This is a genomic window from Altererythrobacter sp. TH136 (assembly GCF_007065885.1).
Taxonomy (GTDB): Bacteria; Pseudomonadota; Alphaproteobacteria; order Sphingomonadales; family Sphingomonadaceae; genus Tsuneonella.
This window is the reverse complement of sequence record NZ_CP041409.1, coordinates 1339972-1397642: the sequence shown is the minus strand read 5'-3', so window position 1 is coordinate 1397642 and position 57671 is coordinate 1339972. Positions and strand designations below refer to the sequence as shown.

General features: G+C 65.8%; 42 protein-coding genes (2 of these 42 only partly in view). 24 read left to right on the top strand and 18 right to left on the bottom strand.

The annotated features are described in order from the left end of the window. From C0V74_RS06805 to C0V74_RS06795, 3 genes are all read left to right on the top strand, one after another. A protein-coding gene (locus C0V74_RS06805; protein WP_207912278.1) for a PaaI family thioesterase crosses the window boundary here: on the top strand, positions 1-439 show its 3' portion. The gene continues 8 nt to the left of window position 1, outside the view; the window shows 439 of its 447 coding nt (coding positions 9-447); its start codon lies beyond the left edge, outside the window; its stop codon occupies positions 437-439. 76 nt (positions 440-515) lie between these two features. After that, complete coding sequence (locus C0V74_RS06800) at positions 516-719, top strand: hypothetical protein (protein ID WP_131622683.1); 204 nt, start codon at positions 516-518, stop codon at positions 717-719. A 95-nt stretch (positions 720-814) separates the two neighbouring features. Further along, entirely contained in the window at positions 815-2272 is a 1458-nt protein-coding gene (locus C0V74_RS06795; protein ID WP_143251139.1) for a DUF87 domain-containing protein, read from the top strand. A 17-nt stretch (positions 2273-2289) separates the two neighbouring features. On the opposite strand, the gene C0V74_RS06790 is transcribed toward C0V74_RS06795, so the two are convergent. Continuing rightward, the gene (locus C0V74_RS06790) at positions 2290-3591 is read right to left on the bottom strand and encodes an Hsp70 family protein (RefSeq protein WP_143251138.1); all 1302 of its coding nucleotides are present in this window, start codon (positions 3589-3591) and stop codon (positions 2290-2292) included. Positions 3592-4149: 558 nt separating this feature from the next. On the opposite strand from C0V74_RS06790, the gene C0V74_RS06785 reads away from it, so the two are divergent. From C0V74_RS06785 to C0V74_RS06765, 5 genes are all read left to right on the top strand, one after another. Beyond that, a complete protein-coding gene (locus tag C0V74_RS06785; protein WP_168194172.1) occupies positions 4150-7047 on the top strand; it encodes a TonB-dependent receptor in 2898 nt (965 codons plus the stop codon). A 29-nt stretch (positions 7048-7076) separates the two neighbouring features. Next, positions 7077-8225 (top strand): DUF3089 domain-containing protein, encoded by a 1149-nt coding sequence (locus tag C0V74_RS06780; RefSeq protein WP_143251136.1) that lies wholly within the window; start codon positions 7077-7079, stop codon positions 8223-8225. After that, positions 8198-9817 (top strand): AMP-binding protein, encoded by a 1620-nt coding sequence (locus C0V74_RS06775; protein ID WP_210413391.1) that lies wholly within the window; start codon positions 8198-8200, stop codon positions 9815-9817. The genes C0V74_RS06780 and C0V74_RS06775 overlap by 28 nt, the downstream gene beginning before the upstream one ends. Before the next feature lie 70 nt (positions 9818-9887). Continuing rightward, complete coding sequence (locus C0V74_RS06770) at positions 9888-11069, top strand: amidohydrolase family protein (RefSeq protein ID WP_143251135.1); 1182 nt, start codon at positions 9888-9890, stop codon at positions 11067-11069. A gap of 53 nt (positions 11070-11122) precedes the next feature. Continuing rightward, positions 11123-11743: a helix-turn-helix domain-containing protein gene (locus tag C0V74_RS06765; RefSeq protein ID WP_143251134.1), complete on the top strand. Its 621-nt coding sequence runs from the start codon at positions 11123-11125 to the stop codon at positions 11741-11743. An 8-nt stretch (positions 11744-11751) separates the two neighbouring features. On the opposite strand, the gene C0V74_RS06760 is transcribed toward C0V74_RS06765, so the two are convergent. The 6 genes from C0V74_RS06760 to C0V74_RS06735 form a co-directional block, all read right to left on the bottom strand. Continuing rightward, positions 11752-12408, bottom strand: a complete 657-nt coding sequence (locus tag C0V74_RS06760; RefSeq protein WP_210413390.1) for a TetR family transcriptional regulator — start codon at positions 12406-12408, stop codon at positions 11752-11754. A 294-nt stretch (positions 12409-12702) separates the two neighbouring features. After that, positions 12703-13326, bottom strand: coding sequence for a bifunctional 4-hydroxy-2-oxoglutarate aldolase/2-dehydro-3-deoxy-phosphogluconate aldolase (gene eda / locus C0V74_RS06755; protein WP_210413389.1), 624 nt, complete (start codon positions 13324-13326; stop codon positions 12703-12705). A gap of 64 nt (positions 13327-13390) precedes the next feature. Then, the gene (gene edd, locus C0V74_RS06750; protein ID WP_143252203.1) at positions 13391-15205 is read right to left on the bottom strand and encodes a phosphogluconate dehydratase; all 1815 of its coding nucleotides are present in this window, start codon (positions 15203-15205) and stop codon (positions 13391-13393) included. A gap of 5 nt (positions 15206-15210) precedes the next feature. Then, a complete protein-coding gene (gene zwf / locus C0V74_RS06745) occupies positions 15211-16650 on the bottom strand; it encodes a glucose-6-phosphate dehydrogenase (protein ID WP_143251132.1) in 1440 nt (479 codons plus the stop codon). A gap of 95 nt (positions 16651-16745) precedes the next feature. Then, entirely contained in the window at positions 16746-17684 is a 939-nt protein-coding gene (locus tag C0V74_RS06740) for an alpha/beta hydrolase (protein WP_143251131.1), read from the bottom strand. Next, positions 17681-18862 (bottom strand): PepSY-associated TM helix domain-containing protein, encoded by a 1182-nt coding sequence (locus C0V74_RS06735; RefSeq protein ID WP_168194170.1) that lies wholly within the window; start codon positions 18860-18862, stop codon positions 17681-17683. Before C0V74_RS06735 ends, C0V74_RS06740 begins: the two co-directional genes overlap by 4 nt. Before the next feature lie 228 nt (positions 18863-19090). On the opposite strand from C0V74_RS06735, the gene C0V74_RS06730 reads away from it, so the two are divergent. From C0V74_RS06730 to C0V74_RS06715, 4 genes are all read left to right on the top strand, one after another. Then, positions 19091-21274: a TonB-dependent siderophore receptor gene (locus tag C0V74_RS06730; RefSeq protein WP_143251129.1), complete on the top strand. Its 2184-nt coding sequence runs from the start codon at positions 19091-19093 to the stop codon at positions 21272-21274. Between the two features lie 134 nt (positions 21275-21408). Beyond that, positions 21409-24564, top strand: coding sequence for an amidohydrolase family protein (locus C0V74_RS06725; protein ID WP_168194169.1), 3156 nt, complete (start codon positions 21409-21411; stop codon positions 24562-24564). 83 nt (positions 24565-24647) lie between these two features. Beyond that, entirely contained in the window at positions 24648-25799 is a 1152-nt protein-coding gene (locus tag C0V74_RS06720; protein WP_143251127.1) for an alpha-hydroxy acid oxidase, read from the top strand. A 28-nt stretch (positions 25800-25827) separates the two neighbouring features. Next, entirely contained in the window at positions 25828-26955 is a 1128-nt protein-coding gene (locus C0V74_RS06715) for an aminotransferase class V-fold PLP-dependent enzyme (RefSeq protein WP_143251126.1), read from the top strand. 30 nt (positions 26956-26985) lie between these two features. Here C0V74_RS06715 and C0V74_RS06710 read toward each other — a convergent pair whose 3' ends face one another. The 7 genes from C0V74_RS06710 to cyoA are packed head-to-tail and all read right to left on the bottom strand — an operon-like array spanning position 26986 to position 33772. Further along, a complete protein-coding gene (locus tag C0V74_RS06710) occupies positions 26986-27516 on the bottom strand; it encodes a response regulator transcription factor (protein ID WP_143251125.1) in 531 nt (176 codons plus the stop codon). Positions 27517-27521: 5 nt separating this feature from the next. Continuing rightward, the gene (locus C0V74_RS06705; protein WP_210413388.1) at positions 27522-28838 is read right to left on the bottom strand and encodes an ATP-binding protein; all 1317 of its coding nucleotides are present in this window, start codon (positions 28836-28838) and stop codon (positions 27522-27524) included. Next, on the bottom strand, positions 28838-29554 hold the full coding sequence (locus C0V74_RS06700; protein ID WP_143251124.1) for an SURF1 family protein: 717 nt from the start codon (positions 29552-29554) through the stop codon (positions 28838-28840). The genes C0V74_RS06705 and C0V74_RS06700 overlap by 1 nt, the downstream gene beginning before the upstream one ends. Continuing rightward, positions 29551-29937: a cytochrome o ubiquinol oxidase subunit IV gene (gene cyoD, locus C0V74_RS06695; protein WP_143251123.1), complete on the bottom strand. Its 387-nt coding sequence runs from the start codon at positions 29935-29937 to the stop codon at positions 29551-29553. The genes C0V74_RS06700 and cyoD overlap by 4 nt, the downstream gene beginning before the upstream one ends. Next, complete coding sequence (gene cyoC, locus C0V74_RS06690) at positions 29934-30566, bottom strand: cytochrome o ubiquinol oxidase subunit III (RefSeq protein WP_143251122.1); 633 nt, start codon at positions 30564-30566, stop codon at positions 29934-29936. Before cyoC ends, cyoD begins: the two co-directional genes overlap by 4 nt. 3 nt (positions 30567-30569) lie before the next feature. Next, positions 30570-32570: a cytochrome o ubiquinol oxidase subunit I gene (gene cyoB, locus C0V74_RS06685; protein WP_143251121.1), complete on the bottom strand. Its 2001-nt coding sequence runs from the start codon at positions 32568-32570 to the stop codon at positions 30570-30572. A gap of 20 nt (positions 32571-32590) precedes the next feature. Beyond that, a complete protein-coding gene (gene cyoA / locus C0V74_RS06680; protein ID WP_143251120.1) occupies positions 32591-33772 on the bottom strand; it encodes a ubiquinol oxidase subunit II in 1182 nt (393 codons plus the stop codon). A 152-nt stretch (positions 33773-33924) separates the two neighbouring features. Between cyoA and C0V74_RS06675 the strand changes: the two genes are divergently transcribed. Beyond that, positions 33925-35256: an MFS transporter gene (locus C0V74_RS06675; protein WP_131622644.1), complete on the top strand. Its 1332-nt coding sequence runs from the start codon at positions 33925-33927 to the stop codon at positions 35254-35256. A 25-nt stretch (positions 35257-35281) separates the two neighbouring features. Here C0V74_RS06675 and C0V74_RS06670 read toward each other — a convergent pair whose 3' ends face one another. Then, positions 35282-38185 carry an insulinase family protein gene (locus tag C0V74_RS06670; RefSeq protein WP_143251119.1) on the bottom strand — a complete coding sequence of 968 codons (2904 nt, stop codon included), beginning with the start codon at positions 38183-38185 and terminating at the stop codon, positions 35282-35284. Positions 38186-38341: 156 nt separating this feature from the next. Here C0V74_RS06670 and C0V74_RS06665 point away from each other — a divergent pair, with 156 nt between their 5' ends. Continuing rightward, on the top strand, positions 38342-39994 hold the full coding sequence (locus C0V74_RS06665; protein ID WP_143251118.1) for a thiamine pyrophosphate-binding protein: 1653 nt from the start codon (positions 38342-38344) through the stop codon (positions 39992-39994). On the opposite strand, the gene C0V74_RS06660 is transcribed toward C0V74_RS06665, so the two are convergent. The 3 genes from C0V74_RS06660 to C0V74_RS06650 form a co-directional block, all read right to left on the bottom strand. After that, positions 39991-41175 (bottom strand): molybdopterin molybdotransferase MoeA, encoded by a 1185-nt coding sequence (locus C0V74_RS06660; RefSeq protein WP_246844778.1) that lies wholly within the window; start codon positions 41173-41175, stop codon positions 39991-39993. The genes C0V74_RS06665 and C0V74_RS06660 overlap by 4 nt on opposite strands. Positions 41176-41184: 9 nt before the next feature. After that, positions 41185-41853, bottom strand: coding sequence for a queuosine precursor transporter (locus C0V74_RS06655; protein WP_143251117.1), 669 nt, complete (start codon positions 41851-41853; stop codon positions 41185-41187). 120 nt (positions 41854-41973) lie between these two features. Further along, entirely contained in the window at positions 41974-42426 is a 453-nt protein-coding gene (locus C0V74_RS06650) for a PRC-barrel domain containing protein (RefSeq protein ID WP_143251116.1), read from the bottom strand. A gap of 210 nt (positions 42427-42636) precedes the next feature. Here C0V74_RS06650 and C0V74_RS06645 point away from each other — a divergent pair, with 210 nt between their 5' ends. From C0V74_RS06645 to ftsH, 10 genes are all read left to right on the top strand, one after another. Continuing rightward, positions 42637-43950, top strand: a complete 1314-nt coding sequence (locus C0V74_RS06645; protein ID WP_143251115.1) for a nucleoside transporter C-terminal domain-containing protein — start codon at positions 42637-42639, stop codon at positions 43948-43950. A 14-nt stretch (positions 43951-43964) separates the two neighbouring features. Next, positions 43965-44894 carry a 2-oxoglutarate and iron-dependent oxygenase domain-containing protein gene (locus C0V74_RS06640; RefSeq protein ID WP_131622630.1) on the top strand — a complete coding sequence of 310 codons (930 nt, stop codon included), beginning with the start codon at positions 43965-43967 and terminating at the stop codon, positions 44892-44894. A 254-nt stretch (positions 44895-45148) separates the two neighbouring features. Then, positions 45149-48607, top strand: a complete 3459-nt coding sequence (locus C0V74_RS06635; RefSeq protein WP_143251114.1) for a TonB-dependent receptor — start codon at positions 45149-45151, stop codon at positions 48605-48607. Between the two features lie 145 nt (positions 48608-48752). Then, positions 48753-49448: an energy transducer TonB gene (locus C0V74_RS06630; RefSeq protein ID WP_246844777.1), complete on the top strand. Its 696-nt coding sequence runs from the start codon at positions 48753-48755 to the stop codon at positions 49446-49448. Between the two features lie 136 nt (positions 49449-49584). Then, positions 49585-51936 (top strand): glycosyltransferase family 4 protein, encoded by a 2352-nt coding sequence (locus C0V74_RS06625; RefSeq protein ID WP_210413387.1) that lies wholly within the window; start codon positions 49585-49587, stop codon positions 51934-51936. A gap of 31 nt (positions 51937-51967) precedes the next feature. Then, positions 51968-53200, top strand: a complete 1233-nt coding sequence (locus C0V74_RS06620; RefSeq protein WP_349236002.1) for a glycoside hydrolase family 130 protein — start codon at positions 51968-51970, stop codon at positions 53198-53200. Between the two features lie 21 nt (positions 53201-53221). After that, the gene (locus tag C0V74_RS06615) at positions 53222-54256 is read left to right on the top strand and encodes a sugar phosphate nucleotidyltransferase (RefSeq protein WP_143251112.1); all 1035 of its coding nucleotides are present in this window, start codon (positions 53222-53224) and stop codon (positions 54254-54256) included. Beyond that, positions 54253-55062: a class I mannose-6-phosphate isomerase gene (locus C0V74_RS06610; RefSeq protein WP_143251111.1), complete on the top strand. Its 810-nt coding sequence runs from the start codon at positions 54253-54255 to the stop codon at positions 55060-55062. The genes C0V74_RS06615 and C0V74_RS06610 overlap by 4 nt, the downstream gene beginning before the upstream one ends. Positions 55063-55142: 80 nt before the next feature. Further along, positions 55143-55985: a peptidylprolyl isomerase gene (locus tag C0V74_RS06605; protein ID WP_143251110.1), complete on the top strand. Its 843-nt coding sequence runs from the start codon at positions 55143-55145 to the stop codon at positions 55983-55985. A 116-nt stretch (positions 55986-56101) separates the two neighbouring features. Further along, positions 56102-57671, top strand: the 5' portion of a protein-coding gene (gene ftsH, locus C0V74_RS06600; RefSeq protein ID WP_143251109.1) for an ATP-dependent zinc metalloprotease FtsH. It continues 392 nt past the right edge of the window; 1570 of the gene's 1962 nt are visible here — the first part of the coding sequence; its start codon is at positions 56102-56104; the stop codon falls past the right edge of the window.

Here is a 57671-nt window from a genome sequence, read left to right as displayed (position 1 = left end):
CGCTGCTCAAAGCCCCGCTAACTTGTTCGAAAGCCTCGGGTTCAAGCGGATCATCAGCAATGCGGATGGACGTGCCGCGCTGGAATACCAGGCCGGACTGCACATGTGCCACTCCGGCGGCGTGGTGCAGGGCGGGTTTGTGACCGGCTGGATCGACTCCGCCATGGCGCACGCCATCATCGGTCTGCATGCCGATCGCGGTGAGGATGATATCACCCCCGTGTCCCTGGAACTGAAGATCAGCTTTTTCGCGCCGGCCCGGCCCGGCCCGGTGGTGGCCGAAGCCTGGGTCGAGCGCGAAGGCCGTTCGACCTGTTTCATGGAAGGCCAACTGACGGATTTGTCCGGGCAAGTCCTCGCCAAGGGAAGCTCAACCGTGCGGCTGCTGTCTAAGTCGCGCATCATCGCGGCGTCGGCCGCGGCGATCGGCGGGAAGTGATCATCGCGATCCGCGCTGTGCGCAATCCACAGCCGACAGGTCGACAACCGCGACATTGGGGCCTTAGGGCGCGGTCATGGCTGTCATCGCAACGATCATGAACACCCGGACGGGCCGCGCGGTTCAGACCATGAAGTTCGAGCGCATGCCAAAGCCGTGGGCCACGTTCACCCTAGAAAACGGCCGGCAGGTAACGGCCGAGCGCATCGATGTTGGCAAGCCGGCTCCAGGCAAGTTCTCGGCGCCGGTGGATGTGTGGGTGTCGCTCGGTGACGATTGACATGCTGGGCACGCAGCAAGCTCTCGCCGGCTGAAAGCTGCGGAAAACCCCTGATGGCGCGGTGGGCTGCCGGGCAAGCCTGCTAGGACGCGCATGTGCAGAATCAGATCGATCTTGGCGCCGATGCCGCGGGCAAGTCTGTCACCCTCGACGTCGAGGAGCTGCTTGCGACCAGGTTGCTGGTGCAGGGCAACAGCGGCTCGGGCAAATCGCATTTGCTGCGTCGGCTGCTCGAGAAAAGTGCAGGGATCGTCCAGCAGATCGTCATTGATCCCGAAGGCGACTTCGTGAGCCTGGCTGAAGCGTTCGGCCACGTGGTCATCGACGGAGCCGCCTATTCCGATACCGAAGTTGCCCGCCTTGCCGCGCGAGCGCGCGAGCACCGCGCGTCAGTCGTCCTCGCCTTGGATGGGCTGGAAATCGATAACCAAATGCGCTGTGCGGCGGTCTTCCTGAGCGCATTGTTCGACGCTCCCGACAAGCATTGGTATCCAGCGCTCGTGATCGTGGACGAGGCGCAACTGTTTGCCCCGTCCGCATCGGGTGACGTCAGTGACGAGGCTCGTCGCAGTTCGCTCGCCGCCATGACCAACCTGATGTGCCGGGGCCGCAAGCGTGGTCTTGCCGGGATCATCGCCACCCAGCGGCTGGCGAAACTGGCGAAAAACGTCGCTGCCGAAGCGTCCAATTTTCTGATGGGCCGGACCTTCCTCGACATCGACATGATCCGGGCGGCAGACCTGCTGGGTATGGAACGGCGGCAGGCGGAGCAGATCCGGGACCTCGAGCGTGGTCACTTCGTGGGGCTCGGCCCCGCGATCAGCCGCCGCCCGGTGACCGTGCGAGTGGGTGACGTGCAAACCCGCGCCAAGTCCACCGTAGCGGGGCTGACGCCGCCACCGCTCGCCACTGGCGAAGACATGGCAAGTCTTCTTCACGCCCCGCCAGAGGTTCCGCCGGCTCAAGCGGAATTGTGGAGCGCGGCTGCGCCAAACCGCGCGACGGCCGCTGCGCTTCAGGAGCATATCGCCGACCAGACAGCCCCGACACCCGGCTATCCGGAAGTGACGCTGTCCGGTGACGAGTGCGCCAGCGTCATGCGCGAAGTGTTGGACGAGATGAGCGGCGAGGATGGCTCGACGTTCCTTCCGTCGGCTACCTTGTTTCAGGACTTCACGGTGCGCTGCCGCATGCGCGGCCTGAAGGATCATGGGCTGGACGCCGCCCAGTTCCGAAAGAGCTTTGCGCAGTCGCTCGCAGGGGTGACCCTGGACGACCCGCATGGACAGGACGCGCGCCTGCTCGCGCTAGCAGAAACAATTCCCGAAGAGCTTCTCACCCCATTCCTCGCGATCGGAAAGGCGGCGATCGACGGCAGGCCGTGTCCGGATGACGAGGCGCTTGCCATTCTCTACGGCACCCGCTCGGTAGGGCGCGCGAGGCGGATGCTGGAGCATCTCGAAAAGACCGATCTCGTGGTCGTGCGAACGGACTACGCAGGGCGGCGGGCGGTCGCGATTCCCCAGCTCAATCTGGCGACCGCGCTGGCTTAGGTGCCGATCCGGGGCGGCTAGGCGCGCCAGACGGACGGGTCTCCCTCCTGTGCGATCAGGGCCAGGCCGTGCGCGATCGAGGTTAGTTCACCTCCCGACATGATCCGGTCCTCCGCGAAACGGCTGGTGAAGATTCGTCGCACCGCGGGCACTAATGAAGTGCCTCCTGTCAGAAACACCCGATCGATTTCGACCGCGCTCACCCCCGCATCGCTCAGCGCATCACTCACCGCGTTCGCCATCCGGGCGATGTCATCGGCAATCCAGCTTTCGAATTCACGACGGGTGACCATTGCCTCGATCTCGACGCCGGCGCCGGTGAATTGGTAGGTGGACTGATCGTTCTGGGTCAAGTCCGCTTTCAGGCGCGTCACCGCGTCGTATAGCGGAAAGCCCAGCTCGTTCTCGATCATGGCGATCATCCGTCCGATCGCTGCCGGGTCCAGTGCACTGCGCTGAAGCCGGCCCAGTTCGTTGAGCGTGCGCGGGTTGCGCATGAGCGCCAGCTTCGACCAGTCGGAGAAGTCCGCGAAGAAGCCGGGCGGGATTTCGAGTTCCTTGTCGAACGAGCGATAGCGGCCGCCTTTGCCCAGCAAGGGCAGCACGAGGCGATCGACGATCCGTTGATCGAACCGGTCGCCGGCGATCCCCACGCCTGCGTGCCCCAGTGGCTTGCAGCGCTGCCGAACCCCCGGCTCTTCCACTCGGACGATCGAGAAGTCACTCGTACCCCCGCCAAAATCCGCCACCAGAAGAGTCGCAGGCTCGGTCAGGCGGGATGCATAGCTGAAGGCTGCGGCCAGCGGTTCGTAGACATAATGGATCTCGCCCGCGAACCCGGCGAACATCGCATCGTAGCGTTGCCGGGCAAGCACCGGATCGGAACGGGCGCCTGCGTACTGAACCGGACGCCCGACGACGAGACGGTCGAGCCGATCGAGCGAGCCCCCTGCGTGAATGGCCAGCTTCTCAAGGTACAGTTGGCCCAGGTCTTCGAACCGATAGGGGCGACCAAACACGACGGCACGGTCGAACGAGGGCGTGGCGGCAACCGACTTGAACGACTGCAGGAAGCGGCTGTCTGACGGATATTCGAGATACTCGTGAATTGCGAACGGCCCCGCCTCCGCCGCGAGTCCTCCGCGCACTGCGGGATCGCGCCAGAAACACAGCGCGGACCTGTAGACTTCCACCGGTCCGCTCGGCCCTGCCAAGGACACGAGACGCGGATCCTCGCCGAATTGGCCAGCCACCGCGGCAACACTGTTGGTGGTGCCGAAGTCGAGGCCAACTGCAGCGCCGGCTTGGGTTAGACTCATGGGGTCGGGTAAGCCTCTGTTGTGCAGGGCGGCACCCGATGCGCCGCGCATGGGCGGCGCACAAGGGGTGACCTTCGACTGACGCCAGCAGAGGCACTGGCCAGAGGTAGCGCTGTCGGGATTGCGCCGGCCAACCTTGGTGGCGGCTAACACCATTAATCCTGCCGATTCGAATGAACGGAATGCTGGCCGACGAGTAAGACCAACCGCTACGAAGCATAGATAGAAGGCTTGAGGGACGGAACCGGTCCCAAGGCGTGTGTAGGGGAGGCCATGCGCGAATGCATCACAGCTACCCCGCCTCGCGCCTTGACCTTTGCCCATGCGCAAGGGGCGCCCGGCTCAGCTTGCATGCCTGTGCTACGTCTAAAACCCGGCCGCCATTGCCGTCCTTAGTGGATAGCGTGAAAATAAGATTGACGGACGCTACTCCTAGCATCCACCTTGATGCCCAAGCCGGCGCGGGATTCGTGACACGGCAAGTGGAGGAGATGACGGATGCGCGCGGGACACCTGTTGCTATCGACTTGCGGGATTGCGGCGCTGTCGCTCTCGTCCATGGCTCATGCGCAATCAGCCGAGCCGGGCGCCATCGCTTCCAATCCGAATGTTGGCAACGAAGCTGCCGAGCAGCAGATCGTCGTCACGGGCAGCTATATCCGCGGCTCGGCTGAGGACTCTGCCGTCCCCGTCGATGTCATCACTTCCGAAGAGCTGGTACGGCAAGGCTCACCGACCGTTGTCGAATTGCTGAAGGCGTTGCCTTCGTCAGCCGGCGTGATCGGCGATTCCAATCAATTCGGTGCCGGCCAGACCACCGGTTCGGGAAGCGTTAACCTGCGCGGCCTGGGTGCGCCGCGCACGCTGGTCCTGCTCAATGGCCGCAGACTCGCGCCGGCACCCACGCTGGTGGGTTCGGTGGATACCAACCTGTTGCCGCTGGCGGCGGTCGGCCGGGTCGAGGTTCTCAAGGACGGCGCCGCGGCCCTGTACGGTTCGGACGCCGTTGCCGGCGTGGTCAACTTCATTACCCGGACGGACCTGGACGGCCTGGAGGCGAGCGCGGGTTACAGCTTCATCGACGGGTCCGACGGAGACTACAACTTCGCGCTCAACTGGGGCGCTCAATTTGATCGTGGCAACGTTCTGTTGTCGGCGGCGTATCGCCACCGCTCGGAACTCAGCGTCCGCGATCGCGACTTCGCGCAGCTGGACTACTTCACCAACCCGCAGGGGGGTTTCACGCCCTTCGGCAATCCGGGGACCTATACCCCGATAACTGCAGCGGGAAGCCCGGCCGGCCTGTTCGTCGACCCGGCTTGCACCCTGATTTCCGGCCCCGTGGTGCCCGCTTCGACCGGTGCGCCCCAGTGCGTGTTTCGGTACACCAGCTTCGACAATCTGGTGGAGGATGAAGACCACTATCAGGTGTTCGGCCAGGTCAATTACGAGATCTCCGACGGAATCGATTTTCATATCGAAGGTCTGTGGGCCAGCCACGATGTGCCACGCGAGAACAGCTCGCCGTCCTATTCGCCCGTGCAGTTTCCCACCGCCGCCATCAATGGTCGCAACCTGGTCAGCGCCGGTTTCTTCATTCCCGCGACCAATCCGGGCTTGCGAGCATTGCTGAACAGCTATCCCGCGAGTGCGCTGGGCGGCGCAGTGGCTGCCAACCAGGCCGGGATCAACGGTGTCTCGACCACCATCCTGTGGCGCCCGCTGGGTGTCGGCGGCAATCCGCTGACCGGCGGGGAGGGGAAGGAAGACAAGCGCTATTTCGAAGGGTTCCGCGTTTCGGGCGGGATCACCGCGGAACTGGGCGGATCGCTCAAGCTCGATACCGCCGCGACGTACATGGAGAATTCAAGCGACATCGCGACTCCGGACATCGTGGTTTCGCGGCTGGAACTGGCCCTGCGCGGTCTCGGCGGGTTCGGCTGCAACGTCGCCGCCAATACTCCCGGGGCCAACGGCTGCCTGTACTTCAACCCATTTTCGAGCGGCATCGCGGCAAGCCAAATCGACGGGCGGGTCAACCCCAATTTCGTGGCATCGACTGCGAACAGCCTGGAAGTGATCGACTACCTGTTCGAGGATTATGCATATCGGAGCACCAGCAAGCTGTTCGTGATCGATACCGTGCTCAGCGGTGAGGCGGGGATCAATCTGCCCGGCGGGCCGATCGGCTTTGCGGTCGGCGGACAATACCGCCGCAACACCAGCCAGCGTGATGTCGACGCCCTGCTCGATGTCGCCCAGTTCCCCTGCGTGGACAGCGAATTCAACGGCAACCAGATTTGCCCTGGCCGCCAGAACGGCGTCTTCAGTTTCTTCGGTCCGCTCGACAATTACTCGTACTCGAGCGATGTCTATGCAGCATTTGCCGAGCTCCAGTTGCCGGTGACCGATACGATCAATGCGCAGGCGGCCGTCCGCTATGAAAGCTATGGCGGCGATATCGGTTCGACGGTCAATCCGAAGCTGGCGGTGCGCTGGCAGCTGACGGACTGGCTGGCGCTGCGTGGGTCGGTCTCGACCACATTCAGGGCACCGCCCCAGACGTTGCTGGTCCCCACGCCCACGACCACTTTGGCGTTCACCGCCGCGGTGGGCGGCTACCGCGCTTACGATACCTTCGGCAATCCGGATCTGCAGCCCGAAACGGCCGACGCATATAACGCGGGGATCATCGTCCAGACCGGGGGCTTCAACGCGACCATCGATTACTATCGCTTCGATTTCCAGGGCGGACTCGACAACGAACCCGGCACTGCAATGGTTGCCGCGCTGTTCCCGACCGGGGTGACCGACGCGGCGGCGTGCGCGGCGGCTGCACAGAACCCCGGTTTCCTGTCGCGGTTTACCTTCAACAACAACGTGTGTTCGCGGGGCAATCTGCTGCGCACACGGCTCAACCAAGTCAACGGACCCGATATCCGCACCTCCGGCATCGACTTCTCCGCGAGCCTGCGGGGCGACCTGCTGGGCGGCCGTGCGGTGATTGGCGTCGATGGTAGCTACGTCATCGAATACCAAGCGGGCGACTTCCTGGTGGAGGGCGTGCTGGTGTCGGAAGGCGATGATTTTGCCGGTCAGCTCGATTACCTTGGCTACGGCTCAATCCCGGATTTGAAGGGTCAGGCATACGTGGAATACTCCACCGGCCCGCACACCCTGCGCGGGACCGTGCGTTACGTCGGCGGCATGACCGATAGCCGGGGGCCGACGACGTTCACCGCCACCAGCCCGCTGGGCAAGGAGATCGACGAATTCGTCACCGCCGATCTTAGCTACACGCTCGACATCGAACCGCTAGATACGACGCTGTCGCTGACCGTGCAGAACATCACCGACGAGGATCCGCCGTTCGCGCGCCTCGATCTCAACTACGACCCGTTCACCGGCAATCCGCTGGGTCGCGTGATCAAGGTGGGCATCCGGAAGAAGTTCTGAGGCCCGCAGGTGCATAGCTGGAGATTACGATGAGCATAACCCTTGCGCTCGCGCTGATGGCCCCTGCGGCGACTGCTTCCGCCAGTCCCGCGCCGGCCCCCGATTACCGGCAGGATGCCGCCTGGCTGTGCCGCCCGGGCCGGACCGATGCCTGCGCGGACAATCAGGACGTGACGTCCGTGGCCACGGACGGCCGGACCCAGGTTGAGCGCTTCAAACAGGCCGATGAGCCGGCCTACGATTGCTTCTATGTATATCCGACGGTCTCGAACGATCCGACGCCCAATAGTGACATGGAGATCGGGCCCGAGGAACGACGCGTGGCCTACGCGCAGGTGGGCCGCTTCACCGGCCAGTGCCGCGTGTTCGCGCCCATGTATCGCCAGGTCACGCTGACCGCGCTGCGCTCGGCGATGCAGGGGCAAGCGCTGGCGGCGGACCGGGCGATGCCGCTGGAGGATGTCACCGCAGCGTGGCAGGATTACCTTGCGCGTGACAACCAGGGGCGCGGCGTGGTCCTGATCGGCCATAGCCAGGGGTCCGGTGTGCTCAAGGCCCTGATCGCGAAGTCCATCGAGGGGCGCCCGGTGCAAAAACAGATCATCTCGGCGATGCTGATCGGCACCAACGTGGCGGTTCCGAAGGACGCTGTGGTCGGCGGTGATCTGAAGCAGATGCCGATTTGCACCAGCTCCAGCCAAAGCGGCTGCGTGGTGAGCTACGTCACCTTCCGCAAGGATGCGCCGCCGCCCGCCAACAGCCGGTTCGGCAAGAGCCCGGGCGAGGGTCTCAGGGTCGCTTGCACGAACCCCGCCGACCTGACCGGCCAGCGCGCGGTGAGCGATGCGATTTTCACCTCCGGCGGTCCGGGCGATTCCGCACAGCCAATGACGGCCTGGGGCGAGGGGGTGACTGTCGCCACTCCGTTCGTGCGGACGCCGGGGCTCATTGCTACCGAGTGTGTTTCGCAGGACGGGTTCGATTATCTGGCTGTGACGGTGAACGGCGATCCGGCCGACGCGCGAACCGATACTATAACCGGCGACGTCGTGGCGGGCGGATCGGTGCTCAAGGACTGGGGCCTGCATCTGATCGACATGCCGGTGGCGATGGGCGACCTCTTGCGTTTGGCGGATAGCCAAGCGGATGCGTGGCGGAGACAGCAGGGGGGCAAGTGACCGACACGGCGGTGCCGGCAGTCCCGCCGGCAGTCGAAGACCCCGCGCGTATCGTCGAGATGGCGGCGCGGGGGATGCTGGTGTCGTATTGGGCGCGCCAGCGGGGCGATGCTCCCGCGGTTCTCTCGCCGCGCGGAAACCGCACGTTTGAAGAGTTGAACGCCAACGCCAACCGGCTGGTCCACCTGCTGCGAGGTGCGGGGCTGAGCGCGGGATCACCGGTCGCGCTTCTGTGCGGCAACATTCCCCAGTTCATCGAGACGGTGGTCGCCTGCCAACGCGCAGGCTTCCGCTACACGCCGATCAACTGGCATCTCGCGGCCGATGAAGTCGCCTACATCCTTGATGATTGCGATGCCGAAGCGCTGGTGATCGAAGCGCAGTTCCTGGAGAAGGTCGCCGGGGCGCAGACGCCGCTTCTGAAGGCTCGCTTATGCGTCGGAGGGTCAGCTGAAGGCTTCGCGGACTTCGATCAAGGGCTACAGTCGCAAAGTGGCGACGATCCCGCCGATCCGGTCCTTGGCAAATCGATGCTTTATACTTCGGGCACCACGGGCCGTCCCAAGGGCGTGATCAAGGAGGGCGCCCCGATCCTTCTGCCACAAGGCGAAGGCACGCGCGCAAATTACCAGGCCGGCGACGTGCAGTTGCTGTGCGGCCCTGCCTATCACGCGGCGCCGCTTGCGTTCGATATCGCCATCCCGCTCGCATCGGGCGCGGCGGTGTCGATGATGGAACGCTTTGATCCGGCCGAGGCGCTCACCCTGATCGCGCGTCAGCGGGTGACTCACAGCCACATGGTGCCGACGATGTTCCAACGGCTTCTCGCGCTGCCGCCCGAGATCAAGCAACAGGCCGACACCTCCAGTTTGCGGCTGGTCATCCATGGCGCGGCGCCGGTGACGCCTGAAGTGAAACGGGCAATGATCGACTGGTGGGGGCCGATCTTCTACGAATACTATGCCTCGACCGAAGCGAGCGCCAACATCGGCATCACATCGGAAGAATGGCTGGAGCGGCCGGGCAGCGTGGGGCGCTTGCTACCCGAATTCGGCGCATGCGTGCTCGACGAGCAAGGCAAGCCATGCGCCCCGGGGGTGCCGGGACAGGTCAGCTTCCGGCAGCCGGCTACGGGCCGGGTCAGTTACTTCAAGGCAGACGAGAAGAACCGGGAAGTGTTCTCGGGGGATTACTACACCGTGGGGGACATCGGCTATGTCGATGAGGACGGATACCTGTTCCTGACCGGCCGATCCGCGGAGACTATCATTTCGGGCGGGGTGAACATCTATCCGCAGGAGATCGACAACGCGCTCCAGCGCCATCCAGCGGTGCGCCAGAGCTGCACGGTGGGCGTGCCCAGCGTTGACTGGGGCGAGGATGTCCGGGGGGTTGTCTCGCTCAATCCCGGCTACGAGCCGTCGCAGGAACTGACAGACGCACTAATCGCTATGGCAAGAGATACGCTGGCACCTTACAAAGTTCCTAGAGAAATCGACTACTTGGACGACATCCCCATCAGCCCCGCGGGCAAGACTGAAAGGCGAAAGGTGCGTGAACACTACTGGCAGGGACGCGCCCGCGGGATCTGATCGAATCTGTTGACACGCGCACCACAAAAGTAGAGCATCGCAGCCTGTTCAGACGTCGAGGAGAATTGCGATGACGTACGCCGCGGGCCGGGTGATCCACGATGCCGACAGCCACACTATGGAAACAGGAGACTGGCTGGCTCCGTACCTCGACGCGGATTTGCTGACGTCGCTGGGCGCGCTCTACGGCGATCCGGAAAGCGGGTCGCGCATCCTCAGCATCATCGACAGCTCGAAAGCCCGCAAGGCCGATCCTGCTGCCGATGCCGAAGCGCGGGCTAATATCATCTCCGGGGCGAAGGGCTGGGCCGGATATGGTGCCTTCGATACCGAGGAGCGAGTGAAGGCGCTCGACTGGCTTGGTTTTGGCTCGCAGTTGGTCTTCCCGACATTCGGCCTCGGACTCGTCCGCCGCGCCCGTGATCAGGACACGCTGTACAAGGCCGCTTATGCGCTTAACTGCGCTCAAGCCGATTTCTGCGCCGCCGATCCGCGACTGGTGTTTGTGGCCTTCATTCCGCTCGACGATCCAGCCAGGGCGCTGGAACTGCTCGGCTCCGCGATCGAGCGCGGGGCGGGGGCGGTTCTCGTCCCGGCGAATGCTCCGGGAGGAGAGCGTTCGCCGGGTCACCCGGATTACGACCCGTTTTGGTCCGCGCTGGTCGAGAACGACATCCCGTTCACGCTGCACATCGGCCCCGGCACGATGACTCAACCCAAGGCGTTCCACAACAATGGCCGCGCGCGATCGCCCGACCTCCATGGGGGCGGCGAGAACCTGCGTTTCGCTGACTACACCTGCCTGTGGTACGCGCCCCAGATCTTCCTCACCGCGATGATCTACGACGGAGTGTTCGAGCGCTTCCCGAAGTTGCGCGGAGCGGTTGTCGAATCCGGAGCAGGGTGGGTGCCCGATTTCCTGCGCCAGCTCGACTATGCCTATCGCTCGTTCAAGCGGACCGACCCTTACCTGCAGGAACTGACCATGAAGCCGTCGGAGTACATCCGCCGCGCGGTCAAGTTCACGCCTTTTCCCGATGAAGACGTCGGGTTGATGATCCGCGACGCCGGGCCGGACCTCTTCATGTTCTCCAGCGATTATCCTCATCCCGAAGGTACCCGCGATCCGCTGGGCAAGTTCGAGCGGACGATGGAAGGGATCGACGAGGACGCGCGCGACCAGTTCTTCCGTCGCAATTACGAGCAGCTGCTCAACATGCCGGGCCAACCGGCCACGTTGGCGGCCGCCTGAACCCGATCCGGCCCCGCATTGCCCGGTCGATTGACTAGGCGTAACGAGGCCGGGTGACCGGGACGCCTTCATCCCCCGCGGCAGCACCGCCCGTCGCGCGGCGAAAGTCGGCGGACGATCGCCGTTCGGAGATACTCCGCGCGGCGGTCGACCTCATCGTGGAGACGCGTGCGCTTCCCCTGTCGATGAAGGCAGTGGGAGATCGCATAGGCGCCAGCCGAGCGCTGGTTTACGCTCACTTCTCCGGACCTGACGCTCTCACCGAAGCGATCCTGGTGGACCATTTGGGGCGCCTTGAGGGGACGGGGATCGTAAGTGCAGCTCAGACCGGTGAAGTCACAGATCGCGGCACCCGTGCCGCCGCGCTATACCTCCAGCACGTCGCCGAGCACGGACCGGTGATCCACGTGATCCTGCGCGACGCGCCGCACGGGGTGACGCTATCGCGGTCTGTGACCGCGCCCCGTAACCGTGCGCTCCGGGCGCTGGCACGGGCGGCGCGTGCGCAACTTCGTCTGTCCAGCGCCGAAGCCATAGTGCTGGTCGAACTGCTGATCGCAGTGCCTGAAGAACTCGGTCGGCTGGTCCATGGCAGGGAACTCGCGCTCGACGATGCATTGGCCATTTGCCAGCGTCTTGTGCGAAGCGGCATCGAGGCGATGCGACCCGGCTGAGGCCCTGATCAGCCCTCTTCCCAAGCCTCGTTGCTGCGCGCGCCCGCGAGGATGATCGCCAACGAAATCCGTTCGGCCACCGCAAGATCGGTCCGCCCCGAAGCGACTAGACCGCCGGCACGCAATGATACTGCGGCCAAAGCGGCGGTCGACCCGTTGGCGACCGCACGCTTCATCGCAAACTTGCCCGACAAGACCTGCAGGATGGGTTCACGAGCGCGCGCGGTCGCCGAAGCGCGCTCCGCTCGCAGTGCCTCTCGAACGTCGGAATTGCGCAGCAGCATCTGCAGCAAGGGGCCGCGTTCGACCGCCTCGTGCAGATAGCTTACGGTCGAAATGACGATGCGCGCGATGCGGTCGTCCCCGCGAACGACTCGCGACCGGCGCCGCTCCTCAAGAATGCTCAATTCCCGCCGCGTTAGCGAGAGCAGGAGATCAAGCCGCCCTTGAAAGCAATTATGCGCCTGGGCCTCGCTGATACCCGCTTCGCGCGCCACTGCTTTCAAGGTGACCTTTTGAACGCCGTCTCGCACGGCGATTGCCGCCGCCGTATCGAGCAATTGATCGTGGCGATCGGCCGGCGCAAGCCGGGTTCTTCGCCTGGGGCGCAAGGTCTCGCCATCGCCAACCGAGTTTTCGTCTGGCGCCGTTTGCTGGGCATCCATCGGGGGCCGGGCGCCGCGCTGTGCGATCGGTGTGGCCCAGTAGGACCGGGAGGGGCGAGGAATTCCTAGCCGATCACACAACTTGGCCAATCCATTGGCCGACAGACCGAACTCCTTTGACGCCATGGCGAGCGGCCGAGACCAGACCGCGTCATATACGGCTTCTCGGGAAATCTCTTCTCCGTCCGCGTGGGTCATTGGGTCTCTCGGTTGACCAACACGCTCTAACAGATCGCCCATCGACGACAATGTCCCGCCCTGAGCAGGCGCGACCCTGTTAAAGTAGGTACAAGGCTAAACCTGCCGAAGGCTGGCAGCTTCCCGGGCAAGCTTTTCGATCACCCCGCGATCCGGCGCCCCGGGTGGGGCCACCCAGCTGCCGCCCACGCACAGCACGGATGAGATGGCCAGCCACTGGCCCGCGGTGTCCGCCGTGATGCCCCCGGTCGGGCAAAAACGGCAGTGGGCAAACGGCGCGGCCAGCGCCTTCAGCGCCTGCGGTCCGCCCGCTGCCATGGCGGGGAAAAACTTGAAATGGGTGAGGCCCAGGTCAAGTCCGCGCATGATGTCGCTGGCCGTGGCGACCCCAGGCAAAAATGGCGCGCGAGCGGCGATGGCAGCCTTTGCGAGGGGTTCGGTCAAACCGGGAGCGACGATGAACTCGCTCCCCGCATCGAGGGCGAGCGCCAGCTGCGCTGCGTCAAGCACGGTTCCCGCCCCGACAAGCGCGCCCGGCACCGACTTCATGGCGCGGATCGCTTCCAGCGCTACCGGCGTCCGCAACGTGACCTCGATCACGGGCAGCCCGCCTGCCACCAACGCTTCCGCGAGGGGAACCGCATGCGCAAGGTCGTCAATCACCACCACCGGGATGACCGGGGCAGTCCGCATGATCTGGTCGATGGTCAACATCCCCATTTCGACAATTGATGATCTGCCGAGCCCGCATTCGGCGTTGCGTCCGGGCTAGAGAAAGTCCTGCTCACAAGCCGGCCGCCGCCAGCATCGCGCTGGCACCGTGTTCGGCGGAGTCGGCACGATCGCGAAACATCCCGAACAGTTCCCGGCCGGTCCCGTCCTGATCTTCACGCATCGTCGCGGCTTCGCGCCCTGTCAGATCCGAGGTGGTCGAGAGGACGCCGGTCTCCGCGCACAGCCGCACGATGTCGCCATCGCGCAGCAGTGCCAGCGGACCACCACCCAGCGCTTCGGGCGTGCAATGGATCGCGGCAGGCACCTTGCCGCTCGCCCCGCTCATGCGTCCGTCGGTGAGCAGCGCCACGCGATGGCCGCGATCCTGCAGCAGGCCGAGGACCGGGGTCAGCTTATGCAGTTCCGGCATGCCGTTGGCGCGGGGGCCCTGAAAGCGGACGACCACCACCACGTCGTGATCCAGTTCGCCCGCCGCGAACGCCTGCGCGACGGCGACCTGGCTGTCGAATACCCGTGCCGGCGCCTCGATCGTCCACCGCGCCTGATCGACCGCGCTGGTCTTGAAGGTTGCACGGCCCAGGTTGCCCTGAACCAGTCGCATGCCGCCTTCCGGCGCGAACGGGGCAGTCACTGGACGCAGGATTGTCTCGTCCCCGCTAGGCCCCGGGTCGCGCCAGGCAAGATCCTCGCCATCGAGCCAAGGCTCGAGCGCGTAAGCGCCGAGGTCGTCGCCATGCACGGTCATGATGTCGCGGTGAATCAGCCCGGCATCGAGCAGTTCACGGACCACGAAGCCCAGCCCACCAGCGGCCTGGAAGTGGTTCACGTCGTCCGCGCCATTGGGATAGACCCGGGCGATCAGCGGCACCACCTGGCTGAGTTCCGCCATGTCGCTCCAGTCAATCTGGACGCCCGCCGCGCGCGCGAATGCCGGGATGTGAAGCGCGTGGTTAGACGATCCGCCAGTGGCCAACAGGCCGACGGTCGCATTGACGATCGATCGTGCGTCCACGCATCTGTAAAGGGGGCGGTAGTCGGTGCCGGTGCGGGCGATCGCCGCCAGCCGGTGGACCGCAGCGCGCGTAAGTGCCTGCCGCAGCGGTGTTCCTGGATTGATGAAAGCCGATCCAGGAAGCGCCAGGCCCATCAGGTCGAGCATCATCTGATTGGAGTTCGCGGTGCCATAGAACGTGCACACGCCCGGCGAATGATAGCTCGCCGCCTCGCTTTCCAGCAATTCGGCGCGGGTGGCCTTGCCCTCGGCAAAGAGCTGGCGGACCCGCTGCTTTTCCTTGTTGGAGATGCCGGTCGGCATGGCGCCGGCAGACAGGAACATCGTCGGCAGGTAGCCAAACCGCAGCGCGCCGATCAGCAAGCCGGGGACGATCTTGTCGCACATACCCAACATGGCCACGCCATCGTACATCGCATGGCTGAGGCTGACCGCCGTGCTGAGCGCGATCACGTCGCGGCTGAACAGCGACAGCTCCATGCCATCGGTCCCCTGCGTCACCCCATCGCACATCGCCGGGGTCGCGCCCGCCACCTGACAGGTCGCACCAACCTCGCGTGCCCACACCTTCATCTGCGGGGGATAGGCGCCGAACGGCTGATGCGCGGAGATGGTATCGTTGTAAGCGGTAACGATGCCGATGTTGGGACCGGCGCGGCTGGCGATGGACGGCTTGTCCTCCCCCGTCGCGGCGAACCCGTGTGCCAGGTTTGAGCATCCGAGGGCCATGTTGCGATCCGCGTGCGCTTCGCCCTCCCTTTCCATCAGGTCGATGTAGCGCCGCCGGCTGTCAGCCGACCGCTCGATGATCCGCTGGGTGACGCGGTGGACCGTGTCGTTCAGGTTATTCATGCCGGTCACTCATGCCACGTCACCCCGTCGCGCTCCGCCAGTGCAATGGCTGCACTTGGACCCCAGTTGCCCGCGCCATAGCTCCTGGGTTCGAGCCCGCTGTCCGCCCACAGCGCCCGGATCGCGTCGACCCAGCCCCATTGCGCTTCCACTTCATCGCGGCGCACGAACAGCGTCTGATCGCCCTCGATCAGGTCGAGCAACAGACGTTCGTACGCGATCCGGTGCACCGCGCCCGCGAGCGCATCGGGCATCGAGATGTCGAGCGGGACGGGACGCAGGCGAATTCCTTCGCGGTCAAGGCCGGGCACCTTGGCCATCAGCGACATGTGAATGTTCTCTTCCGGCTGGATGCCGATAACCAGTTGGTTGGGCTTGGTCTTCGCGCCTCGGCCGGAGAAGATCGAGAACGGCACGCAGCGAAACTGGACCACGATCTCGGTCACCCGTTCCGGCAGACGCTTACCCGTACGCAGATAAAACGGTACGCCCTTCCAGCGCCAGTTATCGACGTGCGCCTTGATCGCGACGAAAGTTTCGGTCGCGCTGTCCTTGCCGAGTTCTTCGTCGTAGCCCGGCACGGCCTCGCCGGAGATAGCGCCTGCGCGGTATTGGCCGGTCACGGTCTCGCCTTCCGCCACCTTGCGCAAGGAACGCAGCACTTTCACCTTTTCATCGCGCACCGCGGTGGCGTCGAAGCTGGTCGGGGGCTCCATCGCCACCAGCGCGAGCAGCTGGAGCATGTGGTTCTGCACCATGTCGCGGAGCGCGCCGCTGTCGTCGTAATACGCGACGCGGCTTTCCAGACCGACAGTTTCTGCCACGGTGATCTGCACGTGATCGATGTAATTGGCGTTCCAGATCGGTTCGAACATGATGTTCGCGAACCGCAACGCGAGCAGGTTCTGGACGGTTTCCTTGCCGAGGTAGTGGTCGATGCGGAAAATTCGGTCTTCAGTGAAGGCGGCCGCCACCGCGTCGTTGATCTCGCGGCTGCTCTCCAGGCTGGTACCGAGCGGCTTTTCCAGCCCTATCCGCACGTTGTCGCCGGTGAGACCGGCCGACTGCAAGCCGGCGATGGTCGCCTCGAACAGGCTGGGAGCGGTCGACAGAAAAATCGCCAGCCCCTGCGCCGGCGTGCCCAACTTCTTGGCCAGCGCATCGAACCCTTCGAGGGTGGACGCGTCGAGCGACTGGTAGCTCAAGCGCTCGAGAAACGCCGCCATGCCCTGTCGTCGCCCCTCGGGCAGGTGTTTTTCCAGCGCGGCCCGTGCAAAATCGCGAAATTCGGCATCGCTCATCTGCGACCGCGCAGTCCCGACAATCGTAAGACCCGGCGCGAGCAGCCCGTCCTGGGCCAGCGCACACAAGGACGGGAGCAACATGCGCTGTGACAGGTCTCCCGTCGCGCCGAAGAGCAGAAGTCGGTCGGCGGTGAACATCATGTGGTCCGTTTTTCCAGATCCCAAACAGCGCAGTCACCGCAGGATTTACATCAGGCAATCATGGAGGTTGCCGGGCGATTCCTGATGATGACCGGTTACGAGCACAGTTGTTCCCTCAACCAGTCCGCACTGTCCTGCAAAGCTTGGTCGGCCAGCGCCGAAATGCTGACTGCTTCAAGGAAACTGTGCGTAGCACCCCGATAGACTTTGGCCACCACCGGAACCCCGGCAAGTTCGAGCCCCCTGGCCATCTCGTGGTTCTCGTCTGCCAAGATATCGCATTCGGCGATGCACAGGAAAGCGGGGGGCAGGCCGGTCAGATCGGCCAGCAATGGCCTTGCAAGCGGGTCGTCCGATCGGTCTTCGCCGCGATAGTTGCGCCAGAAGGCATCCATCTCGGCGGCTTCGAGCATGTAATTCGCGCTGGAGTAGCGGGCATGGCTGCCGCGCACTTCTTCGTCGAAGGCGCCGTAGTTCAGGATCATGCCGCGCGTGAGCGGTTCGCCGCGGTCGCGGGCGCGGATCATGCTGGCTATCGACAGATTGGCGCCCGCGCTGTCGCCGCCGATGGCAATGCGAGTGCTATCGAGGCCAGCCTCGGCACCATCGGACATCAGCCACCCAAGCACTTCGCCAATTTCCTCCAGCGCCCTCGGGAAACGAGCTTCGGGCGAGAGGCTGTAGTCTATGCCGACCACTGCACAGCCCGCCCGGCCGGCGTATTCGCGCATCAGGCGATCGTGTGTGTCGAGACTAAAGGTCGTCCATCCGCCGCCATGCAGGTACACCAGCGCAGGCAGCATTTTGCCTGCCGCCGGACGGTGTATCCGCACGCGCACCTTGGAGGGGCCGACGAGCCGTTGCTCGGTTGCGGCCATCATGGGTCCACCCTCGCGCCATGGTGCGCGGACGATTTCAGCCGCGGCCCGTTGGCTGGCCAAATCAGTCGCGCCGTCGCCGAGCACTTCGGCAAAGCGCTGGCTGACGCGGCGCACGAACTCGCGCACGTCCGGATCGATGTCATCCCCGTTCAAGCTGCAGCCTTTCTGCGATGGGCACGCCGGGCCGCTACTCGCGACTTGCGCTTCTTCCACCAGATGTAGAGTCCGGTTAGCGATTGCAAAAGCGTGGCCAGTCCCAGCACGAACACCAGTGCGACAGTGACCGGTCCGAAAATCTCCCCGCTGTGAAGCGGATAGACCACCCTGATCGCCTTGAGGCCCATCGTGTCGGTGTACGGGTCAACCTCGTGGCGGTAAGCGCCGGTGTCGGCGTCGACGTAATAATCGACCGGTCCCAGGTTCGAGTAATCGAGCACCCCATCGGGTGAGAATTTGACCCCGTAGAAGTTCCAGTCGGGCAGATAGAGCATGGTGGCTGGCTGCCACTCCAGTCCGGTCCGATCTGCATGCGCCTGGGCTGCGGCGAGCCCCTCAGCCAGCGTCAGCCTGGGATCGGCGGGGTCCCGCGGCGGAGGGTCGCTGTCGAACAGATCATGTTCGAGTGGCCACATCTTCGTCACCGCCGGCGCGTAGAACTCTCCGAAGAAGTTCAACGCGGCGGAGGTCGCGGCCAGGATCAGCAGGAAAGGAAACAGCCACAGCGCGCTTGCCCGATGCAGATCGAGCAGCAAGCGTGGCAGCTTGCTCGACCGACGGAACTGCCAGTTGCGCCACCACGAGCGCCAGAACCCACCGCGCTCTGGAAACGTGAGGTACAAGCCAGCCAGTGACGACAGCAGCCACGCAACGGCGACGGCGCCAAGGAACCACCGCCCCGGAGTTCCGGCCACCAGGTCGAAATGCAGATCAGCCACCCCTTTGATCAGGTGCCGCCTGTCAATCCCGGCGTCGCTGCTTCGCCCGCCGACAAACGCGCCGCTCGCAGGGTCGACGAACACTTCATCGTAAGTCGTCGCCGGTCGGCCCGGCTTGGCTGCGACCGACAGCGGGATCGTGCGTTGCTCGCCGGGATGAAGGGGGAAGCTGAGAATCTGCAGATCGGGATTGGCAGCTGCCCAGCGCGAGACGGCGCGAACGCTCGCTTCAGCGGTCTCGGCGGTGCTTTGCGCATAAAACAGATCGGGGTTCAGGGCGCGGTCGATCGGTCCGCGGAACACCAGCACGCAGCCGGTGAGCGAGGCGATTACCAGGAACGCCAGCGTGGCTAACCCCGTGTATCGGTGGATCTGCAACAGCGCAGCGCGCAACATGTCCGGGTTCATCCTTGTTCCGCGTTGTCGAGGCGGCTGCCAGTGCTGGAACGCGAATGAAGACCTACAGCGATGGACGGCTATTGCAATCGGTTTGCAATAGCATATCAGGCGAACCTGACGGGCGGCGGCGAGGATGCGCCGCTGTGTACGCGATTCGGTTCGATGTCGGCAGCGGACGAAGGTTCTGAGCCGATGCGATCTATGGACACACGAAGGGGGCGCTCGATGCGCAAGGTCTCAAGTCTTACCTCGAGCACGGCGCTGGTTTCCGTGGCATCGATCCTGTTCGTCTCGGCTCCGGCAAACGCACAGGACGGTCCGAGCGAAACGCCCGGCAGCGGGGGAACCGAAACAGTTGCGACCACCGATGCAAACGGTGAGCGGATCATCGTTGTCACCGCGCGGAATTATGTTCCGCAGGGTGCGTCGACCGCCACCAAAAGCGACATTCCGCTGGTCGAAACCCCGCAGTCGATCAGTGTCGTGACCCGTGACCAGATCGATTTGCTTAACTTCATCGATGCGCAGCAGGCGGTCCGTTACATCGCTGGGGCCACCGGCGAAAATTACGGACCCGATCTGCGGTTCGATTTCATCCAGGTTCGCGGCTTTCCGCCCAAGCAGTTCATGGATGGCCTCGCGACCCCGGTCACGACCACGATCTTTTCGAACGGCATTGACCTTTATGCCTTCGAAAGCCTCGACGTCCTCAAGGGACCGGCCTCGGTTCTTTATGGCAGCGCCCCCCCGGGAGGCATCTACAACCAGACCACGCGCCGCCCGTCGAGCGACTTCGGCAGCGAAGTTTCGCTCAAGTATGGGGAGGACGATTACAAGCAGTTCGCCATGACCGCGACCGGCGCGGCGACTGACTGGCTGGACCTGCGCGGCACGGTGATGGTCCGCGATCGCGACGCCGAACGCGATTTCGTGCGCGCCAAGCGGGTCTATGCAGCGCCCGCCGCGACTGTGCATCTGGGACCGGACACCAGACTGACGGGCCTCGCGTATTATCAATATGACGAGGTGAACGGCGACACCAACGGCTTCCTGCCGGTGGAAGGAACGCTGCTGCCCAATTCCAACGGCCCGATCCGTCGCGACGTCAATCTGGGTGAGCCCGATTACAACCGGTACGAACGCACCCAGTGGGGCGCGGGGTTCGAGCTGGCTCATGATTTCGCCGGTAGCTGGAACGCCACAGTCAATGCGCGATGGTCAGACTACGCCGAAACGCAGGATGTCATCTACAACGCGTTCCTCAACGCTGATGGCCGCACGGTCACCCGGTCGATCTTCCCCTACGCCGAAGACGTGAACGCGTTCGGGGTCGACGCCCGCGTGGCGGGCAAGTTCGGCACCGGAGGCATTGAGCACAATCTGCTCGCCGGCATCGATCACCGGACAGTCTCCAACGAAGCCTACTTCGGCTTCCTGTTCGCCGCCGGCGGCACGATCGACATCTACGATCCGGTCTATGGGGCGGAGGCGCCCTATCCGCGGCCCGCGATCGATATTCCGTACACCGACCAGAACCTCAATCAGACGGGCGCCTACATGCAGGACCAGCTCGCGATCGGCGGTCTGCGCCTGTTGCTGTCGGGTCGTTACGATTGGGTCGATCTGGAAACCTTCGGCGCTGCGTCCGACCAGCACAAGTTCACCTGGCGTGCGGGCGCGAGTTACGTGACCGCGTCCGGCCTGGTGCCGTACGTATCGTACGCGACATCGTTCGAGCCCACACTCGGCGTCAGTGCGAGCGGTGCTGCGTTCCGGCCCACCACCGGTGAGCAGATCGAGGGCGGCATCAAGTATGATGGACGCGCCCTGGGTCCGGACGTCGACCTCCTCGTCACGGCGTCGTTGTTTCAGATCAAGCAGCGAAATGTCGCGAGCGCGTCGTATGGCCCCGTCACCGCGCCTCCGCTGGGTTCCACTCAGAGCGGGGAAGTCGAAGTGCAGGGCGCAGAGCTTGAGTTCGTGGCCCGCCTCCGCAACCAGCTCGCGCTCAACGGCTCGCTGTCTTACACCGACAGCGAAGTGACCGAGAGCGAAGTGGCGGTCGAGATCGGCGCGCCGCTGCCGGTCACGCCCAAGTACAAGGCTTCGCTGTTCGCCGATTACACCTTCCAGCGCGGGGCGCTGGGCGGGTTCGGGTTCGGTGCCGGCATCCGCTATACCAGCAAGAGCGCAGGCAGCCTGCCGGGTCCGTTCAACCCGCTGGTCTACGTGAGTGACAGTTCGACCCTGTTCGACGCGATCGTGCACTACGACTTGCCGGAATGGCGGTTCGCGATCAACGGCTCCAACATCTTCGACAAGCGCTATGTCGCGCGGTGCGCCGGGCCGAATAACTGTACGTTTGGCGCGGGCCGGCAGGTTATCGGAACCGCGACGTACAAGTTCTGACCGCACGGAAGGTTCGCATGATGACAGGCCGGCAACTGGTGCTTTCGGTTGCCGGCGTTGTTCTGGCCGTGTCACTTTGCGGGACTGCCACGGCCCACGGTCCTCCGGGGCTTGAGACCGCGCCGCCTGTGCAAGTGGCCGACCGGCTTGCGCCGGTCGAGCAGCGCGTGTCGGGGCTTCCGCCCGTGCCGCCTGCGCAGCCCGGCCAAACGCTGCCCTTGCAGCCGACCCGGACCATCGCGTTCGAGGTGGATGAGGCGACCGGACTGCAGCCCGATCTGTCACCCGACGGCCGGACGCTGGCGTTCGCGATCCTGGGCGACATCTACGTGCTCGGCGCCAATGGCGGGCGGGCACGGGCGATTACTCATGGCCTGCCGGTGGACACTCAACCGGCGTTCTCGCCTGATGGCCGCTGGATCGCTTTTCTGTCCGACCGCTCGGGTGCGGAGAACTTGTGGGTCATGCGTCCTGACGGCAAGGATGCGCGCCAGGTCACGCTGCACGATGACGATCCGATCTTCGTCTCGCCTTCCTGGACCGCCGACGGCACCGGGCTGCTGGTCTCGCGGTACTGGCCTGACCGGAACGCGTATGAACTGTGGCGCTATCCCGTGTCCGGGGGCGCGGGCGAAGTGGTGGTGGCAAACCGGACGCAGGGCACCGGCGGGCCGGTCCAGCACGCACTCGGCGCCGTCGCCTCGGCGGACGGCAAGTGGTTTTACTACGCCGCGCGCGGCGGTGATCTCGACTTCGCGGAGCCGGTCGAGTGGCGCATCGCGCGCATGCCTGCCGCTGGCGGCGCGGCCGAGACGCTGGTCAAGGCTGTCGGGGACGTCCGCCTTGGCAAGGTGCAGGCCAGCGCCTTCCGTCCCGCCGTCTCGCACGATGGCCGGCTGCTTGCTTACGCCGAACGGCGCACCGGACGAACGTGGCTGCGGCTGCGCGACCTTGCTACGGGCGCCGAGCGCGACCTCACCCAGCTTGACCCGGACTCGCTACAGGCGTCGTACTGGAGCGACATCGCGCCTCGCATGGCGTTCACGCCCAACGACGACGCGGTCGTATTCACGCGAGGCGGCAAGCTGGCCCGTATTTCACTGCGCGATGGCACGGTGGCCCCGATCCCGTTCACCGCGCAAGTCGAGCAGCAGCTCGGACCTTTGACCCACGCACCGGCCAGAGTCGAAACCGGACCGGTACGGGCGCGTATCGTGCAAACTCCCGCGCTTTCACCCGACGGGCGCACGTTCGCATTATCGGCGCTCGGGCGGGTCTACGCGATGCCGGCGTCAGGCGGGGCTCCAACGCCGGTTGCCGACGGTCTGCCTCCGCAGTTCCATCCCTCGTGGTCCGCCGATGGCAAGCGTCTGCTGTTCGTTACCTGGACCGCGCTTGAAGGGGGCCACGTGTGGGAGGTGCGACCCGGAGAGGGCTCGCCGAAGCGGCTGACCAGCCAGGATGCGTTCTACACGCACCCCGTTTACACGCCGGATGGCGGCGTGGTGGCGGTTCGCTCTCCCAGCGCGGAGCGGCGGGCGCGCTATGTTGAGTTCGGCCAGATCCGTGAAGCAGAGCTGGTCTCGCTGACCACCGGCGAAGTGCTGGCCCGCGGTAACCTGGGCGGTCAGCCGCACTTCCTGGCGGACGGCACGCTGCTGATCAATCGAGCCGACGGGGTCCACGACGCAAAGGACGACCGGCTTGCCGCGCGGGTCGTCGGGCCCAATTGGTATTTTGCCGAGGGTCCGGCACCTGCCGATGACCTTCGCGTCAGCCCTGACGGCCGCCAGGCCTTGGCGCAAATCGCGCAGCAATTGTACCTCGTTCGCCTTCCGGAAGATGGTTCATCCGTCGACCTGTCCGACCCGGCCGCATCCACACAGAAGCTGACGAGCGAAGGCGCCGATTATTTTGGCTGGAGCGGCGATGGGCGCGAGATTTTCTGGTCGCTCGGCCCGACCATCTGGCGGCGTCCGGCCGCTGGCGGCGCAGTCACGACCGTCGACGCCATCGTCACGATCCCGCGCGACGTTCCCGCAGGGCACCTGCTGTTGCGCGGAGCCACCGTGCTGACGATGGGCGCAGCAGCAGCGGTCGAGAACGCGGACCTGCTGGTCAAAGACAACCGGATCGCGGCCATCGGGCCGCGTGGCTCGTTTCCAGTGCCGCCGGGCACGCAAGTGCGCGACATCGCCGGCCGGTATGTCATTCCGGGGCTGATCGACGTCCACGATCACGTGGCCGACATTCGCCGCGACGTGCTGGATTTCGCGCCCTGGGGTCCAGCGGCGAACCTCGCTTATGGCGTCACCAGCGCGTTTGACCCGTCGACGCTCACGATTGACATGCTCGCCTATCAGGATGCGCTGGATGCCGGCCTTGTTGTCGGCTCGCGGATCTTCTCAACCGGGACCGCGATCTTCGGGTTCAACGATTTCCGGTCGCCTGAACAGATTGACGCTGTCCTGCGGCGGTATCGGGACCGGTATGGCCTGACCAACGTCAAGATGTATCGGTCTGGCAACCGCCGGGTACGTCAATGGATTGCCGAGCGCGCACGGGCGCTGGGATTGCAGCCCACCACCGAAGGGGCGCTGTCGGCCAAGCTCGGTCTCAGTCATATCCTCGACGGGTTTGCGGGCAACGAGCACGCCATCCCGCCGCCGGTGCTGTACGACGATTTCGTGCAGCTGCTGGCGCGCAGCGGCACGAGTTATGACCTGACGTTGCAGATCACGCACGGCGGCTACCCTGCGCAGGATTTCTTCATCGCGCGGGACGCACCCCACGGGGATGCGAAATACGCCCGGTTCGCGCCAGCGTGGTTTCGCGATCAAAAGCTCTGGCAGCGGGAATGGCGCGACCCGTCCGCCTATCTATTCCCCACGATCGCCGCCAGCGCGCTGGCCGTGAAGCGGGCAGGGGGCCTGGTGTCGATCGGTGCGCACGGAGAGGTGCCGGGCCTGGGCACCCACTGGGAGATGGAGGCGCATCAGATGGGCGGGTGGACCCCGGCGGAAATCCTGCGATCCGCTACTATCGACGGCGCCCGCACTATCGGGAGAGAAGCGGATCTGGGGTCGATCGAACCGGGCAAGCTGGCCGATCTGGTGGTGCTCGACAAGGATCCCCGGACCGACATCACCAACGCGCGCGCGATCGCCTGGGTGATGAAGAACGGGCGGCTTTATCACGGCGATGACCTGGCCGAAGTGTGGCCCGATTCGAAGCCGCCGCCGGTCTTCTGGTTCAGCACTGCCGGAACTTCCGAGGCGACGGAACGATGAACCCGCTCGCTTTTTCCTGATAGTGCGGCGACATGGGTAAGCGCGCGCCGTTATCCGCGCGAGCTTGCGAAGCGGGATGCACGATGCGGTTGGCCGATTGCCATAACACGGAGGACTTTCGGCGACTGGCGAAGCGGCGCCTGCCGGGGCCGGTGTTTCACTACATCGACGGGGCCGCCGATGACGAGGTGACCAAGGCCCGCAACACTCAAGCGTTCGATGATTGCGATCTGGTCCCCAGCGTCCTCGCCGGGGTCGAACATGTCGACATGCGCACCACGCTGATGGGCAAGGAGATAGCGCTCCCGTTGTTCTTCTCGCCGACCGCTCTCCAGCGCTTGTTTCACTGGCAGGGGGAGCGGGCAGTCGGTGCCGCAGCCGAAAAGTTTGGCACCTGGTTCGGCATCTCAAGCCTGGCGACGGTCAGCATCGAAGAGGTCGGCGCCACCGTGAAGGCACCCAAGCTGTTCCAGCTCTACGTGCACAAGGACGAAGGGCTCAACCGCTCCATGATCGAGCGGTGCCAGGCGGCGGGCTTCGATGCGGTCGCGTTGACGGTGGACACGATCGTCGGCGGCAACCGTGAACGGTGTCTGAGGACCGGCTTCACCTCGCCGCCGCGGTTGACGCCCGGATCTGCACTCAGCTTTGCCGCTCACCCTCGCTGGACAATGGATTACCTGTTGCGCGAGCCGTTCTCGTTGCCAAACCTCGAAACGCACGTCTCGCAAGGAACCAAGGTGGCGACCTCGATCGGCGACTACTTCTCGACGATGCTCGACCAGTCAATGGACTGGAAGGCGGCGGAGCGTATCCGCGATCAATGGGGCGGGCAGTTCTGCCTGAAGGGGATCATGTCGGCCGCCGATGCCCGGCGGGCGGCGGATATCGGCGCAAGCGCCATCATGGTATCGAACCACGGCGGCCGGCAACTGGACGGCAGCCGCGCTCCGTTCGATCAACTGGCCGAGATCGTCGATGCCGTAGGCGACCGGATAGAGGTGATCTGCGACGGGGGCATTCGCCGGGGCAGCCACGTGCTGAAGGCGCTGTCGGTCGGCGCCCGCGCCTGCTCTGGGGGAAGGCTCTACCTCTATGCCCTTGCCGCGGCGGGACAGGCGGGTGTCGAACGAGCGATGGGCAAGCTGCGCGACGAGATCGAACGCGACATGAAGCTGATGGGCGCGCGCGCACTGGCCGATCTCGATCCCTCCAACCTTCGCTGGCGGCGCTAGCCCCAAACAACCTCAGGAGAGCATTTTCATGCCGGCTCTACGCACGGATATCGATCCCGACGGTCTGCTCGAATACTCGGTGGTGTTCACCGACCGATCGCTCAACCACATGAGCACCGCGTTCCAGACGGTGATGCACGACATTCACGAGACTCTGTGCGGTGTTTACCACGCCGATCGCGCGGTCATCGTGCCGGGCGGCGGATCGTACGCGATGGAAGCGGTCGCCCGGCAGTTCGCCACGGATGCCAGCGTGCTGGTCATTCGCAACGGCCTGTTCTCCTACCGCTGGTCGCAAATCTTCGCCAAAGGTTCGATCCCGCGTGATGAGACCGTGCTGCGGGCCGTGCGAGTGGGGGACGACGGCCAGGCGCCGTTTGGGCCGTGCCCGATCGAGGATGCGGTGGCCCGGATCGCGGCGGCCAAGCCTGACGTGGTGTTCGCACCGCATGTGGAGACGGCGTCCGGCATCCTGCTGCCAGATGACTACATCCGCGCACTCGCGGATGCGGTTCATCGCCATGGCGGTTTGCTGGTGCTCGACTGCGTGGCATCGGGCTGCATCTGGGTCGACATGGAGGCGCTGGGCGTCGATGTGCTGATTTCCGCCCCGCAGAAAGGCTGGTCCGCCCCGCCGAGTGCCGGACTGGTGATGCTGCGCGAAACCGCCATCGAACGATGCCGCGCCAATCAGTCGACGAGCTTCGCGGTGGACCTTGGCCGGTGGCTGGAGATCACCGAGGCCTACCTTGCCGGCGGCTTCGCCTATCATGCGACGATGCCGACCGATGCGTTGCGGACCCTGCGCGACGCGATGGCCGAAGCCAGACGTGTCGGCCTGGATCGTCTTCAGGCGGCCCAGTGGGAACTCGGCACGGATGTCCGCCGGATGTTGGCCGCGCGCGGCTTCCCCTCGGTTGCTGCGGCTGGCTTCGAAGCGCCGGGCGTGATCGTGTCTTACACGCGTGATCCCGACATCCAGAACGGGAGAAAGTTTGTTCATGCGGGCTTCCAGGTGGCGGCGGGCGTGCCGCTGATGGTCGATGAGGGACCGGATTTCCGGACGTTCCGCATCGGCCTGTTCGGCCTTGATAAGCTGACGGACGTCGCCGGCACGCGTGACCGCTTGGCGGCGGCGCTGGCGCAGCTGGGCTAGGAAGGTGGCGCCAACAGGCGAATGCCTGTTCTAGCGGACCTGCCGCTTCTCCAGCTTCCGGGCCAGGGTGCGGCGGTGCATCCCCAGGCGCCGGGCGGTCTCGGAAATGTTGAACCCGGTTTCGGCGAGAGTCTCGTTGATCCGCTCCCACTCCCAAGTCTTGATGGACGTGGCTTGGCGGGTGATCGGCGCGTCGATGTCGCCGGCGGTACGGCCGAACGCCGCTTCGATCTCGTCCGTATTCGCAGGTTTGGGCAGGTAATTGGACGCGCCCAGCTTGATCGCCTCGACGGCGGTCGCGATACTGGCATAACCGGTCAGCACGACGATCCGCATCTCGGCGTCATGCGCCCGCAAGGTGCGCACGCAAAGCAGGCCGGATTCGGTCCCCAGCTTGAGATCGACGACCGCGTAGGCCGGGCGTTCGGTCTGCAGCAACACTTCCAGTTCGCTGCTGCTGTGCGCGCATGACACGGTGTAGCCACGCCGTTCGAAGGAGCGGCTGAGCGTCCGGGCGAAGGTCGCATCGTCCTCCACGATGATCAGGGATCCGGGTTTCATCGCGATCAAAGCTCCTTCTGCGAAGCGGCGGGGAGCATCGGCAGCAACAGGCGGACCACGGCCCCTCCGCCCGCCCGGTTCTCAGCCTCCAGCCGCCCGCCGAGCCGGCGGACGACGTTGACGGTGAGGAACAGGCCAAGGCCGTGTCCGGGTCCCTTGCTCGACTGGTAGAGCTTGCCGATGCCGGCGAGTTGCGGCCCGCTGAATCCGGGTCCGGCGTCACTGACGGCGATCACCAGCCAGTCGTCCAGCCGGCTCCCTTCGAGCATGACGCTGCCGGGGGAGGCTTCGCCGGCATTTTCCAGCAAGTTCCAGATCGCCTGCCGCAGCGCCGGCTCGGCCGCGACCCGCACGTCCTGCAGCTCCGCCAGATGATATTGGAACGGAATCGACGGATGCGCCGCGCTCCACTCGGCGGCGATTTCCTCAAGCAAGGCGCTTACCTCGGCAGCGCCCATCGCCTCGCCGCGCGCCTTTCCGGCGGAATGCAGGATGTTGCTGACGATCTCCTTGCACCGCCCGATCTCCGCCTGCGCTTCTGCCAATTCTTCCCGCAGCGCCGGGTCAGCAGCCAGGCGGGGATCGCGTTGCCAGTCGGCGACCAGAACCGATAGCGACGACAGCGGCGTGCCGAGTTCGTGCGCCGCTCCGCTGGCGAACAGACCCATGCGGACGATCCCGTCTTCTTCCGCGGCACGCTGGCCGAGTTCCGCTACGAAGGTCTCCCGCGCGCGCAGATTGCGGCTGATGCGGGTGATGAACAGCACCAGCAGCACCGCCACCATGACGAACGCGATCCACTCCCCAAGCAGCCGCAAGTCGCCGATGCCGCCGACATTCGCCGGCAATTTCAGTGGGAGATGGCGCACGCTCAGGAAGGCAAACGCCAGGCAGCAAGCGCCGGCCAGGGGCGCGACCATCGCCAGCGGCAGCAGGATCGCGCCGAGCACGACTTGGAGCAAGTACAGCGCGATGAACGGATTGGTCGCGCCGCCGCTGAAATAGAGCTGCGCGGTCAGCGCCGCCATGTCTAGCGCCAGCGCGAACAGGAACTCTCCCGGCACCACCGGCCAGCGACCGAGGCTGAGCGTGAACAGCAGATTGGCGCCGCCAAGCGCGCCCGCCACCGCCAGCATGGGCAGCAACGGCAGGCGGACGCCCAACCCGAAGTGCGCCACCAGGATGGCGATGACCTGCCCCGCCACTGCGATCCATCGCAGCTGGATCAGCTGACGCATGTTTTCCGCCGCAGCGGCTTCGGGCGAGCGACCTCCGGCGTGGCCGCTGCGGCGGAGGGTCAACGCAAGGAGCGGGGTGTCCATCAACGCCCGTCATCGCGCGAACGCAGCACCAGCGCCAGCCCCACAAGCGACAGGGCGGCCAGAGCGAACCAGGTGAGCGCATAGACCAGATGCGCGTTGCGGAAGCGGACCACGGTCATCCCGCCGACCGGCAGCCGCCCGGGAGTCGAGCCGGAATCAGCGTCGATAAAGAACGGCGCCACGGGTCCCAGCCTGCGCGCCTTGGCGATCGCTCCCACGTCGCGCGAGAACCAGCGGTCCTGCCGAGGGTCATTGGGTCGCAGAAAACGTCCGTCCGGCTCGGCCATGCGGAGCAAGCCGGTGACCGTGACCTCACCGGTTTGCCGGGATGCAGCCCGGTTCGCGGGAGAGTCAGCCTCACGAGGAACGAAGCCGCGATTGACCAGGATCGTGCCGGTGGCGGTGCGCAGCGGGGTGAGCACCCAGTAACCCGGGCCCCGCTCCGTCAGAGCATCGACCAGTGTTTCGCTTGCGTAATCGAACGTCCCGCGCACAGCCACATGTCGGTACTCGTCACGCTCCTGCGTTATCGATCGCCATGCCTCCGGAGCGGGAGCAGGACCGGGCGGAGCGGACACACGCGCCTCGACCCGCTCGATCAAAGCGAGTTTCCAGGCCAGGCGTTCGATCTGCCAGATACCCAGCCCGCCGAACAGCAGCGCAAGGAACGAGCACAGCGCCAGGAGGAAGCGGCGCTTCCCCCGGTTGGCAGTCACGGTGTGTAGCTCGCCTCGCCAGTGGTCATGCCGGGCATCATGTTGGTGTTGAGGTGGTACATGATCCACACCGACCCGGCGATGACGATGAACAGCAGCACTGCGGTGAAGACATAGGCGATTAGCGTCCACCCGCCCTCTGCCTGGGTGTTGACGTGCAGGAAGCACACCGTGTGCACCAGTATCTGCACCACCGCCATGACGATGACCGCCACTGCTGTCGCGCCCGGGGTCAGCACGCCGGTCATCACCAGCCAGAACGGGATCGCCGTGAGAACCGCCGATAGCGCGAAGCCGATCAGATAGCTCTTCCTGCTACCGTGGCCGTAGCTTTCGTCATGAGCGGAGCCATGCCCGTGCGAAGCGTGATCGACCGTGTTCATCGCACCATTCCCAGCAGATAGACAAACGTGAAGACGCCGATCCACACGACGTCGAGGAAGTGCCAGAACATGCTGAGGCACAGCAGCCGGCGCCGGTTTTCAATCGTGACGCCGCGCTGGGCGAGTTGCACCAGCATGACGCCGATCCAGATGATGCCGATCGTCACGTGGAGCCCGTGTGCGCCGACGAGCGTGAAGAATGCCGACAGGAAACCGCTGCGCTGCGGCGTGGCGCCTTCGGCGATCAGCTTGGAGAACTCGTACATCTCGACGCCGACGAACGCGATGCCCAGCAGGCCGGTCACCACCAGCCACAGCTGCACGCTGCGGGCTCTGCCGCTGTCGAGCGCCAGCATCGCAAAGCCATAAGTGATCGAACTCACCAGCAGGATCGCGGTGTTGAGCGCCACCAGCGGCAGTTCGAAAATCTCGCGCGGGACAGGACCGCCGGCATAGCTGGTGCCGATTACGCCATACGTCGCGAACAGGGCCGCGAAGAGGAGCGCGTCACTCATCAGGTAGATCCAGAAGCCCAGTATGGTCGGGCTACCGGCGTGGACGTGATGATCTTCTTCGGTGACGTAGAACCGGGGCGCGTCGGTCGCTGGATCGTGGGGGATACTCGCCATCGTTCAGGCTCCCGCAGCCAGCAGCGGGCGCTGCCCGCGTTCGGACCGCTCCACCTCGTCCGCCGGAATGTAATAGTCGCGGTCGGTGTTGAAAGTGTGCGCGATGGAGATGATTGTCAGCGCGGCGAACGCCAGTGCCGCGAGCCACCAGATGTACCACACCATCGCAAAACCAAGCACCGTCGCGAGGCCGGACAGGATCACGCCCATCCCTGTGTTCCTTGGCATGTGGATCGGCAGGTAACCGCCCTCCGGCTGCTGGCAGCCGCGCCGCTTCATGTCGTACCAGGCGTCGAGGTCATGGACGACGGGCGTGAAGGCGAAGTTGTACGCCGGCGGCGGCGAGGTGGTCGACCATTCCAGCGTGCGGCCGTCCCACGGATCGCCGCTGTTGTCGCGCAGCTTCTCGCGGTTCTTGATGCTGACCGCGATCTGGATGACGAACGCCGCGATGCCGATGGCGATGATCACCGCGCCAATGGCGGCGATGACGAACCACGGTTGGAGCGTGGGATCCTCCAGATAACGCGTGCGGCGCGTCGTGCCCATCAGGCCGACGATGTAGATCGGGGTCCACGCTACCCAGTAGCCGACCACCCACCCCCAGAAGTGGATCTTGCCCCAGAACGGATCGAGCTTGAAGCCGAAGGCCTTGGGCCACCAGTACTCGATCCCGGCAAACAGTCCGAACACCACGCCGCCGATGATGACGTTGTGGAAGTGTGCCACCAGGAACAGCGAGTTGTGCAGCACGAAATCTGCCGGGGGCACGGCCAGCAGCACCCCGGTCATCCCGCCCACCACGAAGGTCAGCATGAACGCGATGACCCACATCATCGGCAGCTCGAACCGGATGGATCCGCGGTACATCGTGAACAGCCAGTTGAAGATCTTGGCGCCCGTGGGGATCGCGATCACCATCGTCGCGATGCCGAAGAAGCTGTTGACGCTGGCGCCGGAGCCCATCGTGAAGAAGTGGTGCAGCCACACCAGGTAGCTCAGGATCGTGATGACGACCGTCGCGTAAACCATCGACGAATAGCCGAACAGGCGCTTGCCGGTGAAGGTCGAGGTGATCTCCGAATAGATTCCGAACACCGGCAGGATGAGGACGTACACCTCGGGGTGGCCCCACACCCACACCAGGTTCCAGTACATCATCGGATTGCCGCCGAGATCGTTCGTAAAGAAGTTGGTGCCGAGATAGCGGTCGAGCATCAGCATCGCGAACGCGCCGGTCAGCACCGGGAAGATCGCGATCGCCAGCACCTGGCTGCACAGCGCGGTCCAGCAGAACACCGGCAGCTTCATCATGCTCATGCCGGGCGCGCGCATCTTGATGATGGTCGTGACCATGTTGATCGCGGACAAGGTCGTGCCGACGCCAGCTATCTGCAGCGCCCACAGGTAATAGTCCGGCCCCACCCCGGGACTGTTCTGCAGATTGGCGACCGGCACGTAGTTGAGCCACCCCGCGGTCGAAAACTCCCCGATGAACAGGGACACCATCACCAGCAGCGCGCCCGCGACCGTCAGCCAGAACGAGAGGCTGTTAAGGAACGGAAACGCCACGTCGCGCGCGCCGATCTGCAGCGGCATGACATAGTTGATGATCCCGGAAATCAGAGGGATCGCCACGAAGAAGATCATGATCGTCCCGTGGGCGGTAAATACCTGGTCAAAGTGGTGAGCGGGGAGGTAGCCCTCGTTGCCGCCGAACGCGATCGCCTGCTGCGCCCGCATCATCAGCGCGTCGGCAAAGCCGCGCAGCAGCATGACGACGCCCAGGATGATGTACATGATGCCGATCTTCTTGTGATCGACGGTGGTCAGCCATTCGCGCCAGAGCCAGCCCCACAGCTTGAACCTGGTGACGGCGGCCAGGATGCCCACGCCCAGCACCACCACCACGGCAAAGGTGCCGAGCAGGATCGGCTCGTGAACCGGGAAACTTTCCCAGGTGAGGCGGCCGAAGATGATCTTGGCGAGCGAGGCATCGAACACTGGGCTTGGCTCCAGGAAAATCAGGCGTTGGCATCAGCGCGGGCGAACGGCGCCGATCGCGGATCGAGAGCGGACATGTCGCGGTTGCGCGGGTCGTTCGGACGGGTCGCGCCACCGGCATCGGCAGGATTTGCCGGCTTGGTTACGTTGGCGCCGGAGCCCTTCTCACTTGGCTCCCTGAGCAGCGCGCCCTCCGCCTTGGGACCGTGCATCGGCATCGAATTGCCCCGCTGCGGCATGCCTGCGCCGGGGCGTGTCTCGTGCGGATGGCCGCCGCCCTGCTTCCGGTCGTATTCCATCAGGTCCGTCATGCACGGCGTGCCGGGCTCCACGCAGCGCTCGAGGACGCGGCGGTAGAGGTCCTGGTCCACCGACCCGAAGAACATCGGCGGCACCTTTTCGCTGGGCTTCGCGAGCTGGGAATAGGATGCCAGATCAAGCGTTCGGCCCGATGCTTTGGCCTGCGCGACCCAGTTGTCGAAGGCGGCTTGGTCCATCCCCTTCAGCTGGAAGCGCATGTTGGCAAACCCGTGGCCGCTGTAATTGGCCGAAAGCCCTTCGTAGCTGCCTGGCCGGTTGATCACCGCGTGCAGCGTGCTCTGCATCCCCGGCATCACGTAGATCATGCCCGCCATCGTGGGCGCATAGAACGTGTTCATCATATTGGTGGAGGTGAGGTCGAACCGCACTTGCCGGTCGACCGGCAGGGCCAGTTCGTTGACTGTGGCGATCCCCTGTTCGGGGTAGATGAACAGCCACTTCCAGTCGAGAGAGACCACCTGCACGCGCAGCGGATCGGATACCGGAGCGCGCGCTTCCTGTGCGTTCGCTTTCATATCGAGCGGGCGGAACGGATCGAGCAGGTGCGTGCTCGACCAGGTCAGCGCGCCCAGGATGATGATGATCAGCAAAGGGACCGACCAGATGACCAGCTCGAGCGAGGTGGAGTGATCGAAATCGGGATCGTACGTGCCGCCGGCGCCCTTGCGATATCGCCAGGCAAACACGACGATCAGAAGCATCACCGGCACGATGATCAGCAGCATGAGGCCGGTCGAGATATAGATGATATCGCGCTGCTGGCGCGCCACGTCCCCGGCGGGGTTGAGCACCGCGCGATCGCACGCGGCAAGAATCGCGACAAGCGGAATCAGCAGGGCCGCTTTCAGGCGGCGGATCCGGACTGGGATGTGCTGCAGCATGGTCCTCCACTAGCCGGAGAGACATTCCGTCTGACATTGGACATTTTGTCCAATCCCAAAAACCGGCCTGCCGGGTCAATACGCAACCCGCAGTCTTGCGCCCACGCGTTCGCGGCGCAACAAGAGATGCAAGCGAAGGAGAAACCCAAGCGATGACCGCTCCCGCCCCGGCATCCAACTCGGCGCCGCTCGAACGCGATGCCCAGCTTGTGAATGCCCGCCATGGCGACATCCGACCGGGCGATATCGCGATCGGCGTGATCGTCGGCCGCACGAGCGAGTTCTTCGACTTCTTCGTCTACGCGATCGCCTCGGTGCTCGTATTTCCCTCGCTGGTGTTCCCGTACGTCGATCCGCTGACCGGCACCCTCTATTCGTTTCTGATCTTCGCGCTCGCATTCGTCGGCCGCCCGATCGGAACCCTGATCTTCACCGCGATCGACCAGCGGCACGGCCGCGGCGTGAAATTGACCATCGCGCTGTTCCTGCTCGGCGGGTCGACCATGGTGATCGCCTTGCTGCCGGGATACGAGCGGGTCGGCGCGCTTTCGGTGTGGCTGCTGGCGTTCTTCCGCTTGTGCCAGGGCATCGCGCTCGGCGGCGCCTGGGATGGCCTGCCGTCGCTGCTGCAGCTCAACGCGCCGGAGGACCGCCGCGGATGGTATTCGATGATCCCGCAGCTCGGGGCGCCGCTCGGACTGGTGGTGGCGAGCGGATTGTTCGCCTATTTCACGGCGCTGCTGACTCCGCAGGATTTTCTCACCTGGGGCTGGCGCTACCCGTTCTTCGTTGCGCTCGCGATCAACGTGGTCGCGCTGTTCGCGCGGTTGCGACTGGTCGCCACGCCCGAATTCAAGCGCCTGTTCGAGACCCGCGATCTGCAACCGTCCCCGCCGTTCCAGACGCTGCGGAGCGAGTGGCGCACGATCACGCTGGGCGCATTCGCTCCGCTGGCAAGCTTTGCGCTGTTCCATCTGGTGACGGTGTTCCCGCTGTCGTGGGTCACCCTCAGCACAGGCGAGGATGTGGTCCGGTTCCTCATCATTGAAGCGGTGGGGGCGATGATCTGTGTCGTCTCGATCCTGGCGTCAGGCGTGATCGCGGACCGGGTGGGCCGGCGGGCGGTGCTGGGCGTGTCGGCGGCGCTGATCGGTGCATACAGCGGCTTCGCGCCGCAGCTGCTCGGCGCCGGCCCGGTGGGGGAAGCTGCCTACATGTTCGGTGGGTTCGTGCTGCTGGGGCTCGCCTTCGGCCAGTCGGCGGGTGCGGTGAACGCGAGCTTCCCGGCGGTCCACCGTTATACCGGAGCGGCGATCGTCTCTAACTCGGCGTGGTTCATCGGTGCGGGTTTCGCGCCGTTCGTCGCGCTGTTCCTCGCCAGCCGGTTCGGCTTGTGGTCGGTCGGGTTGTACCTGCTGTCCGGCGTGATCTGCACGCTGGGCGCGTTGTATATTAATCGGGAATGGGCGAACCGGACCGCCTGAGCAGCGCCCCGGTTCGCCTATACACTCAGCCAGCAGGCTTGGGCAGAACCCTCAATTCGACCGACTTGGCGGGGTCGAGATAGCGCTGCGCGGCAGCCTTGATCTCCGCCGCCGTGATCCCTTCGAGCACGCGCGCACGGTTACGCCGCCGGTCGAGTAGGTCCGACCGGGTCTGCGCCTCGGACACCAGCGCCACCCAGCTGTTGTTCTCCCGTTCCTGCCGCTGCCAGCGCTCGAGAGTGGGCTTGCGCGCCCGCAGCATCTCGTCGGCAGTGGGAGGATTGGTGCGCAGATCGGCCGCGATCTTGCGCACGGCGGCGGCGACTTCGTCCATCGAAGCCGGGTCTGCCGGGGCCGAAGCGGTGAGATAGCCAAAGCCCTTGTAGGTCAGCGAATCAACGGACTGGGCGTTCGGCGTGTAGGTCGCGCCCAGTTCCTCGCGGACCACGTCGATCAGCCGCAGGCCCATGACCCCGGCCAGCAGGTCGCGAGTCAGCGAATCCTTGAGGTTCTTGCCGTCGGTCGTCGGCCATGCGAGCGCGATCGCGCCCTGGTCCGCCGAACCGCCATGATAGATGGTCTGCGGGGTGCGATCGGCGGTGAAGGTGACCGCCTTCACGCCAGCGGGGTTGGCGGCCGGATCGCCGCGCCGGGGAACCGCTCCCAGCGTCTGCGCCACAGCGGCGATCGCGGCGGCCTCGTCGAAGTCGCCCACCAGGCCAATCTCCACTCCGCCGCTTGCCAGTTGCGGCGCCAGCGCGGCCTTGACTTCGTCCAGGCTGCGAGCGGTCAGGTCTTCGGGGTTGCCGAACCCGAACCGGGCGTCCCCGCCCGTCAACTTGAAGGGCACGGCGATGCTCGCCAGCTGCGACGGATTGGACGCGATGTTCTTGGCAACGACCGGCGCAATGCCGGCCCACTGCGCCTGGGTGGCCGGGTCGTACGCGGGATCGGTCAACTGGGCGGCCAGCAGCTTCATCTGCAGGTCGAGATCGGCCGAGGTGGTCGCGCCCGAAGCGACGATGCCATCGGTATCCACGGCCAGACCCACGCCGACCTGGCGACCTGCGGTGATCCGGCGCAGTTCGTCGACGTCGTGCTTGCCCAGGCCATTGAGCGAGGTGAGCACCTGGCTGGCGACGGTCAGGCCCGGCTTGTCCGCCGGAAACACCTGCGCGCCGGGTCCAACCTTGGCGTACCAGGCGATCTTGCCAGGTTCGAACGCGGTCTTCTTGAGGTTGAGCTGCACGCCGTTGGCGAAGCGGACCGAACGGATGCCGAGGTCGGCGATCGAGGTATCCGAGACTACTTTGCCGGCAGGACCGAAGTCGTCATAGGCAAATGCCTTCGTCGCCTGTTCGACCGGAGCGGTGACAGCGACCTGGGTGCTGGTGGCGAGCGCGCTTTCAACTGCGGCGATGCCTCCGCCGACCTCCTGCTTGGTGGCGACGTGCACCAGCGTCGGGCCGCCGTTCCAGGCCGCGCGGAACGCCTTGCCTGCTTCCTCCGCGGTCAGCGTCGGCTCAAGCGCATTGTACAGCGCCAGGGTCTGTGCCGGTGACAGGTACACGCTGTTGGACAGCGATGCGGTGGCGATCTGATCGGCGATCGCGCCGCTCCGCCGGCCGGCTTCCTGCGCGACCGCGTTCTCCAGAGCGGTGCGGATGTTGGCCCTGGATTCGGCGATCTCGGCCTCGGTGAAGCCGAACTGGATCGCGCGCCGCAGCTCCTGCTCGCCAATGGCAAGCGCGGGCTGCCACTGGCCCTCCTTGGCGACGACGATCGCGGTTGCGGTCCGGGCGGTACGGGCGACATCCTGCACCATGGCCTGGCCGCCGATGATCGGACTGTCCGCGCTGCGGCTCAAGGTCGCGAGGCGGTTTGAGAGGGCCACGCTGGCGATCGCTTCCAGCGTCGCGCGGCGCTGTTCCTCGACCGAATTTGCCGGCACCTGATAGCCAGCTACCCGGCTGAATTCGATGATCTCGGGGATCGACGGGTCGGTGAAGGTCGCAACGACCGGCTTGGCGACGGGGGCGATGGCGGGGGTATAGAGTTCCTTGGCCGGACCCTTTGCCTTCCAGCCCGCGAAGCGCGAGCGGATTTCCTGTTCCATTGCATCGACATCGAAGTCACCGACCATCACCAGCGTGGCGCGGTCGGGGCGATAGTAACCCTCGTAGAACGCCCGCAGATCGGCGGCCGAGATGTTGCCGATCGTGTCCGGAGTTCCGGTCATGCCCGCCCCAAAGCGCGAGTTGGGGATCTGCTTGCCGAGCGAGTCGAGCAGGCGGCGGATCTGCGGCACGTTGCGCACCCGGTACTCGGACAGGATAATCCCGCGCTCACGATCGACGGCTGCCTGATCGATGGTCAGTTCCGAAGCGAGCTCGCGCATGAACGTCAGCGCCCCGTCGACCGTCTCCGCGTTGGTGTTCGGCAGGTCGAGCTTGTAGGTCGTGTGTTCCAGATCGGTTTCGGCGTTGGTGTCGGCGCCGAACGCAAGGCCGAGCCGCTCGAGCCGCTTGACCAACTCGCCTTCGGGAATGTTGGTCGATCCGTTGAACGCCATGTGTTCCAGGAAGTGCGGCGCACCGAACTGGGCGGCCTCCGCTTCCCGCATCCCGACGTTGAAGGCGAAGCGGATCACCGCTGCGCCCTTGGGGGTTTCGTTGTGCCGGATCGCATAGCGCATGCCGTTGGGCAGGATGCCCCAGCGTACGGTGGGATCGGCCGGCAGCTCGGCGCTGGTAAGGCCCCAGGCGGGAATGCCGGTCGTCTGCGACTGAGCGGCGGTCTGCGGCGCGCGATCCGCGTCCTGTGCCGATGCCGGTACCGCAAGGCCGGCGGCGGCAATCGCCAGAAGCGATGCGCGCACGGCGAGCGGCAGGCGGCGCGCGCGGTGCGCGGTCGAGTTGATGTCGGTCATGTGTGTGATCCTCTGCGTCCCCAATAGTGCGCCACAGATGACAGATGACGCGTCCCCCGGCCACCCCTTTGGTCGGCTCGCATCTGCCGTTTGAATAGAACGGGTCCGCTTGATAGGCGCACAAGAGGTTCAACCTCGATTTTCGCAAGGCATCCCATGGCTCAATCGCATCCCGCCGGCACCCGCATGACCGGCGGCCAGATCCTGATCCGCGAATTGCTGGCGCGGGGGGTCGACACGGTGTTCTGCGTGCCGGGTGAAAGCTACCTCGCGGCGCTGGATGCGATCCACGAGGCGGGCGACCGGATCACGCTCGTGGTCTGCCGGCATGAAGCGGGGGCGGCCAACATGGCGGAGGCTTGGGCCAAGCTGACCAAGCGGCCGGGGGTGTGCTTCGTCACCCGGGGGCCGGGGGCGTGCCATGCCGCGATCGGGGTCCATACCGCGCAGCACGACAGCACCCCGATGTTGCTGTTCGTGGGTCAGGTGCCGCGCGACCAGATGGGGCGGGGGGCGTTCCAGGAGGTCGATTACCCCGCGACCTTTGGCGCCCTCGCCAAGTGGGCCTGCCAGATCGACGATGCCGCGCGTATTCCCGAGTTCATCAGCCGGGCTTACGCCACCGCGCTTGGCGGTCGGCCGGGGCCGGTGGTGATCGCGCTGCCCGAAGACATGCTGAGCGAGGCGGTCGAGGCGCCGGGGCAGGGCACCGAGCCGGCCGCTATCCCGGCTGCCCCCGCCCTGAGCGAGTTGCAGGAGTTGCTGGCGACCGCCGAGCGTCCGCTGCTGGTGCTGGGTGGATCGCAGTGGAGCGCACAAGGGCTGGCGGACCTCACCCGCTTCGTCGAGGCGAGCGGCATCCCGGTGACCTGCGGGTTCCGGCGGCAGGATCTGTTCGACAACCGGCACCCCCATTACGTTGGCGAGTCAGCGCTCGGCATCAATCCCCGGCTGAAGGCCCGCTGGCGCGAGGCGGACCTGATCTTGGCGGTCGGCACTCGCCTGGGTGAGATCGTCACCGACAGCTACACCAATCTCGACGTGCCATTGCCGGGCCCGAAGCTGGTCCATGTCCTGCCCGAAGCAAGCGAGCTTGGGCGGGTGTACCAGCCCACCCTGGCGATCACCGCCGACGTCAACGCCTTTGCGAAGGCCGCAGCGGCGCTGGAACTGAAGCCGCGGTGGGACGAGTGGCGCACCTCCGCCCGCGCAGACTACGAGGCGTGGCAGCAGCCGCCTGCGGTGCATGGCCCGGTCGACATGGCTAAGATCGTCGGCTGGCTGTCGGACACGTTGCCGGACGACGCGATCCTGACCAACGGCGCGGGCAACTATGCCATCTGGCTGCACCGGTTCTTTCGCTACAAGCGCAGCGGCACCCAGCTCGCGCCGACCAGCGGGGCGATGGGCTATGGCCTGCCCGCCGCGATCGCCGCCGGCATCCGCCACCGCGACCGCCCGGTGGTGTGCTTCGCCGGGGACGGGTGCTTCATGATGGCGAGCACGGAACTGGCGACGATCGTACGCCACCGGGTGCCGGTGATCGTGGTGGTGGTGAACAACGGCGCGTACGGCACGATCCGGATGCACCAGGAACGGCGCTATCCCGGCCACGTCGTCGGGACCGAATTGGTCAATCCCGATTTCGCGGCGCTGGCGCAGAGCTATGGCATCGGCGGCTGGCGGGTGGAGCGGACCGACGATTTCGCCCCCGCCTTCGAAGCTGCGCGCGCCAGTGGCGAGGCGGCGCTGATCGAGATTGTGCTGCCGACCGCCGAACTGTCGCCGACGATGAAGCTGGCCGGCTAAAACGCCAGTGCGCTGACGAGCGTGCCGGCGGGCAGGGCTGCTTGCCCGGCGGGGCAGCGGATCAGCCAGTCGGCCTCTGCCAGCGGACTCTGTGCGCCGCTGTCTTGATTGCCAAGCGGAGTTAGCCCCGCATCGTCCCACCGGGCGCGGGCGAACGTCTCGCGCTCGTCGGTCGCGGGCAAGGGTGCTGCCAGCGGCAGGGTGCGCCAGCGGTGCGCGTCGTCCGCGCCCTGCAGCCGCGCCAGCAGCGGGCGCAGGAACAGCGCCGCCGTGACCATCGCCGAAGTCGGGTTGCCCGGCAGCCCAAGCACGAGCGCATCCCCCGCGCGACCAAACCACACCGGCTTGCCGGGCTTGATCGCCGCTTTTTCAAACGCGACTTCCAGCCCATGCGCGGCAAAGCTCACCTTGGCGAAGTCCCGCTCGCCTACGGAGGCGCCGCCGGTGACCACCACAACGTCGGCGATGTCCAGCAATTCGCCGGCGAGCTTCTCCAGTCGGCGCGGCTCGTCAGCGCACAGGTCCATCGCGGCCAGATCCGCGCCCGCCTGCTGCGCCAGCGCGGCAACGGCAAAGCTGATCGTGTCGGGGATCGCTTCGGGCCCCTCGCTCGCCTGTCCCGGACGGGCGAGTTCATCGCCGGTGGCAAGGATCGCCAACTTGGGCCGGCGGGCCACCGTGACCTCGCCGCAGTCCGCCGCGGCCGCCGCCACCAATCCGCGCGGGGTGAGGCGGGTGCCCGCCGGCACCAGCACGTCTCCGGCGGCAAAATCGCTGCCGGCGATGCGAATATAAGTTGCGGGACCATAGCCGGGGGTGAAGCGCACGCGGTCCCCGTCGCGCTCCGCATGCTCCTGGATGATCACCCGCGTCGCGCCTTCCGGCACTGCCGCGCCAGTGAAAATCCGCGCCGCCTGGCCCGAACCGATCGCCCCCAGCCAACCCGCTCCGGGGCGCGATTCGCCGACTAGCTGGAGCCACTCACCGGGTGCGGTCGCGGCATCGACCACCGCGTAGCCGTCCATGGTGGAGACGGCGGTGCGGGGCGCGGGCGCGGTCGCGATGACGTCTGCGGCAAGGGTGCGGCCAGCGGCGCCGGCCAGCTGCACGGTCTCCGACCCCAGCGGCGTGGCCTGCCCGATCAGCGCCAGCGCCGCGTCGAACGGGATCGGCGCGGTCACTTCAGGCAATCAGGCGCGGTCGAGCCGCCGCGCCAGCGTGACGCACAGCGCGATCAGCGGGGGCACGAGCACGATCGACAGCACCACCTTGGCCAGCATCTGACCCACGAGCAGGTCGCCGATGGGAAATTCGCCATAAAACGCCAGGGTGATGAAGATCAGCGTATCAACCACCTGGCTCAGGGCCGAGGCGATCCCGCCGCGCACCATCATGCCGAGGCCACTGCCCGCACCGTCGCCGTCCGACCCTTTTCCGCGCAGGGCCGAGAACAGCCACACGTTGAGGAACAGCGACACCCCGTACGCCACCGGTCCGGCGGCCATGATCCGGGGCGTGCTGCCCATCATCAGCGAAAACGCCGCCTGGCGGTCCGGCGGCATGTCGGCGGAGGCGGGCAACTGGAGCACCAGGAAGATCAGCGCGACCGACAGCGCCAGCGGCAGGAAGCCCCAGAACACCATCCGGTCGGCGGTCTTGCGGCCATAAAGCTGCGCCACCGTGCTCGACAGCACCACCAGCATCAGGAACGCAAAGATACCCGCCTCGACCGCGAGCGGCCCCAGCGCGACCTGCTTGTTGCCGAGCACCCCGGCAAGCACCGTCATCCCGCCGTAGAGCAGCGCATAGACGAACAGCGGGCGAGGAATGGCGGGCGCGGTGGTGGCGGGTTCGGTCATGCGGGGGACGATTGGCACCGGGCCGGCGAAAAGAAAAGCGGGCTTGTGGGTTTACGGCCGCTGGAGCCCGGAAGCGGGCGGGCGGCGGCCGACCCCGACACGAGCGTGGCCGCGTTGGGGTTAGTTTGCGGGCCCCGTTGCCGTCGTCGACGTTTCCGCACCCAGTTGCGCATCAGGCAAAGCACCGATCTGGGCAGCCGTCATCTTTGTCTGAAGGTCCTTGTCAGCGCCAGCTACGCGGGTCGTAAGGCCCGTCAAAGGCACCACGACATATCGGTCCGGATTGCTGTCCTCGATTTCAACCAGCAGCCCTTCGACGGCTCCGCCTGCTCCCCGCCGCACTTGCTCGACATCGCCCAGCTCCGTGCCGTCCGCGGTGACGAGGTCTGCATCGAGAAGCTGCCTTTCGGTCAGACCGAGGGCGGCCGCCGCATCGCCCGACGCGGCAGCGCTGGCCTCTGCCTGCTGCTCAATCCGGTCCTCCGTGGCGTCTGCCTGGCGATCAGCGTCGGACCCGCACGCGGCGAGCGCGCAAACGAAAAGAGGCAAGCTGGCGGCGGTGAGCAGACGCATGGGGGTCTCCTGTGAAATGTGGGTGTCAATCAACCGTCCGCGCCAACTCGCGTTCCGACAAAGCCAGCCTCGAGCCACCGTTTCACTCTGGTCCGCGCTCCGGGGCCCCACACACGTCCGAGCTTCAATGCGAAGTGACGATCAGCCAAGCGTGGAGACGCGCCCGAATCCGGTTTCCTAGTCAACCGCTTGCCGCTAACGCGAATTTCGATGCCTCCTGTCCTCACCAGCCTGATCGGGATTGTCGCAATCCTGGCGATCGCCTTTGTCCTGTCCAACGCCAAGCGGCAGATCCGCCTGCGGATCGTGGGCGCGGCGTTCCTGTTGCAGGCGGCGATCGCTCTCATCGTCCTGCGCACGCCGTGGGGCGTCGCCGGCATCCAGGGCATGGCGAACGGCGTCGCCGCGCTGCTGAGTTATGCCAACGAGGGCACCGCGTTCCTGTTCGGGCGCGACAATCCGCTGGCCAACACCTTCGCGCTCGGCGCGTTGCCGGTGATCGTATTCTTCGCCGCGCTGGTGTCCATCCTCTATCACTTGCGGATCATGCAGCAGGTGGTGCGCTGGGTGGGCGGGGCGCTTGGCTGGGTGACCGGGATCAGCCGGGTGGAATCGCTCGGCGCGGCGGCGAACATCTTTGTCGGCCAGAGCGAAAGCCCGCTGGTGGTGCGGCCCTATCTCGCGGCGCTGACGCCGGCTGCGCTGTTCACGCTGATGACCGTCGGCATGGCGGGCGTGGCGGGCACCATCCTGGCGGCCTACGCCGGCCTGCTGGGGGAGGATTACCTGCCGTTCCTGCTCGCCGCCGCGTTCATGTCGGCCCCGGGCGGCATCCTGATGGCCAAGATCATGATGCCCGATCCCGCCGACCCGGCGCCCGAAGCCGAAGGCCGGATCGAGCTGCCCGACGCGCGGATCAGCGCCGAAGGGCCCGCCGCGCTGGTCGAGGGCGGCAAGCCGCACGAGGTCGAGCTCGCCGAAACCTTTGAGGAGGGGCAGAAGCCCGCCAACGTGATCGAGGCCGCCGCGCAAGGCGCGCAGACCGGCGTCAAGCTGGCGGTCGCGGTCGGCGCGATGGTGCTGGCGTTCGTGGCGCTGGTGGCGCTTGCCAACGGGGTGCTCGGCTGGGTCGGATCGCTGTTCGGGTTCGACAACTGGAGCTTCCAGGCGGGGCTGGGCGCGCTGTTCGCCCCGGTCATGTTCCTGATCGGCGTGCCGTGGGACCAGGCGCCGGTCGCCGGCGGACTGTTCGGCACCAAGATCGTGCTCAACGAATTCGTCGCCTTCATCGACCTGGGCCAGATGGACGCCGGCGTGCTGTCCGATCGCAGCCGCGCGATCGTGACGTTCGCGCTGTGCGGGTTCGCCAACTTCTCCTCGATCGCGATCCAGATGGCGGTGACTGGCGGCCTCGCGCCCAACCAGCGGCCCGTGATCGCCCGGCTGGGGCTCAAGGCGCTGGCCGCCGGGTCGCTGTCCAACCTGATGAGCGCCGCGCTCGCCGGCCTGTTCCTCCCCTACTAAGAGACGCCTTCCCCATGTCCGAGATTGCTTCTGTTTCCATCGCCCGCCCGCTCAATGAGGTGGCGGACGAACTGGGCCGTTCTTTCCGCGAATACGGGTTCGCGGTGATCCGCGATCACGGCATCCCCGCCGACCTGATCGCCCGGGCGGAGGAACTCTCGAAAGCGTTCTTCGCGCTGCCGGAGGACGTGAAGAAGGGCTACAAGGTCGAAGGCGGCGGCGGCGCGCGCGGCTATACCCCGTTCGGGGTCGAGCGGGCCAAGGATGCCGAAGTTCACGACCTTAAGGAATTCTGGCACGTCGGCCGCGAATTGCCGCAGGACCATCCACTCGCGCAGTACATGGCGCCCAACGTCTGGCCGAACGAGGTCGAGGGTTTCCGCGAGACCTTCACGCAGCTTTACGCCGCGTTCGAACAGGCGGGTGAGCGGGTGCTGGAAGCGATCGCGCTGCACCTCGGCCTCGACCGCGGCTACTTCAAGCCGACGGTGGAGGACGGCAATTCGGTGATGCGGCTGCTGCACTACCCGCCGCTGGATGGCCCGCACGCCGAAGGCGCGATTCGCGCGGCCGCCCACGGCGACATCAATACGATCACATTGCTGCTGGGTGCGGAGGAGGCCGGGCTCGAACTGCTCAACGCCAAGGGCGAGTGGCAAGCGGTCGACACCCCGCCGGGCGCGCTGGTGGTGAACATCGGCGACATGCTCGACCGGCTGACCAACCACCGGCTGCGCTCGACCCAGCATCGGGTGGTGAACCCTCGCGGAGAGGCGGCGTACCGGTCGCGCTACTCGATGCCGTTCTTTCTTCACTTCCGCCCCGATTTCACGATCGAGACGCTGGACAGTTGCATCGATCCGGCGCGGCCCGACGATCACCCGGCGCCGATCTCGAGCCACGAGTTCCTCCAGCAGCGGCTGCGCGAGATCAACCTCGCCTGATTCGCCGCGCGAAAACCCGGCCCAGGGACAGGTTCCCGCGCGCAAGGCACTTTTTGATCGCTTGTTGCATCGCAGCAACACGTAAAAAGTCGCGTTCTGGCAAGGGTTTGTGCGGGCGATCGGGGTGTCGTGGATAACTTCCGCCACACTGTCACGAACTGGTAACAGAAGACACCTTTTGGCGGTCGGCGGAACCTCCTAGGGGGCGCGCGCCTCCTTCTCCTCTTCTCAGCGAATGCAAGGGATCGTATTCCATGAAGCTCAAGTACCTGCTGGCCGCCAGCGTCGTCAGCCTGTCCGCCGCAGCCGTCTTGCCCGCCCCGGCATTCGCTCAGCAGATCACCTCGGGCATCGAGGGCACCGTCACTGACGCGGACGGCAACCCGCTGGCCGGCGCCACGGTCACGATCACCGACACCCGCACCGGCGCCACCCGCACGATCACCACGGGCGCCGACGGCCGCTTTGTCGCCTCCGGCCTGGTCACGGGCGGACCGTACACGGTTTCGGCCAACGTCGGCGGGTTCGAAGGCCAGTCGGTCAGCGACATCCAGACCAGCCTGCAGGGCAACACCGCGCTGACCTTCGCCCTGTCGAGCGGCGGCGGCGAGATCGTCGTCAGCGGCAGCCGGGTGCGGGTCACCCAGCTCGCCGTCGGCCCGGGCACCAGCTTCACCGCCGAAGTGCTGGAGAACGCTCCCAGCTTCAACCGCGACGTGCGCGACATCATCCGCATCGACCCGCGCGTCAGCCTCGACCGTGACGATGGCGGTTCGGGCGTCGATCGCATTTCCTGCCTCGGCGGCAACGACCGCGGCAACGCCTTCACCGTCGACGGCATCAGCCAGGGCGACGTTTACGGCTTGAACGACACGGGCTTCTCGTCGCGTTCGTCGACCCCCGTGCCGTACGACGCGATCCGCGAGACGCAGGTGCAGTTCGCGCCGTTCGATGTCGATTACGGCAACTTCACTGGCTGCGCGATCAACGTGGTCACCAAGTCGGGTACCAACGACTACCAGTTCGGCGGTTTCTTCGAATACTCGAACAGCGACCTGCGCGGCGACGTGATCGCCGATGGTCTGCCGGTCGCGCCGATCGAGCCTGAGAAGCGCTATGGCGTCTATCTTGGCGGGCCGGTGATCCGCGACCGCCTGTTCGTGTTCGGTGCTTACGAGAAGCAGACCGCCGGCCAGTCGCAGGATGACGGCCCGGCGGGTGCTGGCTTCGCCAACGAACTGGCGGGCGTCACCAAGGCGCAGTTCGACGAAATCTCGCAGGTCATCCGCGATGTCTACGGCATCGACACCGGCCCGCTGGTCTACAACCGTCCCTTCAGCAACGAGCGCTGGTTCCTCCGCGGCGATCTTCAGATCAACGACGATCACCGCCTTGAAGCGACCTATCAGCGCCTCGAGGAATCGACGACCCGCGCCGACGATCTGTTCACCGGCCAGTCCTCGCCGCAAGTCGTGGGCCAGAACACGTTCTACCTGAGCGGCACCAAGTCGAACTACTATTCGGCGCGCCTGTTCTCGCAGTGGAGCGACGTCCTCTCCAGCGAGTTCCGTTACTCGCGTTCGGAAGTGCAGGATCTGCAGGATCCGATCGGCGGCGGCGAAGCGCAGTCGGACAACCCGATCCCGCGCATCATCGTCGGCATCGACAACACCGGGACCACGCCTGACGGTGCGGTGCTTGCCGGCCCGGGCAGCAACCGCTCCGCGAACGACCTGCAGACGACGATCGAACAGTACCGCGGCGTCCTCCGCCTCGATGCCGGCGCGCACCAGATCAAGCTCGGCATGGAAGCGAACCGGGCGGACCTGTTCAACCTGTTCGTGGCGAACGCGACCGGAACGCTGGTTTTCCGCAACATCAACGACCTGCGCGCCGGTTTGCTGTCGCCGGGTCTGGGCAACAACTCGACCAGCACCACGCCGATCAACATCGTCAACGGGAACACCGAAGGCGCGTTCGGCAACGTTTCGGCCACCGGCAACGTCACCGACGCAGGTGCCGAGTTCAAGCGGACGATCTATTCGGCCTTCCTCCAGGACGAGTGGCAGGCGACCGACGCCCTTGCGGTGACGGCCGGCGTGCGGCTGGAATGGTACGACGGTGGCCGCCCGGAACGGAACCCGGTGTTCGTGTCGCGTTACGGCATCAACAACAACGCCGGGTTCAGCGATCTCGACCCGATCATCATGCCGCGCGTCGCGTTCACCTACGACGCGGATGACTTCGCCGTGTTCTCGCGCAGCCAGTTCCGTGCCGGCGTGGGCATCTTCTCGGGCGGCGACCCGCTCGTGTGGTTCGGCAACGCGTTCCAGAACGATGGCAGCGCCTTCGCTCTGGCCAGCACCCAGGCTGCCGGTTGCCCCACCGGGCAGATCGATGTCGTCACCAACGGCACGTTCACCGGGGTGCCGACCTGCTTCCGCAACGCTGCGATCGCAACGGCATCCGCCGGCCAGGGTTTCACCCAGTCGATCGATCCCGACATCAAGACGCCCAGCGTGCTGCGCGCCAACGTCGGCTTCGCTTCGGAGCTGAACTTCGCGCCCAGCGGCTTCTTCAGCGGATGGAATCTCAACCTCGATTACATCTTCAGCCGCACGCGCGATCCGTACACGATCGTCGATCTCAGCCAGACCCCGAACCTGGGTGCAGGCTTGAACGGGTTCACGATCGACGGTCGTCCGATCTACGTGACGATCGATCCGCTGCGGGCCGGTTGCAATGCGAAGCTGACCGACATCACGCCGACGCCGATCTTCACCGGCGTCACCGCCGCTTGCGTCACTACGGCGCGTGAGGACGAGCTGATGCTGACCAACGCAGGCGCGTTCAACAGCCACAATGCCTCGGCGATCCTCTCGAAGAACTTCGACGGCGGTGTGTTCACCGACGGCGGCTCCACGTTCTTCAGCCTGGGTTATGCCTTCTCGGCCGCGCAGGACCGGCGGAACATGTACAACTCGACCGCAACGTCGAACTACGACCTGTCCGCAGCGTTCGATCGCCAGAACCCGGCCGCATCGCGCGGCTTCTTCTCGAGCAAGCACAACATCTCGTTGTCGACGAGCTTCGAGGAGCAGTTCTTCAGCGACCTGTCGACCCGACTGGGCCTGACCTTCGTGGCGCGTTCGGGCCGTCCGTACAGCCTGACCTTCACGGGCAGCGGCGTGTTCAACGATTCGGCATCGGGTGCGGACAACGCGCTGCTGTACATCCCGACCGGCGCGAGCGACCCGAACGTGTCGCCGCTTTCGACGGCGGGCGTGGCGCAGCGGGTGGCTGATTTCGCAAGCGGTCTGAAGTGCGCGCGGGATTACCTCGGCCAGTCGATCGAGCGGAACACCTGCTCCAACGACTGGTACTACGACCTCGACCTGTCGTTCTCGCAGGAGATCCCCGGACCGGGCCGCTTCTTCGGACGCGAGGACAGCATCAAGCTCTACGCCACGATGGACAACTTCCTGAACTTCCTCGACAATGACTGGAACATCCAGCGGCGCCGGGACTTCGCAGGCCGTCAGGACATCGCGCAGGTCACCGGTGTGGATTCGCAGGGGCGCTATATCTTCGCCAATGCGAACACCATCACGGCGAACGCGACCACCGGAGTGGTGCCGTTCGATGACGACAACGGCATCAACGTGTCGTCGTCGGTGTGGCGCCTGAAGGTCGGCATCAGCTACGACTTCTGATCCGGTCGGCTTCGACTTGAACAGCGGCGGCGCTCCTTCTGCGGGAGCGCCGCCGTTTTCGTGTGCGGAGGGCGGTACCGGCGGAACGCCCCTGCCGCGCTTGTCGTTTGATCACGGAATGGCGACGGAGGCTTCCTTTTCCACCATGCCGCGCCGGCCGCGGCCGGCTGCGCTGGCAGCGATCGTGCTGCTGCACCTGCTGGCGATCTATGCGCTGGCGCGCGCGTTTGCCCCGCAGCAGACCGCTTCGGTGGAGCGGGCCGTGCTGTCCGCCGTCACCGTCACGGTCGAGACCAAACAGTACGAGCCCCCGCCCCCGCAACCGGAACCCGACAGCGGGGCTGCGGGGGAAGAAGGGCGCAAGGCGGTTCCCCGCCCGGTCGTGGCGCCCGTGCCCGCCATCACCGTCAAGCCGGCTCCCCCGGCGCCCCGGGCTAGCTCAACCGGCACCGACAACAGCTCGGGCGCGCGCGATGCCGGGACTGGGACGGGGGCGGGCGGCACCGGCACCGGGACCGGGAGCGGCGCTGGCGGCACGGGCCAGGGCGGCGGGATCGCGACCAAGCCCGAATGGATCGGTGGCGCGATCAACAACGCGCGCGACTACCCCCGTCCGGCCGGCGGGCGGCAGGCACGCATCGGGTCCGAAGTCGTGGTCAAGGTGACGGTGGGGATCGACGGACGCGCATCAGGATGCAGCGTCTACAAGCCAAGCCCGGATCCGGAAGCAGACGCGATCACCTGCCGACTGGTCGAGCAGCGGTTGCGCTTCCGCCCGGCGACGGACGCGTCAGGCAATCCGGTAGCGGCGGACTTCTACTGGCGACAGCGCTGGTTCTGACTGTTCGCAGACGCAGCATTGCGGCGCGGTTCGTGCTTCCGGTCGCTCGGAAATGGTGCAGCGCAATGGAACCATCGCGCGCGTCGTTCATTCAGCCATTTGTCAGTTTCCAATCTCAAGGGAGTCGTCACGCCGTATGGACGCACGCCGCGCCAACGCTCTCTTCCCCATGGGTGCCGAGAGCGCCGAGACAGAACTGGTCGCATTCCGATCCCCGCGCGCCCCGCGCCGCGTCGCGCTGGTCGGCAATTTCCCGCCGCGCAAATGCGGGATCGCGACCTTCACCGCCGATGTGACCGAACAACTGGCCCGCTTCCGCCCCGAAGTGAGCGTGGACGTGTGGGCACTCGAAGACCGTGACGCGCCGCTCTCCTACGGCCCGATCGCCGGGACGATCGCGCGCGACGAGCCGGACGATTATGCCCGCGCCGCGCAGGCGATCGACGCCACTGGCGCCGACGCGGTCTGGCTGCAACACGAATACGGCATCTTCGGCGGACCCGATGGCGAGATGGTCTGCGGTTTCGTGGACCGGGTGGCGGCGCCGCTGATCGTCACGTTCCACACCGTGCTGACCGAGCCGTCCGAACGCCAGCGTCGCATCATGGAGCACCTTGTCGGGCGCGCATCCCGGATCATGGTCATGTCGCAGCGCTCACGCGACCTGCTGGTCGAACTCTATGCCGTCTCAGCCGACCTGATCGAAGTGATCGAGCATGGCGCGCCCGATCGCCCGTTTGGGCGCGAGGACGAGTTCAAGGCCCGGCGCGGACTGGCCGGGCGCACGGTCCTGACCACCTTCGGCCTGCTTGGACCGAGCAAGGGCGTGGAATCGGTCATCGAGGCGCTGCCGGACATCCTCGCTCGGCATCCGAACGTGCTCTATCGCATCGTCGGCGCGACCCACCCCAATCTGGTGGCCCGCGACGGTGAAAGCTATCGCGAAGGGCTGAAGGCGCTCGCCGAACGGCTGGGCGTGGCGCACGCGATCGAATGGTCGGAAACGTTCGTCGATACGCCCGACCTCCTCGACCAGCTCGAGGCCTGCGACATCTACCTGACCCCCTATCCCGGCATGCAACAGTCGACCAGCGGCACGCTGAGCTATGCGGTCGCGCTGGGCAAGGCGGTCGTCTCGACCCCTTACGTCCATGCGCGCGAGCTGCTGGCGGAAGGGGTGGGTGTGCTGATTGAACCGCGTTCGGCGAAGGCGATCGCCGATGCGGTCATTGGCCTGCTCGACGACCCGTACGAACTCGCCGCCCTGAAGGCGCGCGCTTATGCCCGCGGGCGCGAGACCATCTGGCCGCGCTTCGCTGCCGCGTCTGCCGCGCTGATCGAGCGGGCGGTGGCGACCCCTGCGCGAAACGCACCGCGCGCGCGGCCATCGTTCCACGGCGTCCGCACGATGACCGATGGGACGGGCATGTTTCAGCATTCGATCGGCATCGTGCCCGATCGGCGGCATGGGTACTGCCTGGACGACAACGTCCGCGCGCTGTTGCTGATCAACCAGGCGCACGGCATCGGCCCGCAGGAACGGCAGTCGCTGGCGATGATCTACGCCGCGTTCATCCAGGACGCGTGGAATCCCGATAAGCGGGCGTTCCGCAACTTCATGCGCTTCGACCGCAGCTGGTGCGAGGATCTGGGGTCGGAGGATTCCAACGGCCGCGCGATCTGGACGCTCGGCCGGACGGTCGAGGACAGCAGCGATCCCGACATCCAGCGGTGGGCGTCCGATCTGTATGACACCGCGCTGCCGTGCCTCGCGCGGTTTGAAAGCCCTCGTACGGTGGCGTTCATCATGCTCGGCGCGGCGGCGATGCTGCGCGCCCGGCCCGGTCACGCGGCTTCGCTCGAGGCGTTGGAGCAGGGCGCGTCCTTGCTGGAACGGTTGCTTGGCGGCGCGCGGCGGCCCGATTGGGCGTGGTTCGAAGCGGTGCTGGGATACGACAATCCGCGCCTGTCGCAGGCGCTGATCGAGGCTGGCGAGGTGCTTGGCCGCCCCGAATGGACCGCCTGCGGGATCGAGACCCTCGCCTGGATCGCGGAGCGCCAGACCGCGCCGAACGGACATTTCCGGGCGATCGGGTCGGAGACGTTCGGCCACCCTTACGCGCAGCTCCCGTTCGATCAGCAGCCGCTGGAGGCGCAGGCCGCCATCGATGCCTCGCTCGCGGCCTGGCGCGCCACCGGCGATCAGCGCTGGCGGACCCATGGGGCGGCGGCGTGGAGCTGGTTCTTCGGCGCCAACGATCGCGGCGTGGTGCTGGCCGACATGGCGACGGGCCGCTGCCGGGACGGGCTGACCCCGCGCGGGGCGAACATCAATTGCGGTGCGGAATCGATCCTCGCGTTTCAACTGGGGCACTATTCCATGCTAGCGCTCGCGCCGGACAGCGCGGGCGATTCGAAGCCGCGAACGGCGGGGGATCGCGTTGACTATCGAGCAGAGGACGGTCCACGGCCCCTTGCATATTCTTGAACAACGGCTTCACGCCGACCCGTCGCGGGTCGTGTTGCGCCCGTTTCACCTGGGATGGCAGGCCGCCGGCGCGCCGGGCAACCGCGCGCAGAAGCTGGTCAATGACGTCGCCGCGCTGAGCGAGGCGCAGGTGCGCCGCGAATATCGCAAGGTCCTGTCGGACTTCAAAGAACGGCATTGGCAGACCGAGACGATCTTCGAGACGCGGTGGCGCGAGCTGGCGACCAATCTCGGCATTCACGAGTGCGATTTCTCGCCCGTTCGCCGCAAGCTTATCGGGGCGTATTTCTGTCACGAATACACGTATTCGGCGGCCGCCCTGATGAACCCGTCGATCGTCCCGCACCCCGATCAGTCGGGCTGCGAGGATGGCGCGGTGCGGTTCGTCATGTCCCTGCGCGCGGTGGGGGAAGGGCACATCAGCTCGATCGTGTTTCGCGAAGGCATCGCGCACCCCGACGGTCATTTCGAACTGTGGCCACAGAGCGCGTTCGCCACGTCGGTCGAGCTGGACGATTCCACGCTTTATGACGCCGACCGGGGCGTGACGGTGCACCGCCACCAGGAAAGCTCGCTGTCGAACACGGTCATCTTCCCGATCACCGAGCAGCAGCGCGGGGGGCTGGAGGATCTGCGGTTGACGCGGTTCGACCACGGCGGCGGCGAGTTCGAATGGATCGGCACCTACACTGCCTATTCGGGCAGCACGATCCGGTCCGAGCTGATGCGGACGACCGACTTTCGCCGTTTCCTGCTCGAACCGATTCAGGGCCGCGCCGGGCGCAACAAGGGCATGGCGCTGTTCCCGGAAAAGGTCGGCGGCCAGTATGCCATGGTCGGGCGGCAGGACGGCAAGAACCTGTTCCTGCTTCGCTCGCGCCGGATCGACCGGTGGGACACCGAAGGCGTCCTGCTGATGGAGCCCAAGTATCCGTGGGAGTTCATCCAGATCGGCAATTGCGGCAGTCCGATCAAGACCGATGCCGGCTGGCTGCTGTTCACGCACGGGGTGGGCGCGATGCGCAAGTACACCGTTGGCGCGGCGCTGCTGGACCTCGATGACCCGTCAAAGGTGATCGGTCGCACCGCCGAACCGGTGCTGAGCGCCGAGAACGCCGACCGGTCAGGCTATGTCCCGAACGTGGTCTATACGTGCGGCGCGCTGCGCACGGGCTCGCGCCTGTTCGTGCCCTACGGCATCTCCGACAGTTCAGTGGGGTTCGCATCGGTCGAAATCGACGAACTGCTGCAACTTATGGTCTGATCAAATGTTAAGGGGGTGATCATGAACACCGCTCTTATTCATCCCGTCATCCTGTGCGGCGGCAGCGGCACGCGCCTGTGGCCGCGCAGCCGCAAGGCCAAGCCCAAGCCGTTCCTCCCGCTGGTGGGGGAGCGCACCCTGCTCGAGGCTACGCTCGACCGATGGCACGGCTCCAGCGACTTCGCCGAACCCGTGATCGTGGCGGGCCAGGGGCACTTGTGCCACTTGGCCGAGCAGGCACCGGCCGAGGCGACGGTGATCGTCGAACCGGCGGCGAAGAACACCGCGCCCGCGATTGCGCTCGCCGCGGCGCTGCTGCCGGCTGACGCGATCCTGCTGGTCTGCCCCAGCGACCACCACATCGCCGACATCGCCAGCTTCACCGCCGCCGCGCGAGCAGCGGCCCGGCTGGCGGGGGACGACTGGATGGTCGCGCTGGGCATCGCACCCGACCGCGCGGAGACGGGCTACGGCTACATCCGCCTGGGCGAGGCGATGGAGGGGGGCCACAAGGTCGACCGCTTCGTCGAAAAGCCGGATCGCGAGACGGCCGAGCGCTTCCTGACCGAAGGCAATTACGCATGGAATGGCGGCATCTTCGCGTTTCGTGCAGGCGCCTTCATGGATGAGTTGGAGCAGCATCGGCCCGCCATGGCCGAAGCGGTCCGCCGCGCGGTCGCCGGGGGCCGGTACCAGGGGCAGGAGTTTCATCCGGCGGCGGACGCCTTCGCCGGCGTTGATGGCGAGTCGGTCGATTACGCCGTCATGGAAAACACCGCGCGCGCAGCGGTCGTGCCGGCAGACATGGGCTGGTCCGACATCGGCAACTGGGAAGCCTTGCGCGATGCGCGTCCCAGCGACGATGCGGGCAACCGGGTGCATGGGCCCGTCGAACTGGTCGAGTGCCGTAACGTACTGGTGGAAACGGACGGACCGCGGGTGTCGGTGATTGGGCTGGAAGGCATCATCGTGGTGGTGGACGGGGACGAGGTTCTCGTCACCAGCGCCGCCGGAGCACAACTCGTCGGCAAGCTGACTGGGGCGGCCAACCAATGAGCCGGGTGCTGCCCACCAAATCGGTCGAGAAGCCGTGGGGCCAGGACACGCTCCCGCCGCCGTTCAGCGCTCCCCACGGGAAACGGATTGGCGAAATCTGGTTCGAGCCACCGCCCGAACTGCCAGAACTGCTGGTGAAATACCTGTTCACCAGCGAAAACCTGTCGGTGCAGGTGCACCCGTCCGATGCGCAGGCCCCCGCCGGGAGCCGCGGCAAGGAGGAATGCTGGCTGGTCCTGACCGCCGAACCGGGCGCGAAGCTGGCGATCGGCTTCACCGAACCGGTCTCGCCTGAAAAAATGCGCGCCGCCGCGCTGGACGGATCGATCGAACAACTCCTCGCGTGGCACGAGGTTGGGCCTGGCGACTTCGTCTACCTGCCGGCCAACACCGTGCATGCGATCGGCGCCGGACTGTCGCTGATCGAGGTGCAGCAGAATTCCGACATCACCTATCGGCTATACGACTATGGCCGCCCGCGCGAATTGCATCTCGACGATGGAATTGCGGTTGCCGAGGGCGGGCCGCACGATCCGAAGCTTCGGCGGCACGTGCCCGATCGGGGCGACGTGACGCTGGCTGACGGACCGCATTTCCGGCTGGACCGGATCGACGGAGAGCCTGACGCGGCCACCGCGGCGCGCTATGCCGGCGGGCCGTTGCTGGTGATCCCGGTCGATGCCCCTGTTACGCTGGCCGGACAGGCGGTCGAGCCGGGCGGCTGCGGTATGGCGGAGCGGTTGTCGGACATCGCATTCAGCGGCGGGCGGGCCTTGATCGCGCAGCCGCTCATGCGTTCCGGTTGACCGATCTCGCGTGAGCGACAGAAACCCCACCGAGCGATGACGGATGCAGCGGCGCAGGTTGATGATTATCCCTCGCCGACATGACTGATTCCCCGGCGAACTGGACCGATCGGCTCCGCAGGTGGCGCCTCCCGGTGCTGGTGCTGGTGCTGGTGTTGCTAGCGGGCGCGGCCATCTTAGCCGCCAAGTCTTGGCGGGCGGCTCCCGGCGATCACTCAAGCCGTTCCATTCACCTGACGCGCAGCGACCAGGCGCAGTTGTCGCGCGAGTTCGCCGAGGTCACCGGGCGGCCGCCCACGCAGGCTGAACTCGATACGCTCATCAGTCGCCGGGTGCGCGAGGAAGTGCTCTACCGAGAGGCGCTCCGGCGCGGCCTCGACAAAGGCGATCCGGTGGTGCGCAAGCGGCTGGCGCAGAAGATGGAGGCGATCGCCGCCAGTGCCGCCGGGACCGGCACGATCGACGATGCCACCTTGAACGGATGGCTGCAGGCCCACCCCGATCGGTTTGCGCAGGACATGAAGCTGACCTTCGATCAGCTCTATTTCACGAGCCGCAGCCGAGCGGTGGTGGCCCGGACCCTGCTTGACGGCGGGGCGAACTGGACCAGGGTGGGTGATGCGATTTCGCTGCCGGCGCACTTCAACGGCGCCAGCCGCCAGACGGTCAGCGACGAGATGGGCCAGGAATTCGCGCACGCGCTGGAAGGTCTGGCGCTCGGCGACGCGTGGCACGGGCCGGTCGAAGGTGCGCTGGGCTGGCACCTCGTGCGGCTGACCGCGAAGCAGCCCGGCGTCATTCCGCCGCTCGCCGCGATCCGGTCTCGCGTGGAGGACGACTGGCGCGCCGCGATGGGCCGGCGGCAGCAGGATGCGGGCTACCAGGCCTTGCGCGACGACTACCGCATCGAGATCGATCGCTGAGGTGAGACGGTCGAGCCAGGCTTTGCCGCGAAAATGGTCATTCATTTCCGGCCGGGGGTTAGCTTGCCATTCACCCGGGCGCGCTTACATTCCCTAGCGAAAGGACGGCGCATCCGATGAACGACGACAAGGACCCGCAAGGCTCAGGCCAGGGAGGCCCCGGCGGCCCCAACCCGTGGATCAAGAGCCTGATGGTGTGGGGCGGTATCTTCCTTGCCCTGCTGCTTGTCGTGTCGATGTTCGGCCAGGCTGCGCAAGCGCCCGGACAGGCGATCCGCTATTCCGAGTTCCGCGAGCGCGTGGTGGCCGGAACGGTCAAGGACGTGTCGATCGCGCCTGAAAAGATCACCGGCACGATGAAGAACGGCGAAACGTTCTCCACCGTGCCGATCACGGGCGATACCGAGCTTCCCCGGCTGCTCGACAGCAGCGGTGTGTCCTATTCCGGCAAGGAAGCCGATCAGCCGAATGTCCTGCTGTACCTGCTGGTTCAGTCGCTCCCGTTCATTCTGATCCTTGGCATCGCGTTCTTCGCGCTGCGCCAGGTGCAGAAGGGTGGCGGCGCGGGCGGCGCGATGGGCTTCGGCAAGTCCAAGGCCAAGATGCTGACCGAAAAGCAGGGCCGCGTGACCTTTGCCGATGTCGCCGGCATCGACGAAGCGCGCGAGGAACTGGAAGAGATCGTCGAATTCCTGCGCGACCCGGGCCGGTTCTCCAAGCTCGGCGGGCAGATCCCCAAGGGCGCGCTGCTAGTCGGCTCGCCCGGAACCGGCAAGACCCTGCTCGCCCGCGCGATCGCGGGTGAGGCGGGCGTGCCCTTCTTCACCATCTCTGGCTCCGATTTCGTCGAGATGTTCGTCGGCGTCGGCGCCAGCCGCGTGCGCGACATGTTCGAACAGGCGAAGAAGAACGCGCCGTGCATCGTGTTCATCGACGAGATCGATGCCGTCGGCCGCCATCGCGGCCACGGTCTCGGCAACTCGAACGACGAGCGCGAGCAGACGTTGAACCAGCTCCTGGTCGAGATGGACGGGTTCGAGGCCAACGAAGGCATCATCATCATCGCGGCGACCAACCGCCCGGACGTGCTCGACCCCGCGCTGCTGCGCCCTGGCCGGTTCGACCGCCAGGTGGTGGTGCCTGTGCCCGATATCGAAGGCCGCGAGAAGATCCTCGCCGTGCACATGAAAAAGGTGCCGCTGGCGCCCGACGTCAACCCGCGCACCATCGCGCGCGGCACGCCCGGGTTCTCGGGCGCCGATCTCGCCAACCTAGTGAACGAGGCGGCGCTGCTTGCCGCGCGGCGCAACAAGCGCCTGGTCGCGATGCAGGAATTCGAGGACGCCAAGGACAAGGTCATGATGGGCTCCGAGCGCCGGAGCATGGTGATGACCGACGACGAGAAGAAGATGACCGCGTATCACGAGGCCGGCCACGCGCTCGTCTCGATGCACGAGCCCGCATCCGATCCGATCCACAAGGCGACGATCATCCCGCGTGGCCGGGCGCTGGGCATGGTGATGCGCCTGCCCGAACGCGACAATTATTCGTACCACCGCGACAAGATGCATGCCGACTTGGCGGTCAGCATGGGCGGCCGCGTCGCCGAAGAGATCATCTTCGGGCACGATAAGGTGTCGTCGGGGGCCAGCTCTGACATCCAGTACGCAACCTCGCTGGCGCGCA

Excerpts from the sequence above, each read along its gene's own strand:
- C0V74_RS06800 (WP_131622683.1), top strand. The coding sequence starts at position 516 with ATGGCTGTCATCGCAACGATCATGAACACCCGGACGGGCCGCGCGGTT.
- C0V74_RS06790 (WP_143251138.1), bottom strand. The coding sequence starts at position 3,591 with ATGAGTCTAACCCAAGCCGGCGCTGCAGTTGGCCTCGACTTCGGCACC.
- C0V74_RS06785 (WP_168194172.1), top strand. The coding sequence starts at position 4,150 with ATGGCTCATGCGCAATCAGCCGAGCCGGGCGCCATCGCTTCCAATCCG.
- C0V74_RS06780 (WP_143251136.1), top strand. The coding sequence starts at position 7,077 with ATGAGCATAACCCTTGCGCTCGCGCTGATGGCCCCTGCGGCGACTGCT.
- C0V74_RS06770 (WP_143251135.1), top strand. The coding sequence starts at position 9,888 with ATGACGTACGCCGCGGGCCGGGTGATCCACGATGCCGACAGCCACACT.
- C0V74_RS06760 (WP_210413390.1), bottom strand. The coding sequence starts at position 12,408 with ATGGATGCCCAGCAAACGGCGCCAGACGAAAACTCGGTTGGCGATGGC.
- eda (WP_210413389.1), bottom strand. The coding sequence starts at position 13,326 with ATGGGGATGTTGACCATCGACCAGATCATGCGGACTGCCCCGGTCATC.
- edd (WP_143252203.1), bottom strand. The coding sequence starts at position 15,205 with ATGAATAACCTGAACGACACGGTCCACCGCGTCACCCAGCGGATCATC.
- zwf (WP_143251132.1), bottom strand. The coding sequence starts at position 16,650 with ATGATGTTCACCGCCGACCGACTTCTGCTCTTCGGCGCGACGGGAGAC.
- C0V74_RS06735 (WP_168194170.1), bottom strand. The coding sequence starts at position 18,862 with ATGTTGCGCGCTGCGCTGTTGCAGATCCACCGATACACGGGGTTAGCC.
- C0V74_RS06730 (WP_143251129.1), top strand. The coding sequence starts at position 19,091 with ATGCGCAAGGTCTCAAGTCTTACCTCGAGCACGGCGCTGGTTTCCGTG.
- C0V74_RS06720 (WP_143251127.1), top strand. The coding sequence starts at position 24,648 with ATGCGGTTGGCCGATTGCCATAACACGGAGGACTTTCGGCGACTGGCG.
- C0V74_RS06715 (WP_143251126.1), top strand. The coding sequence starts at position 25,828 with ATGCCGGCTCTACGCACGGATATCGATCCCGACGGTCTGCTCGAATAC.
- C0V74_RS06710 (WP_143251125.1), bottom strand. The coding sequence starts at position 27,516 with ATGAAACCCGGATCCCTGATCATCGTGGAGGACGATGCGACCTTCGCC.
- C0V74_RS06705 (WP_210413388.1), bottom strand. The coding sequence starts at position 28,838 with ATGGACACCCCGCTCCTTGCGTTGACCCTCCGCCGCAGCGGCCACGCC.
- cyoD (WP_143251123.1), bottom strand. The coding sequence starts at position 29,937 with ATGAACACGGTCGATCACGCTTCGCACGGGCATGGCTCCGCTCATGAC.
- cyoC (WP_143251122.1), bottom strand. The coding sequence starts at position 30,566 with ATGGCGAGTATCCCCCACGATCCAGCGACCGACGCGCCCCGGTTCTAC.
- cyoA (WP_143251120.1), bottom strand. The coding sequence starts at position 33,772 with ATGCTGCAGCACATCCCAGTCCGGATCCGCCGCCTGAAAGCGGCCCTG.
- C0V74_RS06675 (WP_131622644.1), top strand. The coding sequence starts at position 33,925 with ATGACCGCTCCCGCCCCGGCATCCAACTCGGCGCCGCTCGAACGCGAT.
- C0V74_RS06670 (WP_143251119.1), bottom strand. The coding sequence starts at position 38,185 with ATGACCGACATCAACTCGACCGCGCACCGCGCGCGCCGCCTGCCGCTC.
- C0V74_RS06665 (WP_143251118.1), top strand. The coding sequence starts at position 38,342 with ATGGCTCAATCGCATCCCGCCGGCACCCGCATGACCGGCGGCCAGATC.
- C0V74_RS06655 (WP_143251117.1), bottom strand. The coding sequence starts at position 41,853 with ATGACCGAACCCGCCACCACCGCGCCCGCCATTCCTCGCCCGCTGTTC.
- C0V74_RS06650 (WP_143251116.1), bottom strand. The coding sequence starts at position 42,426 with ATGCGTCTGCTCACCGCCGCCAGCTTGCCTCTTTTCGTTTGCGCGCTC.
- C0V74_RS06645 (WP_143251115.1), top strand. The coding sequence starts at position 42,637 with ATGCCTCCTGTCCTCACCAGCCTGATCGGGATTGTCGCAATCCTGGCG.
- C0V74_RS06640 (WP_131622630.1), top strand. The coding sequence starts at position 43,965 with ATGTCCGAGATTGCTTCTGTTTCCATCGCCCGCCCGCTCAATGAGGTG.
- C0V74_RS06635 (WP_143251114.1), top strand. The coding sequence starts at position 45,149 with ATGAAGCTCAAGTACCTGCTGGCCGCCAGCGTCGTCAGCCTGTCCGCC.
- C0V74_RS06630 (WP_246844777.1), top strand. The coding sequence starts at position 48,753 with ATGCCGCGCCGGCCGCGGCCGGCTGCGCTGGCAGCGATCGTGCTGCTG.
- C0V74_RS06625 (WP_210413387.1), top strand. The coding sequence starts at position 49,585 with ATGGACGCACGCCGCGCCAACGCTCTCTTCCCCATGGGTGCCGAGAGC.
- C0V74_RS06615 (WP_143251112.1), top strand. The coding sequence starts at position 53,222 with ATGAACACCGCTCTTATTCATCCCGTCATCCTGTGCGGCGGCAGCGGC.
- C0V74_RS06610 (WP_143251111.1), top strand. The coding sequence starts at position 54,253 with ATGAGCCGGGTGCTGCCCACCAAATCGGTCGAGAAGCCGTGGGGCCAG.
- C0V74_RS06605 (WP_143251110.1), top strand. The coding sequence starts at position 55,143 with ATGACTGATTCCCCGGCGAACTGGACCGATCGGCTCCGCAGGTGGCGC.